Raw genomic sequence first — 45,921 nt, 5'->3', positions numbered from 1 at the left:
CCCTATAGAATAATGTGAAGGACGTGGCGAAATGTTCCGCAGCTTTGCAGGACTACGCCGCGTTCCTCCGCATTACCGCTTCCTCGCGATAAGCGATCATTCACGCCAACCTCCGCGCCGCCCTCGATGCGACCCGCATCGCGGACAGCTTCTCGAAGGACACCTACAACAGCGGGGCCAAGGCCGCGGCGCTGTCGATCTTCGAGTCGACCAAGCAGCGCTTCTTCGGCCAACTCCTGATCGGCATGAAGCTTCCGTCACTGATCCCGGCCATGCGTGAAGATCTGGCTCGAGGCGACAGCGTGGTGGTGCAGCTCGTCTCCACCTCGGAGGCGATGTTGAGCCGGGCGCTCGCCGGTCTCGGTGCGGAAGAGCGCGCCAACTTGGATATCGAGCTTTCCCCGCGCGAGTTTCTGATGGACTATCTGACGGCCGCCTTTCCTGTCCGGCAGATGAAGACCTTCGTCGATGACACCGGCAAGACCCGGTCCGAGCCGATGGTGGACGAGGAAGGCCGTCCTGTACTGAGCCGGGAAGCCCTCCGGATGCGCGACGACATGCTAGAGCAGCTCGGGGCGCTGCCGATCGTCGGCTCGGCACTCGACCACATCATCGGACACTTCGGCACGGACGCCGTGGCGGAGGTGACGGGGCGCAGCCGTCGCATCGTCGTCGACATGGCCGGTCGCCAGCGGATCGAGAACCGCTCGCCGCGTACGAATCTCGCCGAGACCGACGCCTTCATGCGCGGCGCCAAGCGGATCCTCATCTTCAGCGACGCCGGCGGCACGGGTCGCAGCTACCATGCGAGCCTCACCGCCGAGAACCAGTCCCGCCGCATCCATTATCTGCTTGAACCGGGCTGGCGCGCCGATGTCGCGATCCAGGGTCTGGGTCGCACGCACCGAACCCATCAGTCGTGCGCGCCCCTGTTCAGGCCGGTTTCGACCGATTGCCGCGGCGAACGCCGCTTCATTTCGACGATCGCCCGCCGACTCGACAGCCTGGGCGCGCTAACCCGCGGTCAACGCCAGACCGGCGGCCAGGGCCTGTTCGATCCCCGCGACAACCTCGAAAGTGACTATGCCAAGGAGTCCCTGGAGACCTGGTTTCGGCTGCTTGCCGAGGGCAAGCTGAAGTCGGTCAACTTCGGCGACTTCCAGCAGCTGACCGGTCTCGATCTCGAAGGCGAAGGTGGCGGTCTCAAGGAGGAGCTGCCGCCCATCCAGCGCTGGCTCAACCGCATCCTCGCGCTGCGCATCGCGCTCCAGAACGCCATCTTCGACGAATATCTCGGCTTGATCGAGGCGCGCGTCGAGGCCGCCCGCGAAGCGGGCACGCTCGACCTGGGCGTAGAGAGCATCATGGCGGAGCGGATCACGATCCTCGACCGCACCGTCATCCGCCGCGATCCTGTCAGCGGCGCCGAGACCGAGATCCTCCGGCTCGAGACCGAGGAGCGTTACAAGCCCGTGGCGCTCGACCGCGCGCTGCGCATGCTCGGCGAGGACTCTCGCCCGATGGTCAACCGCAAGTCGGGCAAAGCCGCGATCCGGTGCAGCACCTACTCGCTGACCGATGACGATGGCGAGATCGTCCGCCGCTACGAGCTTGTACGCCCGACCCGCAATGAGCGCATGCGCCAGGACCTGCTGCTTGAGACGATGTGGGAAGAGGCGAGCGAGGAGGAGTTCTCGGCGCTCTGGTCGGCCGAGGTCGAGGAGATGCGGGGCAAGACCCGCACCAGCACTATCTATCTCGTCACCGGCCTCCTCCTACCCGTCTGGGACCGCCTGCCCGACGAGCATGTGCAGGTCTGGCGCCTGAACACCGACGAGGGCCAGTCGTTTCTCGGCCGCCTCGTACCGGCCCCGACCGTGCCGAAGCTCGCGGCCGCCTTCGGCATTGCGGCGACGATCACCGTGTCGGGCGAGGAGACCGCGAAGCATGTCATGAAGACGGGCGAGATCGGGACAGTCGGCACTTACCGGCTTAAGCGCAGTCTAGTCGCCGGCCAGCAGCGTCTCGAGCTGCTCGACTGGCCGCACACGCGCCTCGTCGAGCTGAAGGCCGCAGGCTGCTTCACCGAGATCATCCAGCACAAGACGCGGCTGTTCGTGCCTGTCGGAAGCGCGCCGGCCATCATCGAGCGCATCGCCTCCTGACCCGCCACAGGGCTTCTTCCCCGATCAGCGACAGGGAGGGGAGGGAGCCTTCGGCTTTGTGGGCCTGATGAGCAGGCTCGCGCGACCGTTGGACAACGGCGCGCCATTCCAGATGGAGTATGACCGATGATCCAGTCCGTGAAGGTCAAGAACCTCTCGCTGTCGAAGGACAACGTGCGCAAGTGCAAGCGCGCCGTGAGCGTGGAAGCCATGGCCGCCAGCATCGCAGCTCGGGGGCTGCTGCAGAACCTGATCGTGACCCCACTCAAGAAGGCGGGCACCTACACCGTGAAGGCGGGCGGCATCCGCCTGCGCGCGCTGCAGCTCCTGATTGAGCAGGGCACGCTCCCGACCGATCACGAAGTTCCCGTTCTCGTGCTCGCCGACGAAGGTAACTCGGTCGAGGCGAGCCTTGCGGAGAACTTCAACCGCACGCCGATGAACCCGGCCGACGAGTGCGAGGCGTTCAAGCACTTTATCGACAAAGGCTCCTCTGCCGAGGACGTGGCCAAGCGGTTCGGCGTCACCACCCGATTCGTCGAGCAGCGCGTGCGCCTTGCCGAGCTGGCACCCGCCATCTTCGAGGCGCTGGCCGCCGGCGAGATCAGCTTGGGCGTGGCTCAGGCTTATGCCGTCACCGCGGACACCGACCGCCAGGCTCGCGTCTTTGAGAAGATGAAGAACGCCTATTACGGCAACCAGCCCGACAACATCAAACGCGCCATTCTCAACGGCACCGTCAAGGCGAACGACGCCAAGGCGCGGTTCGTTGGTCGCGACGCCTATGTCGCCGCCGGCGGTCGCATCGAAGGCGACCTGTTCACCGTCGAGGCCGGCGACGAGAATTGGACCGACGTCAACCTCCTCGAGGAGCTTGCCGCCAAGAAGCTCGAAGCCGCCGCGGCTGAGCTCGCGCAGGAACAGGGTCTCGCGTTCGTGACGCCGATCGCCGCAACCCACGTCCCCTACGACATGGAGCGCCAGCTCCACGAGTTCCACCCCACGGCACGGCCCCTCACCGACGAGGAGCAAGCCCGCGTCGACGACCTGTCGGCCGAGAACGACGACCTGGCCGAGCAGCTCGAAGGTTCGCTGTCGGAGGGCTCCCCGGAAGCTGAGGCGGCGAACGACCGCGTTGAGGAGATCGAACGTGAGCTCGACGACATCGATGCCGCCCGCAAGGCAAACGACCCGGTCGTCAGGGCGCAGCTCGGCACGTTCGTCTACATCGGTGGCGACGGCCAGGCTCGCGTCCATGCGCGCTTGTTCAGCGAGAAACCGGTGGTCGATCCCAACGCGCCGATCGGCAAGCCTAACGGCAATGCCTGTAATACCGATAATGGCGGTGACGAGATGGATCATGGTCCCAAGCTCAGCGCGACCCTTGTGGACGAACTGGCGACCCAGCGCCGCCAGATTCTCGTCGCCCACATCGCGAGCGATCCGGCGGTCGCGCTCGACCTGACCATCTTCCTGATGGCGCAGGACGTGGTTTTAGCGAGCAGCTACATCCGCGATCATTCCACGCTGAAGGCAAGCGCCGCTCAGATGCCGATCTTCGCCTTCCGCGACGAAGCATCGATGGCGTCGCACACGATCGAGGATCAGCGTCAGCACCTCGACACGAGCTGGGCCGGATACACCACCATGTCCGAGCGCTTCGACGCCTTCCGGGCGCTCGACGAACAGGCCAGGGGCGCCTGGGTCGCCTTCTCGATCGCGCAGACGCTGGAGCCGACCCTCAACATCGCCGAGGGCGGCCGCTCGAACGGCTTCCACGACCACCTTGGCCGCATCCTCGGCATCCAGGTCGCCAACTGGTGGCGTCCGACGGCCGAAAACTTCTTCGGCCGGGTCAAGAAGGACGTCATGCTCGACGCGCTCCAGGAGATCGGGGGTCCGATCCTTCGCGGCCGCTATAAGGACGCGAAGAAGAGCGAGCTCGCCAGCACCTGCGCCTCGCTCTGCAACGGCCAGGGCATCGTGGAGGCCGAGATCCGCGAGAAGGCCACCGCCTGGCTCCCCGACGCCATGCGGTTCGACGCCGTCGAGAAGCCCGAGCGCATCCGCGCCAGCTCTACCTTCGTCACCGATGAGGGCGACGCGGATCCGGAGCAGGATGGCGACGACGATCAGGAAGATCAGGAAGATCGGGACGACCAGAACCTCGCCGACGACGACGATGGCGAGCAGCCGGTCGACAATCATCAGGAGGATTACAGCCAGGCGGCGTGACGCCTGGAGCCCAGTTCGAGGCGACTGGGGGCGGTACTCTTCGGAGTGCCGCCCCTCTTTTTGTGACCCGACACCATGCCTCGCCAATCGCGGGCGCGATGCGGGTCCGCCTCACCCAGCACAGGAGAATGATCGTGGCCAAGACCACCGACAAGCCCTCGCCGGCGGATATCATCACCAACACCATCATCGACAAGCTCGAAGCCGGGGTACGCCCCTGGGTGAAGCCGTGGCGTCCCGGGTTGGGCGGCCGCCCGCTCCGCGCGACGGGCGAGCCCTATCGCGGTATCAACTGCTTCTGGCTGTGGCTCGTCGCCGAGAGCGCCGGCTTCAACTCGCGGACCTGGATGACCTACAAACAGGCCCAGGCCCTTGGCGCGCAGGTCCGCGAGGGCGAACGCTCCCAGATCGCCATCTTCTACAAGTCCTACAGCAAGACCGTGGAGTCGCCCGTCACCGGCGATGCCACAGACGAGATGCGGCGCGTGCTGCGCAGCTACGCCGTGTTCAACGCCGACCAGATCGACGGCTTGCCCGACCGTTTCCATCCGACCCCGCTCAGCATCGCCCCTCCGGCTGACACGCTGCCCGAGCGAGCGCGGCGCTTCGTGGACGCGCTGCCGGCGACGCTCCACATCCGGGGCGATCGCGCCTTCTACGACCGCATCGCCGACAGCATCACCATGCCGGCGGTCGAGCAATTCTCGACGCGCGCCTATTGGGCATCGACCCTCGCTCATGAGGCCGGTCACTGGACCGGCCATGCCGACAGGCTCGATCGCGAGTTTGGAAAGAAGTTCGGCGACGAGGCTTACGCCTTCGAGGAGCTATGCGCCGAGATGACCGCCGCGCTACTCGGGGCGGACCTGGCGTTACCGACCGCCCACCTCGACGACCACGCCAATTACATCGGATCGTGGCTGCGCGTGCTGAAGCGCGACAACCGGGCGGTGATGACCGCCGCGGCCAAGGCCGAGGCCGCAGCCAGTTTCCTGCTCCGCGCCACCGGGCTCGCCGATGCCGAGGCAACCGACGAGCCGATCCGTGAAGCGGCGTGATCATGTCCGGCGCTCCGGACCTCCGCGCCTATTGGCGCTTCGCCGTCCCACTCAGAAGCTGCACAGCCAGCAACGTGGCTACAGCTTTAGATCTAAGCACGCGGAGCCAGCAGCTTCCACGTCTCTGAATTCACAGCCTCGGCCAACGCGATCATCGCTTCGATAGTGGGATTGGCGCGACCGCGTTCGATCAGCGAAATGTAATCGGCGGAAAGATCGGTTTTCTTGGATAGATCATCCTGCGTGAGGCGTGATGCACACCGTTCCTCCCTGAGACGTAGGCCGAATGTTCGCGCCGCCCCGCCAGCGGCCAGTCGCAGGCTCGGTCCGCGGGTGCCCGAGTCCGTCCCGACGCCCGTTCGATCGAGCTCATTTCGGGTGCCGCGCTGCTCGACCTCCTGGCGTCCAATGGTTCGGTCGCTGCCGATCAGACCAAGCCGTTCCTGAAGTTCCTGCACTTCGGGCGTGGCGAGCATCGCAGCAACTTGCTCGTCCGTCCGGGGAACCGGCATATTGGTCATCGCATCAATGGCACGCTGCAGGTGGATAGCCGCGCCTCGCTCACCCACGGAATCCAGCAGATCCAGCGCTCGACGGATCAAGTCCAGCGCCGCATGCAAGTCACGATCCCGCTCTACCATCACGCCTCCGCCCAGCGAAGCCGGCGGCACGCCCAGGAGCGTGCCGCGCTTCGGAACCGGGTGCTGAAAACCTAGGATAAGCTAGGCGCGAACGCCTTTAGGCCGGGTGGCCTTGGACATGCGCGTCCGCCACCCGGTCGATCGAACCGGCTCTTATCCCGCAAGGTTTTCAGGCCCCGACTACGTCACCGTAGCAGGGCGGGTGTTATCGGACTGACCCGACAAGCGCCAGCGGCCAGTGCGTTCCGATCTTTCCGCCGACGTTTGCGACGTCGTGGACCGAGTGGCTCGATGGCGGGATGGCACGCAATAAAGGCCTCCCGAGAGGAGAGGAAGCCTTCGGCCTGTTGGGCGCACCCCGGCGCCCACGGGAGCACAATCGATGTTCTACGACACGCTGTATCGCCACAATCAGGCTCTTTCCCCGGACGGCTTGGAAACGATTCCGGCCGCCCTTCATGCCCTCAACGCCGCGGTCGATGACTGCCGGCGTGCCGGCAAGCCGATCGCCAACGACGCGGCGATCATCCTCCTGATCCGCACCCTCGCCGACGCTGCCGAACGGTCCGCGCCTAGCGTGAGCGAGTTGCGACAGCGTTGCGTCGCCGACCGGTCCGCGGTCCTCGCCTCCCCTGCCCTCCTCGACATCGCCGGCAACAGCGTGGGCGGTGACTACCGCGCGAAACGGACCTTCCACTACCAGGCCCGGCGCGCCCTCGCCCGTCTCGCCGAGGCGATCGGGATCGATCCGGACACCGCCCGCATCAACAGCGCCCTCGGCGCCGACCATGAGGATGGAACGACCGAGCTGCGCCATGCCGGCATCGGCATCCGCGTCGTGCCCCGTAGCTTCCTCCCAGACAGCGAGATCAGCTTCAACCGCTGCCGGAACGGCGAGCCCGCGGGCAAGGTCCACCTCGCCCCGATCGCCGAGCTGCTCGACACAGCCGCGTTCGCGCGCCGGCTCGCATCCACCGTCGGCACCGTCGGGGCTCCGCCCCTCGCCGTTGCCGCCTGACCGCCCCTATTCTCGAAAGGACACCGCCATGGGATGGCTGTTCATGCGCGACCTCGGAGGTCACTCGACCGCCCGCGCCTATCTCGACAACCAGTTCACCTACACCCGAGACAATCACCGTCTGACGGTGCTGGCCTCCTCGATGGTCGGCAGCACCTATTATGCCGCCGCCGAGCGCATCGAGAATTCGGGCGAGCGGCAGGTTTTCGCGATCGTGTGCTTGACCAAGACCAGCACCGGCGCGCGTGACGGATGCACGTTCGGGTACAAGGACATGACCGAGCACATGGGCCCATGCGAGAGCGAGTGCCCCGCTTCGATCCTCGACGAGCTGACCGATACCGACAGCCAATATGCGCAGGCGTGGCGTGACCGCTGCAGGGCTAACCTGGTCCAGCGCAGGCTCCGGAACGCCAAGCCGACACCAAAGCCCGGGCAGACCATCGTCTTCGAGGAGCCCATGCGCTTCAGCGACGGCCAGGAGCGGACCCGCTTCGAGGTGGTTCCGAACCCGAAGGGGCGCACGCCGCTGTTCCGTGATCCGGAGACGCGATCCATCTGCCGGATTCCGGCGTTCAAAAATCGGTCCTACCGCCTGATCAACCCAACCGTTACTCCGACAGGGGCCACGTCATGAGCGACACGCCAGACAGGCGCGCCGCCGCCGTCGAGGGCGCCTTCGGTTTTGTCCTCGCCACCCGCGACCATGCTCACGGCCTGAGTTTCTGGAACAACGCCTACGGGTTCGGCCCGCTTTTCAACGCCACCGTCTTCAGCGAAGCCGAGGCCGGCCTCTTCGACGTGCCGATCGCCGACATCGAGCCGCAATGGCTGGCGATGCCTGTCCCGCTCCGCGCGGAGCAACGGCCATGACCCGCGCACCTGTCGTCGCCGCATGGGGCGCGGGCGTGGATTCGACCGCCATGATCGTCGAGCTCGCCGACCCGATCGACATGGTCCTCTTCGCCGATCCCGGCTCGGAGAAGGCCGGCACCTACGCTTTCATCCCGATCTTCCGGCGCTGGATGGACGACCACGGCATCTCCTCGGAAATCGTCTGCTACAGGCCACGCAACTTCAAGCATTGGCCGCCCTACGCAACGATCGCGGAGAACATGCTCACCAACGCCACCCTGCCGTCGGTGGTGTTCAATCGGGGATCGTGCTCGCAGAAATGGAAGGCGAGCGCCCAGGATACCTGGACGGCGGAATGGGAACCTGCCCGCCGATGCTGGGACGCCGGCGGCCGGGTGGTGAAGCTCATTGGCTATGACGCCTCCGCCCGCGACACGCAGCGTTATCATCACGCCATCGGGTGCGAGGATCCGCGGCATGAATACCGCTACCCCTTGCGCGAATGGGGTTGGGTGCGCGAGCGCTGCGAACAGCGCATCATCGCAGCCGGTCTCCCGCTTCCACCGAAATCGAGCTGCTTTTTCGGCGGAAGCATCAAGCCTGACGAGGTAATGGAGCTCTCCGCCGACGAGCTGCGCATCATCGTCCTCATGGAGGCGCGGGCCAAGCCCCGCCTCCGCAACGTCGACGGCTCTGGCGCCGCCCTGTTCTCGGGCAACGCGGCGCAACTGCGCGTCCCGGCAGCATCACCGAGTTCATACGGGAACGCGGCCTCCTGCCACCGGCCGAGATTGACCGGATCGTCGCAACGGCACCCACCAAGCTGCTTGCGTTCCAAGCGGCGCAGGCCGCCCTCCCGCTCGATCGACGAACCCCGATGGGGCGCTGGCTCGATGACTTCAACCGCGGCGCCGAAGCACTGCGCCAGGAGACGGCCCATGCCTAACCCGATCCTCAAACGCTTCACGGTCCAGGGAACCGGGGAGTTCCCCATAGGCGCTAACTTTGTGACTGGACGGTGTGAAGTGGTCTGTGATTCTTGGGGCAGATGGACCGCGAAACCCATCTTCACTCTGACGTCGCCTGGCAGGAAATGCTGGCACGTTTGCCCGATAGTCTGGATCTCGACAAAAGCGCGCGCGAGCATGATGCGCTGCGACGACGGCGGGCGGTGCGAGATGGCGCGACACTGCTCCGTCTTGCGCTCGCCTACGGACCGGGCGGAAAGAGCCTGCGGTCAGCAGCAGCTTGGGCAGGCGCATGCGGCATCGCGCAGCTATCTGACGTGGGTCTGCTGAAGCGGCTAAGGGGGGCGGACGGTTGGCTGAGCCACATCGCCGCGACCCTGCTTGCTGAGACCTGTTCTAATCGCCTTGGCGGTCGCCGGCTGCGTATCGTTGACGGCAGCGTGATCCGCTCTCCCGGTGGGGGCGGCACAGACTGGCGCCTACATGCGACCTATGATCCGGCGGAAGGCCGATTCAGCCAGCTCGAGATCAGCGATACACATGGCGGAGAGAGCCTGTCGCGCCATCGGTTCGAAGAGGGCGATCTCGTGCTGGGAGATCGCGGATATGCCCGAACGCCGGGATTGCGGCATGTGCTGGATATGGGCGCGGACTTTATCACCCGGATCGGATGGTCAACAATCAGGCTGCTGACGGCGGACGGCGCACGCTTGGACTGGAACGCAATCTATGCCGGAATGCAACCGGGCGAACTCGCCGAGCATGAGGTGCTGGTCGATCATTCCGGCCGCAAGGGTGAGCTGCGAGGAACATCGACGTTCCGTGCTCGCCTGGTCGTTCGGCGGAAGGATGACATATCGACCGTGCGGGCCCAAAAGGCGATACGGGACACTCACAAGAAGAAGCAGCGGGCGGCGCCGCATCCGCGACCGTTAACCGTGACCTCCGCGGGTTTCCTGCTGCTGTTGACCTCGGTATCGGCGCCGGAGATGGCACCCGAAGAAGTAGCCGAGACTTATCGCCTGCGCTGGCAGATTGAACTGGCTTTTAAGCGGCTCAAGAGCGGGCTCGGGATTGATGCGCTTCCAGCCCGTGACCCAGAGCTTGCCCGTTCTTGGATCGCGGCGCATCTCATCCTCGGACTGATAATTGACGAGGCTGTCGCCGATAGCCTTGCTTGTCACCCGACGACGCCGATCCGACCGAGCGCGCGCTCGTCGCTTTGGCGGCTACAAAATTTCCTCCGAGATGTCCTTTTAACCGCAATCATCGGAATGGCGCGGCTCTCCCGGATTGGCCACGTCCTTGCCGAAGCCGTCCGAAACCTGATCGAACCACCCCGACGAAGGCTTTCCCAATTCGCTCGGGTGCGCCTCCGATTGACATCGTAAATTGCCGAAAGCTTAGGCCTCGTTGTCCGAGGCTGGGTGGAGAGCCGACTGGCGGTGTTCATCGGAAAACTCGGTGCTAGAGTATCCGTTATGATCAAGCAGGTTTTGGTGCCCATGGTCGGCCTGCCTTGAGCAGCGAGTTTGCGAGGATGACAAGCTTCCGCATCACGGCTGTGATGGCAAGCTTGGGCGGTTTTCCGGCGGCCACGAGAGCGTTGTATTTGGCTTTCAGGTCGGGATTGAACCGGGTTGCGACGAGTGCCGGCATGTAAAGGGCATGTCGCAGTTCGGCGCGTCCGCCGCGGATGTGACGCTTGCCTCGATGCTGCCCGCTGTCGCGAGCGATTGGTGCGAGTCCGGCCAGCGATGCGACCTGCTTGCTGTCGAGAGTACCCAGCTCAGGCATGTCAATGAGCATGGCGATCGCGGTGATCTCGCCAATGCCTGGGATGGAGACGAGGACGTCGAAGCGCGCTGCCAGGTCCGGCTCGCGGGAGAGGCTGGCTTTCAGCTCGGCGTCGATCGCGTCGATCTGACGATCGACCTGGGCAAGCCGCTGCGCTGCCTGCCGCTTGAGCAGCGACGATCGGCAGACGTGCTCGCGGTTCTTTGCAGCAGTCCGGTCCTTGATCAGTCCGAGCCTGGCGACCTGCAACTCCTTCATGTTGTCGAGGATCTCGCTGGCGATCGGCCTCGACGGCAACTCGAGCAACGCGCCCATGCGCGCCAGCATCTCGGCATCGACGGCATCGGTCTTGGCGTTGCAGCCGATCGCTTCAGCGAAGCGCCGCGCCTGGCGCGGGTTGACCTTGGCCAGTGACAGGCCGGCGCTGCCGAGCCGCCGCTCGAAGCCGTGATGGTAGCGCCCAGTCGGCTCGAAGACGACGCGGGTGACGTGATGATCTCCAAGCCAACCCAGCAGGGCATTGAGGCCTTTGGCATCATTGGTGAACTGGCGGGCGATGCCCGCCGGGTGCAGGTGAACATCAAGCGTCGCTTTGCAGATGTCGACGCCGAGATTCTGGGCTACATTGGTTTCCATCTTTTCCAGGTCCTCTGCTTGTCATGCGGGCCCACAAGCCCACGTATCCGTTCAGGCCACAGGAAAAGAGAAGGGCGATCAGACTCTAGCTCGGTCCATCACGACCAGCGGTTTTGCGATCCGTCCCTTCCCGCCGCCGGCGAGTTTGCGGCTCGTCGGCGGCGGCCTATCCTCGCAGAAAGGCCGCCATCCTCATAAGACAAGCGGTTTTCGATCATTCTGCATCGTACCGGATGCTTCGAAGTAATTGCGCATTTCTCGGGCGAGTAGACCTCTTTTCGGCGGCTGTGGCCGAGATTGCCGTAGCCGTGATGCATGCCGGTTCGGGGAGCGGTGCACATGGCGTTGAGCCACGGCGTCCTCATGGTTCTCCTGCCGCTAACCCGCGATCAGCCCGAACTGGCGGTAGGCTGCGGGTCAAGGCCAGTTACGCAGGTATGACGCGCCACGACCCGCCCTTCTGGTCGTCGCCGCGACCCGCTCAACAACCGCGCGCATGCCGATCCTGCTTCCCGTCGCCTACCTTCGCTTCGCCAGTTCGCGATAGCGATGCAGCAACGGCTCCGTGTAGCCGTTCGTTTGCTCTAGCCCTTCGAACACGAGCGCGTGTGCCGCCTGAAAGGCGAGACTATCTTCCTCGTGACCCGCCATCGGCCGGTAAAGGGGATCTCTCGCGTTCTGCGCATCGACCTTTGCGGCCATGCGGCGGAACGCCGCGTTGATCTCCTCGGCACTCGCGACGCCGTGGAGCAGCCAGTTCGCCATATGCTGCGACGAGATGCGCAACGTCGCGCGATCCTCCATTAGTCCCACGTCGTGAATGTCGGGCACCTTAGAGCAGCCGACGCCCTCGTCGACCCAGCGCGAGACGTAGCCCAGGATCCCTTGCGCATTGTTCTCGAGCTCGTCACGCACCTCGTCGGGCTGCCAGTTCCGGCACGCCGCAATCGGCGCCGTCAGCAGCCTCTCCAGCGGAGCCACGAGTTCACGCCGGCGCTCGGCTTGCCGCGCGAACACATCGACAAGGTGGTAGTGCGTCGCGTGGAGCGTGGCCGCGGTGGGCGACGGAACCCAAGCCGTGTTGGCGCCGCTGCTGGGGTGGCCGATCTTCTGGTCGATCATGTCCGCCATCTTGTCCGGCGCGGCCCACATCCCCTTACCGATCTGCGCGCGGCCCGACAGCCCGCAGGCAAGGCCGATCTGGACGTTGCGATCCTCATAGCACGCGATCCAGTCGGAACTCTTCATCTCGCCTTTGCGGACCATGGCGCCGGCGCGCATCGAGGTGTGCACCTCGTCGCCGGTGCGATCGAGGAAGCCGGTGTTGATAAAGACGATCCTGTCCTTCACGGCATGGATGCAGGCGGCTAGATTCGCGCTCGTGCGCCGCTCCTCATCCATCACCCCCACCTTGATGGTGTGCCGCGCAAGTCCGAGAAGGTCCTCTATCGCGTCGAACAGCCGGCTGGTGAACGCGGCCTCGTCCGGACCATGCATCTTGGGCTTCACGATGTAGATGCTGCCTGCGCGGCTGTTGGCGCGCGGACCATTCAGGTCGTGCATCGCGATGAGACTGGTGACGATGCTGTCAAGGATACCCTCCGGCGCTTCGCTGCCGCCGGGGAGCAGAATGGCGGAAGTGGTCATCAGGTGCCCGACATTGCGCACGAACATCAAGCTGCGTCCCGGCAACAGGAGCTCGGCACCGTCTAGCGCGACGTAGCGGCGGCTCGCCGCCAGCCGGCGCGTCACCGTTCGGCCGTCCTTCTGGAAGCTTGCCTCCAGGTTGCCCTTCATCAGGCCGAGCCAATTGGCGTAAGCCGCTACCTTGTCCTCGGCATCTACCGCCGCGATCGAGTCCTCGAGGTCCGCTATCGTCGAAAGCGCCGACTCGAGTACGATGTCCGCTAGCCCGGCGGGATCGTCGCGCCCGATCGGATGAGCACGGTCGATCGCCAGCTCGATATGCAGCCCGTTGTGGCGCAGCAGCAGATGCTCGCCGGCACGGCCCACGAGATGCGAGGGATCGGCAAGCCTGGGCTCGCCGCCGGTCCAGTTCGTCCAACTCCCGTCCGCCAACGGAACCGCGCGATCGAGGAACGCTTTGGCCCAAGCGATCACTTGCGCCCCGCGTGCCGGATCATATCCCGCGCCTGCCGCGGCCCCGGCAATGGCGTCGGTGCCGTAAAGCGCGTCGTACAGGCTGCCCCAGCGCGCGTTGGCGGCGTTGAGCAGGAAGCGCGCGTTGAGGATGGGCACGACGAGCTGCGGCCCCGCCATTGTAGCCACCTCGGCATCGACATGAGTAGGCGCGATCGTGAACGGCGCGGGCTCCTCGACGAGGTAGCCGATGTCGCGCAGGAAGGCATGATAGGCGGCCTGGTCGATCGGCCGGCCGCCGCGCCCGGCATGCCACGCGTCTATCTTCGACTGCAGTACGTCGCGGACGGCAAGCAGCGCTGTGTTTTCCGGTGCAAAGCGTGCATAGATGAGGGCCACGCCCTGCCAGAAGCCGGCAGCGTCGATGCCCGTGCCTGGCAACACTCTCTCCTCGATGAAGGTGGCCAGCGGCGCGGCGACGGCGAGGCCAGCTTTGTCGATCCTGCTCGCCATCGTGGCTATTCCTGCGCCTGGAGGCCGGCGGCGGCAATGCCGGCAAGGGCGCAGGTTTCGTCATTGTCGCTCGTGTCACCGGTGACGCCGACCGCACCGATCGGATTGCCGCCCTCGGCGACGACGATTACGCCGCCGGCCGCCGGCACCACGCCATGCGGCGCGATCGGACCGAGCGCGCCTACGAAGACCGGGCGCTCGTTCGCCATGTCACCGATCTTCCGGCTAGACACGCCCAGCGCCAGCGCGCCGCCTGCCTTTCCACAGGCGATCTGCGGGCGCAGCGTCGAGGCTCCGTCCTGACGTTGGAAAGCAATCATGTGTCCGCCCGGATCCAGAACAGCGACGCTCAGCGGCTTCAGCCGCAGCTCGCCGCCTCTGGCCAGCGCTGCGGCGATGATTGTGTTTGCCCGATCGAGCGTCAGCGAGGCCATGTCATCTGCTTCCTAATTGTTGGTCGATCTGTGCGGCCACGAGGTCGGCCGTGGCGGCGGAGAGCGTCCAGCCGAGATGGCCATGGCCGGTGTTGTAGAATACCCGATCGCTTTTGCCACGGCCCACGCGCGGCAGCATCGTCGGGGTCATTGGCCGCAGCCCCGCCCACGGCACGATCGACGCTGTCGACATACGTGGGAATAGGCGTTCGCACCAGCGGACCAAGGGTCCGATTCGATCGGCGCGGATGTCCCTGTTGTCTCCACTAAACTCGGCCGTGCCGGCAACGCGGAAGCGGTCGGTGCCCAACCGGCTGGTCACGATCTTGGCGTCCTCGTCGAGCAGGCTCACGATTGGTGCGGCGGCGCGGCTGGCCTCGTCGCCCAGGCCGACCGTGATTGAATAGCCCTTGACTGGGTATATATTGACGCGATCGCCGAGCATCGCCGCGATCCGCCGGCTGGCAATTCCAGCACAGACGACGAGCGCATCTCCGGCGACGGTCTCGCCCTCTCCCTCCAGCCGCACCGACACGCTTTCGCCGGACGCATGCACCTCGGGGACACCGGCGCCGTGGCGCATTACCGCCCCGCGCCGTTCGCATGCTTGCGCCAGCCCGCGGGTGAACTTGTGGATGTCTCCGGTCGAATCGGAAGGTGTGAAGAACCCTCCTTCGAAGGTGCCGGGCAAGGCGGGCTCGATCGTCATGATCTCTGCCGGTGACACGGGGTACCGATCGAGCCCGGCCTCGACCAGCAGCGCATTGGCGATGGCAGCCTTATCGAACGCGGCGCGGTCGTGGTATAGGTGGAGGATGCCGCGCCGCTCGAGATCGAAGTCGAGGCCTTCCTTCTCGGCCATGCGGAAGAGGTGTTCGCGCGCCGCGATGGCGATGCGTGTAGTCTCGATCGTATTGGCGCGGTAATTGCGGATCTGCCCGATGAACTCGGCAAGCCAGGAATATTTATGGAAGCTGGGCCGCGGGCTCATCAGGAGCGGCGCATCGTGCCGAAGCATCCACTTCATGCCCTTCAGGATCGTCGCCAACTGTTCCACACCTCAGCATTGCTAGCGGAAAGCTGGCCACCGTTGGCGAACGAGGTTTCCATCGCCGGGTAGCGATGCCGGTCCACCACCGTCACCGTATGGCCTCGATCAAGCAGGGCGTAAGCCGTCGTCACCCGACGCCGGCGAGCCTCCCCGCCAGAGGGATGCGGCACATGGGCCGCCGCGAGACGTCCGCAACCCCGAAAACCGGGCCGAGTTGCCGCTTCGCGGCTGCCCGCACCACCCCGGTTTTTGGGGTTCCCCTCGGCTACGCCTCGGTGCGGCCGCCTCTTATTCGGCGGCCCAGGAGGTGCGCATCCGGCGGATAGGCCGCCGGCTAGATCAGGTGAAAGGCTCCAAGCCATGACCACGTCCCTCGCCGCCGCGCTGTCGGCCCTCGAACTCGGCCATCTCGAACCCCGACCCGAAGACCTTTCCGGAATGGCCCCGCCTCCGACCGAGGCGCTCGATCACACAACCACCGCCATCTGGAGCGACCTGTTCGCCACCCTCTTCAACACCTCGCTCGAGCGTGACATCGAAGAGCTTGGCTGGGGCCTGGTCAACCTCTTCCACCGGGCCGCAGCTAAGAAGCACGCGACCATCGACCGGCTTACCGACGAGATCAGGCTTCTGCTGGCCGAACAGGATGGCTCCGAAATCAACACCTCCAACCTCGAGGAGAAGATCGACCTCGCCAAGAAGATCGAGGAAGCCGCCGCCTGCTACGAGCACATGCGCGACACCGCGGCAGCCCATTATCTCCGCGAGACAGGGCGTTCCTGGATCCCCGCGACTGGCAACCGCATCTCCCTCGGCGTGACCTCGGCGATCGTCGACGGCCAAGCTTTCCTCCGCGCGCGCCGCGAGCGCATCCGCGATGCCAACACAGCGCAGGGCACCCCCGTCGTGTTCGCCGGTGGGCGGCTGACCTTCAAGTCGGACGACGAGATGAAGGCGTTCGGGGACAACCTGCTTCGCACCCTCAACGCCGTCCGTGAGCGGGTGGGCGACATGTACCTTGTGCATGGCGGCGACATGAAGGGAATCGAGCGCATCGCAGCGTCCTGGGCCGAGCAGCACGGTATCCAGCAAGTCCGCTTCGGGCTCGACCGCAAGCTCGGCGACCGCGCCGGCTTCCGCCGCAACGAGCAGATGCTCTCGCTGAAGCCCCGCTACGTCATCGCCTTCCAGGGCAACGGTGTGACCGAGCGTCTCGTAATCGACGCTAAGAAAGCCGGCATCCGCGTCGTCGACCGGCGTGGCCTACTCGGCACGCCGCCCGCCGCGCTCAACTCTCAGAGCGACCGCAAGGTCGCCTGAGGCTTCCGTCTCGGCCGCCGGGAAGCCGGCGGCCTTTGCCTCACCATCAATTAGCGACGGTGCTGTTGCAAAACGGATGCTGCATCATGGAGTTGTCGAGCGAACCCGTTCCTCCTTCTCGCTTTGCTTTCCGGTGTCCCACTTGCATTCCGTTGTGATGGAGGAAACCCCCACAGGTCGGGCAGGTTGGCGCGCTGGGTAGAGCATTCTGAATGAACGCGGCGCCCTTCGTATCGCGAGAAAATGCATTGTCGCCAGAATCGAGGAGATCCTCCGAAGGCGTGATAAAGAAGGCAAAGCCCTCCTCGCTGCCGAGCGCCGTAGCTATGGCATCGACGCTCTTGCCTTCTTGTAAGTCAGCCAGAACACGCCGGTAGAATGCTACCAGCCGAGGCCTGCTTCGACTGCCGCTCCCAAGTTTTCGCACTGCCTCCGTGTGCCCCCGGTGCGTCAGCAGGAACTGTTCGAAGGCCTGCCGGACCCTCGTGAAAGCGAGATACTGCGGAGTGTCCCAGTCTTTCATCAATTCAACGAATGCAAGCAACGCTCCCGGTTGGAAAGTCCCGCTCTTTGCATAGAAGTAAAGAGCAGGATGCAGACCAAGTGACGATGCGTGATTAGAACATAGCCGCCATAAAACTGCCCTAGTCGCCTTTAGTGACCTTTCCGTATCCGCTCCCGTTTCATCGACAGGAAGGTCGTCCTTCACCACTCGCCGGTTGTTCGCATCTGCAGCCGAGGCCTTGTTAATTAGGTTCACTAGATCAAACACAAAAGGCAGCGTTTTCGGGCCATAGCCACTCCCGCCCAGCGGCACATCAAGCGTCTTGATAGGCGCCGATAGCGCAGGCTCAAAGAGTAGCTGGTAAGTCTCCCGGCCCATCGCGCTGATGCTACCCTGTACTGTTTCGCTGAACTTGTTCCAATACCTGTTGCCCGTTCCACCGCGCATGATAGCCCGCGCCGACAGCGCGCTTGCGGAGCTTCGCGCCTTTAGAATGCGCTGTTCAACGACATCGATCTTTGTTCCGCCCTGATTGATCCGGAAGAACGACTTTTCTGCCTTGTCGTGATCAGCGTTGCGGATCCATTGCGCTTGGATCTCTTGCCATCCGATCCGAGCTGCGCGCTCGGCGACTTCCACCCGAGCATTCTGGGGGTAGTCGATGGCCATTTTGTGATCTTGGTAGGAGCCGACCGTCGCCGAGACGAGCTCCCGCGTTCTCACCGCTGCCCTCCGCTGATCGTCGGAGATGAAATCTTGGAAATACCCGCGTGAGACTACTCCATCGCCATAGTCATCATGCACCCACGCAATCAGAGCGCTCAATCGATGCGCCCCATCGATCACAAAGACATCTTGCCCGGCCCGCCACAAGATCACCGCGGGGATGAGATCGCGGCGAAGGAAGGTTGAGATTAGGTCGGCCACCTGTTCAGGGCTCCAACTCGCAGTCTCGCGCTGGAAATCAGGTTTGCGAAGTGCCGGATACAAGAAGCCCTTTGGCTCCAATCCGGTGACGGACAGCGAGCTTATGTCTTCGCCCTCTTCCCCGCGTGCTGCCAAATCTGCGCGCTTGATCAATGCGTCGAGATTCACGGTGCTTGTCGCCAATGCATCACTCCCTGTTACCCGAGGGTATACGGAGGGATCGGAGAGGGGAAACGAAACCGGAGCTCTCGCTCTCGCACGGGCGATGCAGTCAGTGCCGAGGGTTCCTACTTATCATGGGGACGGGCGAGCGATGGAAGCGCTATCGAGCCCGGTTTCGCGAAACGCTGTTGAGCGCACGAACTGGCCCGGCGCCGCCCCGGCCCACCTGCCCCAGTCAAGGGCATGGCCTTCTTCACCGGCGTCCGCGAGCGCGCGTGTGCAACGACTCGCGGAGGCGGAAGCACCACCGACAGATCGGCGCCAGGCTCTGAACCGGTCGGTCCAGCGGGGGGGGGGCGGATGGGCTTGGATGCGGACCCCTTCTCCCGTTCGACACGCACGATCCGGGCCACGATAGTAGGAATGACCAGCGCCAGGTCCACTCCCGGCGGCAAGGTCCCCCTGTAAGAGCCCACGCCGGGTATCGACACCGATCGCGCGAGAACTGGTTTGGAGCCCTGAACGCTGTCGGCGGATGGGTTGAGCGACGTGAGGTCAGCCGGACGGGGAGGATCAACACCCCGGTTCCCCTGTCTCTGTCCGGCCGTAGGGGTCCATCCCCTCTCTTTGCTGAACGACCTAAGCCGGCCGTCCACCGGCTCCAACCCGCGATCATACGGGCCGAGTTGCCGCTTCGCGGCTGCCCGCACCACCCCTTTGATCGGGGTTCCCCTGCGCGTCTGCGCCGCTGCGGTGGAGCCGCCGTCCTGGCCGTCTTTGACGGTGTTCAGTCGAGGGGACGAACCCCCGGCGAACAGAAAAGGACCTCGAAATGCAGAACCTCGTCATCCTCGCCGGCAACGTCGGCGCCACACCCGAGACCACCACCACCCAGGGTGGCACCAAGATCACCAAGTTCAGCCTCGCGACCTCGCGCCCGAAGCGCGACAGCGAGGGCAAGGTCCAGAAGGACCGCGACGGCCGCCGGGTCGAGGACACCGAATGGCACCGGATCACCTGCTTCAACGGCGTCGGCAAGACGGTCGCCGAATATGTCGAAAAGGGCCAGAAGGTGATGGTCCGCGGCCGCATCCACTACACCCGCTGGACCGACCAGGAGAATATCGAGCGCTACGGCGTCGAGATCATCGCCGACGAGGTGACCTTCCTCTCCTACGGCAAGTCCCGCCAGCAGCAGGGCCCCGCCCAGGACGACAACCTCGGCGACGACGACATCCCCTTCTGAGGCCCGGATCGGCCCGGGAGCTTCGGCTCCCGGGCCTTTTCACGTGGCCGGCATCGCTTGGACCGTCGCGGAACGCTCGCCGCCGATCCTCAACCCTTCAGCTCCACCCAAACCGGCGCATGGTCGCTCGTCTTTTCCCAACTTCGCACATGTCGATCGACCTGGGCGTCGACGAGCCGCTCGGCCAATGGCGCACTCAGCAGCAGATGGTCGATGCGCAGGCCGGCGTTGCGAGCGTAGGCGTTCCGGAAATAGTCGAAGAAGGTGTAGATGACCTCGCCCGGATGACGCGCGCGCAGCGCGTCGGTCCAGCCCTGATCGAGCAGCCGAAAATAGGCCGCCTTGGCCTCGGGCGCGAACAGCGCATCGTCGAGCCAGCGCTCGGGCTTATAGACGTCGAGATCGGTCGGCATGACGTTGAAGTCGCCGGCGAGCATCACCGGCAGCCCGGACTCCCACAGCCCTGCGGCATGCTCGATCAGCCGATCGAACCATCGCAGCTTATAGTCGAACTTCGGCCCGGGCTTGGGGTTGCCGTTCGGCAGATAAAGCCCGCCGATGATGATGCCGTTGACCGCCGCCTCGATATAGCGGCTCTGCACATCATCCGGCTCGCCGGGCAAACCCCGCCGCGTTTCGTGGATCTCTCCGACGCGGCTTAAAATAGCCACCCCGTTCCAGCTCTTCTGGCCGTGCCAGATCGCGTCGTAACCGAGGTCGCGGATCGCCTTCTCCGGGAACTTCTCGTCGGGTGCCTTCAGCTCCTGGAGGCAGACGATGTCCGGCTGCTCCTCTTCCACCCAGCGCAGCAGCACCGGCAAGCGTCCATTGACGCCGTTCACGTTGTAGGTCGCGATCTTCACAGGTCTGGCAGCACCTGGTCGGCTCGCCCCCAGCTGGAAAGGGCCTTCGAGCTTGCGCGCTTGACCAGCTCCGCGGCGTCGCCGACGTGCCAGTGTGCCGGGCTGTCGATCGTCTCCATCTCCTTCCAGCTGATCGGGGCGGCGACCGGCGCGCCCGAGCGCGCCCGTACGCTGTACGGCATGACCGCGGTCGCGCCCCGCTGATTGCGGAGATAGTCGACGAAGATGCGGCCCTTGCGCTGCGCCTTGGGCAGCGCGGCCGTGAAATTGGCCGGATCGCTTTGAGCGACGGCTTGGGCAAGCCGGTGCGCGAAGCTCTTCACCTCCGGCCATTCGGCCTTCGGTACGAGCGGCGCGATGACATGGATGCCCTTGCCCCCAGTCACCATCGGGAACGTCTCGAGCCCAATCGACTGAAGGATGTCGCGGAAGTGGAACGCGGCCCGGCGCACCGCCTCAAAGTCGAGCCCTTCGTCCGGGTCGAGGTCGAAGACCAGCCGGTCGGCCTTTTCGACATCCCCGATCCGTGACCCCCAACCGTGGAACTCGATCGTCCCCATCTGGACGCACGTCATCAGCCCGTCGGCGGTATCGAGGTACAGATACGGCTCCTCGTGCCCGTCTTTCTCCGATATCGCGACGTGGTGCACGGTGTCGCCGAAGCTGCCGGCGTCGTGCTTCTGGAAGAAACACTTCTTGGCGCGGCCCTGAGGGCATCGCACCAGGCTGATTGGCCGCGAGCCCACCCATGGCAGCATGATCGCGGCGACTGCCGCATAATGGTCGGCGAGCTGGCCCTTGGTGATGCCGGAATCGGGATCGATGATCCGCTCGCGATTGCTGATCTTCACGGTGCTCGTGGCGGGCGCGGTAATCTCGGCGACCCGCGCCTCGGTCTCGAGCACAACGGCCTCCGGCTTCTTGTCCGCGCGCAGGCCAAGATAACTGGGATGCCGCAGCGTCCCCTCGTTGGTCATCTCGGTATAGGCAATCTCGGCGACGAGTTTGGGCTTCAGCCAGTGTGCGCCGCGGACTTCCGCGCGCGGCGCCTTCACCGTCGCCTCCGGCTGCTCGAGCGGCACCATGATCTCCATGAGGCGGAGCAGCTCGCGCGCGTCGAACCCGGTGCCGACCTTGCCGGCATAGCGCAGCTCGCTCTGATCATGGGATCCCGAGGATCAGTGACCGGAACGAGCGCGACTTGTCGGACGGCGTCCAGCCGACGATCACGAACTCCTGCCTCTTGGTGCACTTGGCCTTGAGCCAAGCGCCCGAGCGCGAGCCGATATATTTGGCGGTGGCGAGCTTGGAGATCACGCCTTCGAGGCCGGCCTCGCAGAAGCTGTTAAGCAGCTTCTCGCCATTGCCCTCGATGTGCTCGGAATAGCGGATGCGCGGATTACCTTCGGGCAGGATCGCGCGCAGCTTCTCCTTGCGCGCGGTGAGCGGCAGGCCGGTCAAATCCTCGCCGTTCAGTTCGAGCAGGTCGAACGCATAGTAGTCGATCGAGGCGGGTGCGCCCTTCAGGGCACCCTGCAGCGCCTGGAAGTTGGACCGACCATTCTCGTCCATGACGACGGCTTCGCCGTCGATCAGCGCGGAGCGGACGTCGAGCTGGGCGGCGTCCTCGACGATGCCGCCGAACTTCTCCGACCAGTCGAGCCCCGAACGCGTATAGGCGCGCGCCTCTCCGCCCCCGACCGCGACCGCGAGGCGATAGCCGTCATATTTCATCTCGTGCAGCCAGCGATCGCCTGCCGGAACCGTGTCGACCAAGGTCGCCAGCTGGACCGGCCGAAACGGCGGCGGCTTGAGCGCAGGCGCGGCCCGGCGTCGGCCGCCGGACTTTGTCACGGGCCTATGGGTCTCGGGGATGGACGTGCGCGCCATCCGGGTTTCAGGTCACGTGCCTCATCATCAAGAGACTCTCACGACCGGGAAGTCGTTCCAGCTTCGTAGAGGCTTACTTCTTCAGCTTCGCGGCGGCGGCATTTAACTTGTCGCGATCGTTGCCAACCTGCTTGATCAGATCTTGTGCCTGCTCCTTGGTGATCCCGTGCTTGCGCGCGAAGTAGCTCACCTCGTAGCCTTCGCCACCGGCAACCTTGCTGCGATCGGCAGCACCTCTCTTTGTCTTGCTGTCAGCCATCTTCATCTCCTCTGCTCAACGTGAATCCATGAGCACACCGTCAGTTCCGAATGGCCTCGGCAGAGAGCTGGCGCTCGATTATGCAACCGGGATGGCCAGACTGGGTAGCCGGATCGAAGAGACAGGTTTGCTGCTGCGGGAGGGCGATACGTATCTCCTTCGCCGCGACCTGGGCGGCCGCTTCCGGTTGGATATGCGCCGTGTCGGACCGCCTGCCGCGGGCCGGCGAATGCAAGTCACCGGTGTGTTGGTCGAAGATGATCTCATCGACGTATCGGCCATCGCTCCAGAGCAGGACTGACGCGAGGTCTGTTGAGGCCACCAAGCAAGTGCTGCCGTCTCCCGGCTGACGCCGGACCGCGCTCTATTCCGCTTCGCTCCACCGAGCCCCTCGCGGGTCTCGGCCCATGCGGGTGACGATCGACTGACGGGGCGTGCACGCGGAAACTTCTTTCCGGAAACGGGCAACTTCTTTCCGCCGGAACGATCAGCGAAGCCGCCGGCACGCGCAACTCGCCCTGGATGAACAGGGGTCCCGAACAAGCGGCCTGGCACAGCAGCCAACGTCCGCGCAAGGTCGACGTCACCGGCGATCCAGCCGCGAGCATGACGCTCCCGCCGGCAGGGTTCACCCCGCTCTTGGAGGCGTAATCCTTGGTCCGGCTCGGGGCCTTGTACGATCAACCCGCAAGGGGTCCGGGCGCTTCGCTACGGCTTTCTTGCCTGCGGCAACAAAGTGATCGCGGCCCCTCCCCGGCCTGTCGGGCGCCTGTCGAGCGGGGATGAACCCCGCCGGCTTCACAGGAGCCTCGGACATGTTCAACGATATCTGGATCGCCCGCAAATCCGCTCTCAGCCTCGCCCGGACCCTTATGGTCGCCACCATGGTCATCGCCGTCGGGACCCAATACGCCGTCATCACCGCCGAAGATCACGACAGCTCGCTTACGATCGTCAACGAGTATGACCCCTTTGCGTGACGCCTCCGGGGGGCCTTCGGGCCCCCCTACCCTGCCGTCGTTGCCGAGGGGCCGTGGCGGGCATCGAACCCCCGGCCCCACCTGCTCAGGCGTCTACCTCGATTAAGTCGCCACGTGGCGTCTCGACTTGATGGTGCATCGGCCCCGGATAAGGCCGCACCAGCGCCAGCGCCTCCTCCGCGGTGCCGTCGAGCCAGGTGAGCAGATCGCACGGCTGGAGAATGACCGGCATCGCCTTGGGATGCCATGGCCGGACGATCTCGTTGGGCTCGGTCGTACCGAATGCGAACGCCTCGCCGCGCTCCGTTGGCCGCCACAGGCCCGCGAAGAAGCCGATCGGCTGGTCGGGCAGCGAGAACCACATCTGCCTCGGCAGATTGTCGTCCCCCTTCCCGCCCTCCGGGTGCGGCTCGGCGAAATGGGTGAACGGTACGATGCAGCGCCGGTCGGGCACGTTGAGCGAAGGCTTCCACATGCTCGATGACAGATTGCGGGCGTTGGTCACATATTTGTCGAGCTTGATCTCGGGATTGCGTTTGCTCGGGATCTTCGTCGGGAAGCCCCACTCCATCAACATCATCTCGAGCGGCCGGTTGCCGCCCATCGAGCGACGGATGACCGGCCCGTGCCGCGCGGTTTTCTTGCCCGTGGGGAAGATCTCACGCGCGGGCGGAAACACCGCGTCGGGAGCAAAAGGCGGATCGAACCCGCATGCGCGCATCACCGCCGCCTGCTTCGCCGAGATCCGGTAGCGGTTACACATGAGGGCGCGGCTCGGCGGCCGCAGCGCCGGCGGACGATGCTGCGGCGGGCAGCAGGTCGAGCGCCGTCCGCGTCGGCGCGAGCGTGTCGAAGCTCTCGACCAGCGCCGGATCGCGCAGCAACGCCGCCCAGTCGCGTCCATAGGTCCTCGACGCGACATAGAAGGTCGAGCCGATGCAGGCGACCATGCGGCACCGTTCCAACCGATCGAACAGCGAGTAGCCGGGGCCATGGCGCGCCACGATGTCTTCGAGCTCAACGCGGAGCAGAGTCCCGCACTTTGCGCACCGGCTGCGCACCAGGGCGTTCATCCGCAGCATCGCGCCGGCGCTGTTCATCCAGCGCGGCCACAGGGCGATGATGTCGGCTCCGGTCTCCATGGCGCAGACGATAGCTCCCGCTCTCCGCGTCCGTCCAGCGGCTTGGCCGACGGCCAGGTCTCTCGCCTGCCGCTGATGCGAGGGGCGCTTTTGGGCTCCGACGTCCTCGCCGGTTCGCTTCCCCACGCAAGCCCGCAAGCGGGCTTCTCCACTTCGTTGCGACCCTGCGGGTGCGCGGGCGCGCTATGCCCCGGCGGTCCTCTCGCCTGTCGAAAGGCCCCGATCGGCGGGGTCGAAGGCTAAGGAGACCATCATGGCCAAGCAGACGCCTCAATCCGAACGCCCGGAGGGCGGCCCCCGTAAAATCGCGCGCCTCAACGACTGGCTGCGCGAGCACATTACCAGCCCAGGAGCGAACCGGGTCGTGATGACCGCCGGCATCGCCGCCCTCATCGGCGACGTCACCCTGTTCCGCGGCTTCCACAAGCGCGCCGAGCTGATGCGGGCGGTCCGCGACTTCGACGCCTTCGACCACGGCAACGACCCGTATGGCGAGCATGACATGGGCTCGTTCGAGTTCGACGGCACGTCCTGCATGTGGAAGATCGACTATTACAACCGCGACCTCTCAGCCGGTTCGGAGGATCCGGCGGACTCGTTTCAAACCGTGCGCGTGCTGACGATCATGCGCGCGGATGAGCGGTGACACGTCGCGGCCCCGGCGCTCACCCGCCGGGGCCCTTGCTCCTGCCTGCCTAAGGACCTTCGCCAGAGCAGCTCCGGCCGCTCTCGACGTGCGCGGCAGCGCCGCAGCGGATCGTCAGCAAGGCCGGGCGAGGCTCGGACGGAGTCGCGCATCGGCAGTCTCGTGCCCCAGTCGAATGAAATCTGTCGTCGACACACGCCCATCGTGACAATCGGCCGGGACCGGCGTCAAGGATGCGCGGTTCCCCCAATTTTCACGGCCGTCCGCTTCGCTCCCTGCCGAGAAAATCGGCACCCCCGCGCCCCGCTGCGCGGCCGCTCCGCGGTCCCTGACCCCGGTCTCGCCCGATCGTCCAGCCGCCCCCGTCTTCAAACGAACAGACGGAGGTTCACATGCTTGACCAGACCACACGCACCCAAGCCTGGATCGCGGAGCTCGCGGCCATCGTCGCGGAAATCGATGCGAACGGAATGCCCGCCCCGCGCCCCACCACCGCCAAGCGCACCCGGAAGCCTAAGCCATTCTGGGAGGAGTGACCCCGAATCGGGCGGCTTCGGCCGTCCGACCGTTGGGGGGATGCGCCGTGTTTCTCGCATCGTACCCCCCTTCCCTGCTATGGAATGTCACGGAAAGGCCCGCAGCATGAGTGCCGATATGCCCCCCACGCCTCGTCCCGCGATCAGCAATGAAGAGCGTTCCCGTCGCGAGCAAGAGGTCGGCTTCGCCCGCGGAAGCGTGCACTTCAAGGGCGGCGTGCTGTCCGAAGCGGTCGAGCAGCTTAGCGCCCGTTATGTCGGAGGCGAGATCGACAGCGACGAGCTGACAGCCGCGATCTTGGTCGCCGAATCTACACGCACTACCGCGATTACAAGGTAATACGCGCAACACCAAGTGGGCCGCTCGCCCGCCGCAGGCTTGCGAGAACGGCACCGTCGAAATTGTCATCTGGAAACGGCTTCTCGCCTGTGTGGTCGGCTCGCGTGGCAGTCGCCTATTTGTCCTCGGCCTGCTCCTTCGCTTCGAGCAGGTCGAGCATGATCCCGAACACCTCGCCCTTCGGAAGCCGGTGACGGTAAGCGTACTCGTCGAATCGTTCGCGATCGCCCTCACGCAACCGCAGATTATAGTGGTCGGGGAATTGCGACGGCTGACGCGCCCGCTTTTTCACCGAAGGTCGCGCGGCCGGAGCGCCGGGCCTGTCTGAGACGAAGCCGATCGCCTCTCCGCTCGCTTTGGCCTGGTCGCGCACCTCGCGCGGCGGTGGCGCGATATAGTCGTCGTCGTCGTCGCCGAAGCTGGTGACGCCGGCAAGCCTGGGCGCTGGTTTCGTCGCCTTGTCGCTCATGCCGCGCTCCTCGCGGTCTTGAGCGCTTCAAGGACGTCATGCGTGAAGGCTGCGGCATTCGCGCGGGCCGTCTCGACTGATCCGGCGGCGGCACCCCCTAGCGTCGCCAGCGTTCCGCCTTGGGCGAACAGGCTGCGGTACACAGTTCGTTCGGCGATCGACGTCGGCAAGGTCGGGATCCCCGCCTCCTCCACGCCGTCGGCGATCTGCTGGGCCACGCGTGAGCGGATACGCGCGCTGGCCGGCGTCCGGGTATAGACTCCCGCGAAAGCGATCTCGCGACGGGCTGCGGTCGAGGCTCGACGGATGCTCTGAAAGGCGCGCGCGGCCTGATCGCTATCCAGCACCGAGCCCTGCATCGGAACTAGCGCGAGATTGGTCATCAACAATGCATTCGTGACCCGAGCTGACGCCCTGCCCTCCAGATCGACGATGACGAAGCGCGCCCGCTTCTGCGCGGCGTCGATTGTGTCGATGATCGCGTCCTCGTCGACCTCTTGTACGACCTCAATTCCATCGGGTTTGCCGGGCAGGCGCGCCCATTTCGCTAGCGGAAAGTTGGGATCGGCATCGATGATGACGACGGACGCTCCCCCTTCCGCGAGCTCCAGCGCCAGCAGCAGGCCGGCGGTCGTCTTTCCGACGCCCCCCTTTGGGGATAGCAGCGTGATGACCGGCATCGTTTCCTCTTCATTGAAGCCTGTATTACCGGTACTTCATCGAAGCGACGTGCTTCCGGTATTACAGGCATTGCGCTATCATACTGCGACTACCGTTAATAGCGATAATCCCGGTAGTCTCTGTCTTATCCCCAGCCTTGAGCGGCAGCCGTCGCTGCACGCGTTGCGGGTAACACGCGTAATACCGCTAATCTGCCGTGGCTGCGCGTGGGAGGCCACTCCCCTTTGATCCCACCAAGCCTCAAAGTTTCGCGGCCGGCTACGCGTCGCCAAGTTCGCTTACACTCATCCTCCATGCTGATGCCCCATCCACCGGCCACCTTATATTCTCTGTAAGCGGTGTAATGCCGAGAACATCGCGATTATCCGTAATACCACGACTGCCTGCACTCTCGGTAATGCCGGTAGGGCCCGTATCATCAACGTGCGGTGGGGCGAGCATCCAGCAACGTGATTACGGGTAATCCCGGTAATCACGGATTACCTGTAATGCCGGTGTTCGTGGTGTTCGTGGCGCTAACGCGATGCGGACCAGTCGCCGGTAATACCGCTACCACCCGTGCTCTCCTTAGTGCGAGCAATACCGATAATCGACTTTCGATCCCGAGAGCGCCCCCTGCCCGCCCTCGCCCGCTCCGGCCTTCATGTCGGGTCATTGGGCCACTGTGACGGCCTGGAATGCAGCTGACCGGCCCGTTGAACAGAGCCGAGCCCTTTCATCGAACGAACCCTACCTGCGGGTGCGCGAAGTAATACAAGTAATTCCGATACTGCCCTTACTGCGTTGCGTCGAGGGGAGGGGCTGATACCGGTATTACACCGATTATGCGTATGCGATCTCGCGCCGGGCCGACACTTGGTTCGGCTCAGTCCAACCATGCCGAAACCCGACGGCAGGGGAGGGGGCCCAAACCGCGAGTCCGTCTCTCGACGGTCCCCAGGGCCTTTCAGAATGTCGCAACCGGCTTGACGCAGGCGAAGGGGGGGGAACATAAGAGGAACGCTTCCGAGTCTTACCCGCATGACGATTCACCTCTCCGCCTTACCATCCTCGATCGCAAACCTGCGCGCCTACGCGACAGCTCCCGGCGATCACCGAATCATGTCGTTTGGCGCTGACGCTCTCGACTCGAGACTCAGCGGTGGTGGCCTGCGAGCCGGAGCCCTGCATGAGGCGTCCGCCAGCAGCTGCAGCGTAGTCGATGATGCGGCGGCCACGCTGTTCCTCGCCGGAATCGCCGCCCAGGAAGTCCGCCACCTCGGCGCCCCGGTTCTGTGGGCAAGCACACGCCAGGATCTCTATGCGCCCGGCCTCGCCCAAGCGGGGTTGGCGTCTGCTGACGTCATCTACGCCCACGCGCGAGATGATGCAGCGCTGCTCGCGGTCGTAGAAGACGCGGTCCGCGACGGCACGCCATCTGCGGTCGTCGGCGATGTCAGCAAAATGTCGATGGTTGCCACCCGGCGGCTGCAGTTGGTTGCCGCCGATGCCGACGTGCCGGTCCTCCTCCTTCGCCGCCGCCGGCGACGGGGGGACGATCCGCTCTCTGAGCCGTCCGCGGCCTGGACGCGGTGGAGGATCGCCAGCGCGCCATCCGAACGCCTCGGTGTGGCAGGGCTGGGAAGGGCGCGATGGTCGGTCGAGCTCGTCCGCCAGCGTGGTGGGGAGGGCTTCTCCCTGATCGTGGAGGGATGCGATGAGACGGGTCGTCTCGCTGTTCCTGCCGCACTTGGCCATCGAACGGCTGAGACGGCTGGAACGCGCCGCACCGCAGCCGGCTGAGGCGCTGCCGCTCCAGCTTCCCGTCGATGACGAACCCGGTGCCTGCTCGGTCCCGCGCCGGGGCGGCTGGCGGCCGGGCGCACGGTGGGCGAGGGCAGGGGAGATGCCCCGCGGCGAGATCGCCGCGCAGATCGCGACGATGCCGGCCCATGCCCGCCCGCCTATGCGCGAGCTTGGTCGCCGCTCCGAGCGGGCCGAGCACCCGTTTCGCATGCGCGCCGATGCAAGCGTGCCTTCTGCCCGGAGCGATCTACCTTCGCCTTCGCCCGCTGCGATGGATACCGCACCGATCGCGCTGATCGGCAAGGTCGGCCGGCGCGAAGAAGTGGTGTCGGCGTGCGCCGCCGCGACCGCGCTCGGCATCACCATCGGCATGGCGGCCACCCACGCCCGCGCGCTCGTCTCCGATCTGGATTTCCGCCCGGCGGATCCCGATGCCGATGCAGCGCTCCTCGAGCGACTGGCCCGCTTCGGCGTTCGGCGCTGGTCGCCGATTGTCGCGGCGACGCCGCCCGACGGCCTGTGGCTCGACCTTACCGGCTGCGCGCATCTCCACGGCGGCGAGGAACGGTTCTGCCGCCGCCTGCAGGCATTTTGCCGCCGGGCCGGTTTCACTGCGCGCGTGGCAACGGCCGACACGCCCGGGTGCGCGCATGCGCTCGCGCGCTTCGGCCCGGCCGACCTCACGATTGTACCACCAGGCGCGACCGCGCACGCGCTGGCCCCGCTGCCGGTGGCAGCGTTACGGCTCCAGCCCGCGGCGCTCCTCGCCGCCCGCAGGTTCGGCCTCGACCGCATCGCCGACCTGTTGCCGGTCGCGCGCGGTCCGCTCGCGCGACGGCTTGGCCTGCCAGCGATTACCCGTCTCGATCAGGCGCTCGGCGGCGCTGCAGAGCCGATTATCGGTATTGAGGACATCGATGCGCCCAGCGTCGAGCGCCGTCTGCTGGAGCCGATCGGCACGGCCGGCGCTATCGCGCAGGTCATGCAGGATATGCTGGACGATCTCTCGACCGTCCTCCAGGCCAGGGGGCTCGGCGTCCGCACGCTGCGCCTGGTTGGCTTGCGTGTCGACGGCACCGAGCAGACGGTCGGCGTAGGCACGTCGCGGCCGACCCGCGAGGTGCCGCACCTCCTGCGGCTATTGAAGCTTCGGATCGAACGGATCGATCCCGGCTTGGGCCTCGAGCAGTTCCGCTTGGTGGCGCCCCATACCGAGCATCTGGATGCCACGGCGCTGGGCGCCGTGCTGGCAGGCGAGGTGCTCGCGCGCGACCCCGCCCGCCTGGTCGATATCGTGGCCGGCCGGATCGGCTCTCACGCGGTCTACCGGATCGCGGCGGTCCCGAGCCACGTGCCGGAGCGGGCGGCGATACGAGCCGATCCTGGTGCTCCGCCCGGTGATTGGCCGGCTTGGCGCCGGCCAATCCGGCTCTTCGATCGTCCCGAGCCGCTATTCGGAGTTATCGCGCTTCTGCCAGACCAGCCGCCCCGCCGCTTCGAATGGCGCGGACGCCCGCACCGAATCGTCGCGGGCGATGGACCCGAACGGATCCACGGCGAATGGTGGCGGCGAGACGCTGAGATGTGGGGTGTTCGCGACTATTTCCAGGTCGAGGACGAGGACGGTGGTCGCTACTGGGTGTTCCGGCGCGGCAAAGGCGTGGAAGGCGAAACCGGCGACCTGAGCTGGTGGCTCCACGGCGTGTTCGCATGACGGCGACCGGCTATGTCGAGCTGCAGCTGCTCACGCATTTCTCACTCCTGCGCGGCGCCTCCAGCCCGGAGGAGCTGTTCGCGGCTGGGGCGCTGCTCGGGTACCCCGCGCTTGGCGTCGCCGACCTTGGCACCGTCGCCGGGATCGTGCGCGCCTGGGAGGCGCAAAAGGCAACCGGCGTCCGCTCGATCGCCGGCGCGCGGGTCGATCTGAGCTGCGGCCGCAAACTCCTGCTCTACCCGGCAGACCGCCCCGCCTGGTCGCGGCTCTCCCGGCTGCTGACCGTCGGCAAGCGCCGGGCAGGGAAGGGGGGCTGCCTGCTTCACTGGCACGATCTCGAACCCTGGTCCGGGGGCATCGTCGCCATCTTACTTCCCGACGAAGCGGATGCGGCGAACGCCGCTGCGCTTCGCGATCTGAAAATCATCTACGGCCGGCGGGGCTATATGGCGATGTCGCAGCGCCGCCGTCCGGACGATGCGGTTCGTATCGACGCGCTCGCCCGCCAAGCCGGCAGCGCCGGCGTGCGTGCCGTCGTGACCGGCGACGTTCTCTATCACGCGTCCGAGGCGCGCCTCTTGCAGGACGTGGTGACGGCGGTTCGGGAAAAATGCACCGTCGAGGAGCTCGGCTACCGCCGCGAGGTCAATGCCGATCGTGCGCTGAAGGCCCCGGCCGAGATGGTCCGCCGGTTCGCGGCCTATCCCGATGCGCTTCGCGCCAGCGTGGATATCGCCGAGACGTGCCGTTTCGATCTGGGCGAATTGACCTACACCTATCCGCGCGAGTTCGCCGAGCGCACGTTCCGCCAGCTCGAGGGCTTCGGCAGCTACGGCTTTCCGGAGAGCCACGCCGCATCTTTCGCCAAGATCGCTTACGCCTCCAGCTGGATGAAATACCATCATCCCGACGTGTTTTGCGCGGCGTTGATGAACGCGCAGCCGATGGGCTTCTACGCCCCGGCTCAAATCGTGCGCGATGCGCGCGAGCACGGCGTCGATGTCCGCCCGCCCTGTATCAATGCGAGCCGATGGGACTGCACCCTGGAGCGGGGAAGGGGCCGCATCCATGCCGTCCGGCTCGGCCTCCGTCAGGTGCGGGGTCTGTCCAACGCCCATGGCGCCGCGATCGTGGCGGCGCGCGGAACCGTGCGCTTCGGCTCCGTCGAGGAGGTCTGGCGGCGATCGGGCGTACAGCGCTCGGCGATCGAGAAGCTCGCCGATGCCGACGCGTTCCACAGTTTCGGCGCCGATCGCCGGCAGGGTCTTTGGAAGGTGAAGGGGCTCGGCGAAACACCGTTGCCGCTGTTCGTGGCCGCCGACCAGGCAAGCGAGGCGTTCAGCCCGGAAGGTGTCGAACCATTGGTCACGCTCAGGCCGTTGACCGACGGGCGGGAGGTAGTCGAGGACTATCGCACGCTCCAGCTGTCGTTGCGTGCCCATCCGCTCGCCTTCCTCCGCGACGAACTCAGCCGGCGAGGAATCACGGGCTGCGCGGATCTTACCAACCTGCGGGATGGCCGCCATGTCGAGGTCGCCGGGATCATCCTCGTTCGCCAGAAGCCCGGTAGTGCCAAGGGCGTCCTCTTCATCACTATCGAGGACGAGACGGGGGTTGCGAACGGCATTCTGTGGCCCGACCGGTTTGAGGCACAACGGCGCACCGTCATGTCCGCGTCGATGATCGGCATGAAAGGCCGGGTGCAGAAAGAGGGTGAAGTCATCCACGTCATCTGCGACCGGATCATCGATCATGGCGACCTGCTGGCGCAGCTCGGGGGCATGTCGTTCCCGCACCAGACCGGTCGCGGCGACGGTGCTCGCCATGCCGGAAGCCCCGACCGCGGCGACAAAGGATGGAGCACGTCTCCCCGCAACTGTTATTGGCCGCCGCACGCCGACGGCATGGACCCCGAGAACGTCGTTCGGGTCCAGTCGCGTGACTTTCGCTGACCGTGGAGCCGCTTGCGCGTCACCAGCGCGTCGTCATCGCATTGTCGGTTCACATCCTCCGCGCCGGCGTCGTCCGCTCGGTTCGGGCCGGATCGACGGCATAGAGGTGCGGCTCGCCCTGCGCTGCCTGCTGCACCACTGCCCAGAGCGATGGCCGCTCGAGCAATATTGGGACGCGGCCGCGCAGGAGAATGAGATTGGACGTTCGCAAGGAGTCACCGCGGCGTTCAACGGCATTGTTCGCCAGCTGAGACGGGCAGGGCGGTACGAGGAAATATCGCCGCTCTGAATCGCCGCAGTCATACGTCGCCCGTTGGTTCAAGCGGCCTGCAACGATTCGAGATGTCGAGCGACGGCGGCTCCGCCATGCTGGCCGATGGCGGACGCGATTGCCTTGGCGTCGCTCTTGTCCATGGCTCCGATCTTGATCCGTTCAAGCGCCGCGAGGAGGGTGGGGCGACCCGCATCACGTGCCGCCAATTCCGCCGCCTTCAACTGTTCATCCACGGACGCGAGTTCCGCGATGAGGGCGGCTCGACGTGCGGCGATCGCTTCGAGATCTTCGGGCTTTGAGGCAGCGCGTGGCATCTTCCTACTCCGGACTGGGGGCCTTTAGCACTTGGGTAGCATGAGACTTGGCCCTTCGAAACACCATCCGGGTCCCTCCATAGAAGCAGGGAATGATCGTCCGGCTGCGCGGAACGGCAGCATCACGCCCCACTCCGCGTCGTTGAGTTGAAGGGGTTTGTAAGGGAGGGCTCTTTGGGGTAGTAGGTATAGGGACTAGGGATGGCAGGATATGGCAACCGGCACCAATGTAATACATTGGCTTAGATGGCGCCGCTGCACGGGGCTGATGAGATGATGGTGAGCCTGCGTTTGAGAGATGAGCTGGTCGCGGAGATCGACCGTGTCGCCACCGCGCAAGGACAATCCCGTAGCGCCTGGATCGCCTTGGCTCTTGCCCGCGCGGCGCTAGGGCCCGAAAATGACAACCTGCCGGTGCCCGCTGAACAGGGCAGGGGACATCCTGAGGATCAGGTCCGAGTCACTGTCAGGCTCAACCGCAGCGAGATCGAAGCGATCGACGCGGTTGGTTCGCCGATGGGGCTGACCCGCAATGAGTGGATCAAGCGAGCGGTCCGGTGGCAACTCTGGGACAAGGCGGCGCGTCTGCGCCTTGCACCTGCGACCCAAGGTGAGATCGGCAAACTGCGCAAGCAGGTTCTGGCGATCGGCCGGAACATCAACCAGGCGGTCCATGCCATGAACGCGGCAATCCAGCCGGAGAGCACCCTCGACTTGGCCCGTATCGCCGAGCCTTTCCTGGAGACGTGCGGCGAGCTCAAGGCACAGCTGTTCGCGACCAGACGATCGCTATCGTCCTACGTTGGGGGCGAGGTAGGATACTGGACCGGTGCCCATGATGAGGGGACCCGGTGAGCTTTCGCCTCTCCTCCGGTACGCTCGACACCATGGCTGGCGTCTTCGCGCCATCCAAGAAGTACCGTCTCGGAACAGGTGGCGGAAAGGGCAAAGCTGCCAAGGCTGGCGGCACCATGTTAGGTTTGGCGGCAGCATCCCTGCTGTCGAAACCTGGCACGGGATCCGTTGATTATCGACCGCCGCTGCAAACTAAACGTGCGTTTGGAGGGAGCTCGCAAACGGCTGCCAGTCGCCGCGCCATCTCGACGATGGAGCGGACCGCCCGTCGCGCGCCGGAGGTGGTGGTCCGCATTACCGGCCGCCAACATGGTGGGGGCCACGTCCTCGCGAACTTTTCCTACATCAGTCGTCTGGGTCACGGTGCAGACAAAGAGCTGGCGCTTTACACCAGCGACGGTGATGTCATCCGCGACGGCCGAGATATGCAGATCCTCTCCCAGGACTGGCACGAATGGGAGATGGGTGACGACGCACGCCGAAAGGGGGCGACGTCGCTTTCGATGATCCTGTCGATGCCGACCGGCACCGACCCCGAGCGGTTGAGAGAGGCCGCCCTCGATTTCGCGCGCGAGGAGTTCGCCAACCGGTCTTGGGTTGCTTCGCTCCACGTCGATCGCGATCACCCCCATGTTCATTTGACGGTAGCGCGGCGCGACCACGACGGACGGCGCTTCCATCCGAACCGCGATGACCTTTTCCGCTACCGCCAGCGGTTCGCGACGAAGTTACGCGACCGCGGCATCGAGGCGAATGCGACGCCGGCCAAAGCGCGCGGTATCGACCCGAAGCATGAGCCGATCGCCGCCCACAAGGTCCGCGAGAAGGGAGGGGTTCCTCGCATCGACAAGACTCGCGCCGATCGCGCAGCGCGGTACGGTGAGGCAGGACTCCCGGATCCCGTCGAGAAGATCTTGGCGCGCCAGCACGCGACCGTTCGGGACGCCTATGAGCGCTCGATCGCCGAGCTGTCGGCGTCACCCTCACTGGTCGACCAGGCCATCGTCAACAGTCTTGAACGGTTCGTGACCTCAATGCCGGCGCCAGAGCCTAACTCGGTCCGGGCGGCGCGGACGACGCGCGAAACGCGAGACGGCGCCGACCGGGGATCTGCGCCAGAGCATGGCGCCCGCAACGCTCCTAAGGAACCTGATCCACTCGGTGCCGCACTCGCCCGATCCAGGGCAATGCGTGAACAGCTCGATGCCAAACGAGTTGCACCAGAGGCGCCCGGGCGCTCCCAGCCCGAAGGGGAGGGGGATCGTCCGGCGGGCATGTCGGATCGCCTCCGCTCGCTGATGGACGAGGCCGCCAAGCAATCCTCCGAGGCGGGGCCGAACAAGGCTGACGACATCCTCCGCAAGACGCAGGAACGCGATCGCGCCCAGCGCGACCGAGACCGCCCACCGGACAAAGGCGGTCCACGTCGATGAGCACGGATGTGACGGCGACCACGCTGGCGGCGGTCCTTGATGCGCTGACCCTCATCCAGGGGCGGCTCGATACGGTGGCGAGGGGCAACGCTCGCATCGAGGCGGCGCAGAAGGACATCCTGAGCCGGCTCGACACGATCGACGCCGGCCAGGCTGCGGTGACGGACTTGGTCCCGGTGCTGGAGACAATCCTGGCGCGCTCGATCGAGGATCGCGAGCTGACTCGAGCCCAGTTCACGACAGTCGCGGAGATCGCCGCGTTCGCCCATGCTGCTGCGAGTGGGAATTCGGCGCCACTTCCGATCGACGTCGCCGACGACGCACTACTCGAGCGCTTCGCACTCGCTCAGCCGGCCGACAGGACGTCGGAAGACCGCGCCCTGGTCGAATGGCAAAAGGCAGCCCGAAACGTCGGCTCGGCCGAGCTCCTCGCTCTCTTGGCAAGGCAGTACCATCCATCTCCGACCGACAGACCGGAAACGCGCGTGCTGCGTTACAGGCTCGCCGCAATAACTCGCTCTGAGATCGAGGGAAGGGGCCTAACCCCGCTGGCGCCGCCCGCATCGACGATAGCTGTGGACCGCTCGGTGTCGGCGCGGAACGCGCGATCGGACGAGCTTGCTCGCTTGTGGCGAGCGGGGGAGAGCGCTGCACTGTTTGCCGAGCCCGAACTCGCCGGCTTGCTCGACATCTTCGCACAGGCCGAACGCAGCGGGGGAGGGGATGAGGATCGGCTGTCCGCCGACCTCGCGGACCTCCACCGCGCCTTGGGTGAACGCCTCGCAGCGGGGGAGCGCCCCTCGATTGCCGATGCCCGTACAAGGGACACGGACGAGCCGACGGCCGAGATCCAGCCTGATCGGCAACGCTAGGGCGGCCTCATGCCGCGAGCTCGTGCGAGAAGAAGGTCTATCCTCCCCTCCGAACGGGCCGCGTAGGTGCGCTCCGAGTCCGTCATTGCATGAATCTTTAATGAGAAGTTGAACAGGCGGAGTGTACGATCTATCTCTCGGAGCGAGGGAAAGACGATGACTGCGCTGACGGATCTCACAAAGCACCTGCGCCCAGGACAGGTTTACCGCCGAAAGGATCTGGCGCGATGGTCCACGTCCGTCGATCGACACCTCAAGCAGCTGCTTGCCGAAGGGCGCCTCGAGAAGGTCGCTGGCGGGCTCTACATGGCTCCGCGCAAGACTCGCTTCGGTAGCGCTCCCGCGACGCCCGAGAAGCTGGTGAAGAGCTTCCTCGGCGATGATCGTTTCCTGATGGTCTCGCCGAGTGCCTTTAATGGCCTGGGCGTGGGAACGACACAGCTCCACAACGAGCCAGTGGTCTACAACCGCAAGCGCCACGGCCGTTACAAGCTCGATGGGCGAACCTACGATTTCCGGATGCGCTCGAGTGTGCCGGCCCAGCTCTCGCAGGAAGTCCTCCTGGTCGACCTCCTCCACAATCTGGACCGGTTGCCCGAGGACAAGGCGGACGTGCTGCCGCGCGCGCTCCAGCGTGCGCAGGCGATGGATAAGACGCGTCTTGCGCGCGCGGTCCGGGACTTCGGATCCGCGCGCGCCGAACGCCTCCTGGCGCCAGTGCTCCATGCCGTACCCGTCTGAGAGCGACACGGCGTGCTTCTTCATGAAAGTTCGGATTTCCGCGACCTGATCGCGGTCACCTCCCGCGATCTGGCGATCGACCCCGGCCTGGTCGAAAAGGATTATTGGATCATGCACGGCCTCTGGGGCCTGCAGCAGCTCGGCTTTCGATTCGAGCTCAAGGGCGGGACCTCTCTGTCCAAAGGCTACCAGCTGATCCATCGCTTCTCAGAAGATATCGACATCCTCATCCATCCGGAGGCCGATCTCCCTCGCGGGCCTAACCAGAACAAGCCGACGCATGTCGAGGCGCGCCGCGGCTTTTATGACGGGCTCCCGGCACGCTTAGCTATCCCGGGCTTCGACAGTGCTTCGCGAGACCACGCCTTCGACGACGCGCGAATGCGCAGCGCAGGCATCCGCCTGCACTATCCCGCGCTCAACCCGCTCCCCGAAGGTGTAAAGACCGGAATCCTCCTGGAAGCGGGTTTCGATCAGGTCGCGCCCAACCGGCCGTGCCTGATTTCCTCCTGGGCCTACGACCGGGCGGTGCAGGACGGGGCCTCGGAGTTCACCGATAACCGGGCTCGCGACGTCCATTGCTATGAGCCCGGCTTCACGCTGGTCGAGAAGCTCCAGACGATCTCGACGAAATTTCGCCGCCAGCAGGAGACGGGCACGCTGCCCCAGAACTTTCTGCGCCACTATTACGACCTCTACTGCCTCCTCGACGACGCGAGCGTGCAGGCGTTCGTGGGCACGGAAGCGTATCTGGCTCACAAGGCGGCGCGCTTTCCGCAACCCGACGATCCCGACATTTCGCGTAACCCGGCATTTCGGCTTGACCATGCCGACACGCGTGCGGCCTTCGGGCGCTCCTATCGGCAGACCGCTGCACTTTACTATCGCGAGCAACCGCCGTTCGACGACCTGCTGGCGCGGATCGCCGCGCATGCGGGCCAGCTGTAGAGGCTGAAGCACAGATGGAGGACGCCACTGGCCGGAACCCGGCGTTTCGCTTGGCTGACCACCTCGCTCGGACGCGGCTCATCTACCCATCGCCGCTTATCAGTGCGCCCAGAGTCATGGTGATCGACGTACCAGAAGGAAACCGAGGGGAGGCGCTGCCACTGGGCCGCTACTATCCGATCATCATCGAAACTGACGCAGAACAAGCGGAACTCGATCGGTTCATCAACGAGCCTCGTGGCCGTCCTGAAATCCCCGATCTCCTCGATCACCGCCCCTCCCAATTGCAGACCGACCATGTGCTGATATCGCGCTACGATGCACCGGCCGACGGTTGGCCATGGCTCTGCGTCGTGCACTGGCCAGAGGTCTTCGCCCAAGCTGCCGATGGCCATGGGATCGCCATGGCTCGTGGCCGCTACACGATGGAGCTGTTTGCTCGCTCCGAGGGGGTCGATGCCCATTGCGTAGCCCTGCTCGACGGCCTGCGTTCGCAGTACGAGATCAGCGTGCGTATGGTCTCTGCTGACCAACTGGCCGCACCCGGAAATGCCTGAGATGGTGACGTTCGCGCTCGACCGCCGCGGAGAGGGGCTCACAGATGGATTTGCAGGCTAAGGATTGGCTTCCACCTGTGATCGGGCTTGCTGGAGGCCTCGTGGCGGGTTTGATCGCCGCAATGTCGGCCGTGATCGGCAAGGAAAACAAAATCAGCGAGTTCCGGCAGGCCTGGATCGATGCACAGCGCGAAGACCTCGCCACGATCACGGCCGAAGCGATTGCCTATGCCAGCGAGACCGATCCTTCGAAGAAGGTTGGGCGTCTTGCCTCATTTGATGGCGCGCACTCTCGTGTCGAGCTCCGAGAAAACCCCGAAAAGGAAGAGTGGACGACCGTTCGGGGCAACCTCGAGACGCTTCGCGAGGGCATGCTCAAGCCCGCACCCGACATTGTCGGTCTTCGGTTCCTTTGCACGACGATCCTCGTGGAGGCTCGGTCGCCGCTGAAAGCGAACTGGACGATCGTGAAGAAGGGTGAACCCTGGTTTCGCCGCTTCAAACGAGCGATCATTGTCGCGATCGTCGCCGCCGTGACGATCGGTGTGACCGTGGCGCTCTGGGTGGGCCCAACGGCACCGCATGCGCGACCCGCAACATCCGCCGATAGACCCGGAATGGTGGCACCGCTCGTCACGGGCAAAGCCACCTTGGTGCACGCGGCGGAGCCGGGTAGGACCGCACCATGACATCGCTACGGCCCAATCTCGTCAAACGTATCGACCGGCTTCCGAAGCCGACGTCCGTGGCGGGGGCCATGCAGCCGCTTTTCGAAGCGATCAGCAACGCCATCCATTCGACCCAAACCAAGTACGGCCAGGCGGTAACTACCGAAGGCCGCATCGTTGTGACGGTGAACACCAACCGGAAGAAGGAGAAATTCTGGGCAACCGTCGAGGACAACGGGCTCGGCTTGGACGAGAAGAACTGGGAATCATTCACCACCACTGATACCGACAACAAGCTCAGCATCGGTGGTAAGGGGGTGGGACGCTTGCTCTGGCTTGATTGCTTCACCTCGACGCGCATCGAGACAGTTTCCCGCAGCGAGACGGGGCTGACCCGCAGATCATTCACGTTTCGGTTGGCAAACGATGATCAGATTGCGGACTACAGCGAAGTTGCGGCTCCGGTCGAGCGGGGTACGTCTTTCCACGTGCGCTTCGACGGATTACGGGACAATGGCTACCTGACGCGTTTCCCAGGGCGCGACAGCTTCGTCTTCCAGCATCTCACTTCGCACTTTTTGCCAACTTTCATCGGCGGGCGCTGTCCCTTGATTGCAGTGCACGTGGGGGACGAAACCAGAAACTATCCTTCGGACATCGACAAGATCGTTCACCGCAAGGAGACTGGAATCCTCCTGGAAACAGCGGAATATGGCGCGCTGACACTTACGCTAATGGAGTGCGATAAGGTCGCTAGCGCCGACCTGAAAGGCTCGCACTTTGTTCACTTCATTGCGCATGATCGCACGGTGGAATCACAGTGCATCGACGGCAAGCTCGGGCTTAAATACTTCGGTGAGAACGCCGATCGCGTTTTCCACGCAGTTTTAACTGGCGAGTTCCTCGACAAAAACGTTAATCAGGAGCGGACTGCGTTTATGTTCGAGGACGTCGTTCTCGACCGGATCATCAACGACGTTTGCTCCGAGCAAATCGAGCGGTTCCTGGCCGAGCCGCTTGCGAAACTCAGTACCGAGCAACGGGCCATCATCGATCAGATCACCCAGTCCTATCCGTCGGTCGCCTTTGGGGACACCGATGAATTGCAGGGGAAGATTCCGTCGGGCGAGCTCAGCGACGACGCGATCTATGGCCATCTGTCGCGCGAGCGGTTCCGCCGCGATCAGCGGCAGGCCGAGAAGATCAAGTCCGTGCTATCACGCCTCAAGGACGGGACCGGCACCGCAGCCTCCTTCGCCGACGCGGTCAGCGAGGCGGGTAGAGCGATCGAGGATACCGAACAGCGGAGCCTGACTGAATACATCCTTCGACGGAAGGTCGTCCTCGATTTCATCGAGATCCTGCTCCAAAAGGTCCGCGACGAGGCCCGGGACAGCTCCTACCAGCGCGAGGACATCCTGCACTCCTTCATCTGCCCGCTGCGTGTGACCACGCTCGCTGGCGGCTCCGCCAAGGTTGAGCCGGCGAGCTCGCATGATCTCTGGATCATCGACGAGCGGCTGACGTTCGCGCAATACTTCAGCTCGGACGTCGGTTTCAGCGCCCTGTCGGCGGCGACGGCCAACGCCGAACGCCCCGATGTCCTAATCTTCGACTACGTCCACGGGCTGCGGCAAGTCGAAGACTCCTCCAAGGTCCTCCTCATCGAGTTCAAGCGGCCAGGACGGACGAGCTACAACGACGACGAAAATCCGCAGCTGCAGGTCGAGCGCTACGTTCGTCAGCTGTTGTCGGGCGCTATGACCGACGTGAAAGGACGGCCGATCAAGCTGGATGAGCGCACTGTCTTTCACTGCTTCATCGTCGCTGATATTGTCGGCAAGCTCGATGAATGGACCTATTCCTGGCAGCGAACCGCCGATGGCCGAGGGCGGGTGTACCAGCCGAGAGACGGGTTTCGCGGGTCAATCGAGCTCATGGGGTGGGATGCTCTCCTCGACGACGCGCGCGGACGCAACCAGGCCTTCTTCGATCGGGCGGGGATCAGCGGTAAGAGCTACTTCAGTCCCGAGTGACGGACAACGCAGAGGTGGAACCGGAAGCTCATCGGCGCTATATAGACGCTCTGGGAGACGCCGATGCAGCTCAATACCACTCAGTCGATCAGCCTTGGCCGACGTGTGCACAGTACCTTTGGTAGCTGGCAGCGGGCGAGGGAGCTTTCTGTCCGCACCGCCGATGGCGTTTACAAGCTCGATGAGAGCGCGGTGACGAAGGTCGCTGAGGAGCGCAAGGCCGGCGAGTAGCCTATGACGTTTGGCTACGCGCTTCTGGGGGCGCTCGTTCTGCTGCTGCCCGGCTTCGCAGGATATTACGGCGTGCGGATCGGCGAGGCCAACGACCTCGTGTCGCCCCGGCCCGATCACCCCAACTCCAATCAGACGATCTTCCTCGTCGTAGCGCTGGCGCTCAGCGCCCATGTCGCAGGCGCGATCTTATTCGCAGCCAACGAGCAGATCGCAGGCGCGCACCCTTGGTTCAACATCGGCTTCGATCCCAATCCCTATAAAATGCTGTTGCTGGGCCACGTGCCCGGACGGCTCTCGTCGACGGCGTTCGCGGCCGAGCTCCTCTACTTCTTCCTCCTGACGATCGCGACCGGTTGGGTAGGGGAGCGAACCGCCAAGCTGAACCCGATCACCACCAAAGCTCAGCCGCTCCGCTTCGGCTGGCTTCTGCCGATCGCCCGCCAGGTTGAGCAGGGCAGTCACATTGTCATCGGTTACGTGATGACCACCACAGACAATGATGGCTCATGGCTCGCCTATGAGGGAATGGTGCGTAGGCTCGCGCTCGACGATGACGACGGAATCCAGATTGTGGATCGGCGTGCAAAAGGAACCCCGTAGCGGGGTGATCGGCGTCCAAGAGGGACCCCTCATTTCGATGGTTTAGGTAGCGGCCTGGTTTTCCAGGTGGCGAGATCGGGATGTTGGTGGTGGAGACAGTTGTTCGGATTCGGCGCGAGCACGCCAATGGGAAGCCGATCAAGGCGATTGCGCGGGATTTGCGGTTGTCGCGCAAGGTGGTGCGCAAGGCGATCCGAGCTCCCGAGGGCGCGTTTGACTATCATCGCTCGGTTCAGCCGCTGCCTCGGATCGGGCCATTTCGAGATCGGCTCGACATCCTACTGACGGAGAACGAAGCGCGGCATCGGCGTGATCGGCTGCGGATGACGCGGATCCATGACCTACTGCTGCGCGAAGGTTTTGAGGGCTCTTATGATGCCGTCCGGCGCTATGCCCGGCGCTGGGCAGACGCGCGGCGTAAGGATCCAGGCGACGGCGTGGCGGCGTTCATCCCGCTGCTGTTCAAGCCCGGCGAGGCGTACCAGTTCGACTGGAGCCACGAGGACGTCGAGATCGCGGGCAAGCCGATGCGCGTGAAGGTGGCGCAGATGCGGCTGTGCGCGTCGCGCGCGGTCTACGTCCGGGCCTATCCGCGTGAGACGCAGGAGATGGTGTTCGATGCGCATGCGCGCGGCTTCGCCTTCTTCGGCGGGGTGCCGCTGCGCGGCATCTACGATAATATGAAGACCGCAGTGACGGCCGTGTTCGTCGGCAAGGAACGGGTCTTCAACCGGCGGTTCCTGGTTATGGCCGATCATTACATGGTCGAGCCGACCGCCTGTTCACCGGCAGCAGGCTGGGAGAAGGGCCAAGTCGAACATCAGGTTCAGACGATACGCGGTCGCTTCTTTCAACCCCGGCTGCGGTTCGCCAGCCTCGAGGAGTTGAACGGTTGGCTGGAGGCCGAGTGCCGGCGCTGGGCGGCGACGCACGCGCATCCCGAACAGAAGGATATGACCGTCGCCGAAGCCCTGGCGTTGGAGCGGCCTGCGCTGCAACCGATGCTGGCGCCGTTCGACGGCTTCCACGAGACCCAGCATGCGGTGACCGGAACCTGCCTGATCAGCTTCGACCGCAACCGCTACTCTGTGGCGGCCAGGGCCGTGCGTCGCGCAGTGCAGGTCCGCGCCTACGCCGACCGGATTATCGTCCGTCTGGGTGGCGAGGTTGTCGCCGAGCATCCTCGCTGCTTCGGGCGCGACCGGACGATCTACGATCCCTGGCACTATCTACCGGTGCTGGTGAACAAGCCCGGCGCGCTCAGGAACGGTGCGCCATTCCATGGCTGGGATCTGCCGCCGGCGCTTGCCCGGCTACGGCGCAAGCTTGGCAGCGGAGATGAAGCCGACCGCCGCTTCGTCCGCGTGCTGGCGGCCGTATCGAGCGATGGGCTGGAGGCGGTCGAGGCCGCAGTCCGCGAAGCGCTCGATGCCGGTGCTGCCAGCGACGAGGTGATCCTCAACATCCTGTCGCGGCGACGCGAGCCGCCGCCGGCTCGTCCGCTCGACGTCGTGGTCGATCTGAAGCTCAACCATCCGCCCATTGCCGACTGCGCACGCTACGACACAGTACGAGGCCTTGATGCAGCGGCATGAGATGATCGACGCCATGCGTACGCTCGGCCTCAAGGGAATGGCTGGCGCGTTCGACGAGGCCGTGACCACCGGTGTGCAGCGCAAGCGCACGGTCGCCGAGATCCTGACCGATCTGCTGCGCGCCGAAGCCGCCCACCGCCATGCCGCCTCGATCCGCTACCGGATGAGCGCCGCCAAGCTGCCGGTGGTGAAGGACATCGACGCGTTCATGTTCGAGGGCACCCCGATCAACGAGGGGCTGGTCCGTTCGCTTCATGCCGGATCGTTCCTGCCGGCCAAGCGCAATATCGTGCTGGTCGGCGGCACTGGGACCGGCAAGACGCACCTGGCCATCGCCATTACCGCCGCCGTCGTGCGTGCCGGCGCCCGTGGTCGCTACTTCAACACCGTCGATCTGGTGACCCGGCTCGAGGAGGAAGCGCGCATCGGCAAGGCGGGTTCACTTGCCGCCCAGCTCAGCCGCCTCGAACTCGTCGTGCTCGATGAACTTGGCTATCTGCCATTCGCGCGTTCAGGCGGCCAGCTGCTGTTCCACCTGATCAGCAAGCTCTACGAGAAAACCTCGGTGATCATCACCACCAACCTGGCGTTCGGGGAATGGCCTACCGTGTTCGGTGATCCCAAGATGACCACCGCGCTGCTCGACCGGATTACCCACCATTGCGACATCGTCGAGACCGGCAACGACAGCTGGCGCTTCAAAAATCGCAGCTAGTCGGCCCCAGCGGCCGAAAGAAAACTGCTTCGCTCTGCTGCTGCCTCCGGTCGGGCTACGCCCTCCCTACGCCACCAGCAGAGCGAAACTAGCGCCCTGCATCAACCGATCGCACTGCCGCCAAAGGGGTCCCTTTTGCGCGCCGATAGGGGGTCCCGTTTGGACGCCGATTGACAATTCATGTGATTGCCACTACCCGGGGCGATTCACCGGAGGCGCTACGCTTGGGCGCACAGGAGGCCTATGATGCCAGCGAGGGAGATGTGTTTGCCGCTATTCGCCTGGCGCATCCGAAGGGCGTCGATGCGGTGCTCGATTTGGTGCACGGGGCGGATGATATAGCCCGCGTTACCGAGATCCTAACCCCAGGAGCTCGCATCGTTTCCGCTTTGCGCGCAGCAGATGAGGTCTGGTTCAAAGAGCACAAAATCGACGCTGCTAACATCGGAGGCGGCGCAAACCCGAAGTCATCTCCTGCGGGTTTGATCGAGCTCGCACAGCTGGTCCTTTCCGGTGTGATAACGCCGCGGATCACGCTCATCGCCGACTTGGAAGATGTTCCAGCATTGACGTCTGGAGGAACCTCTCGCGGGTCAAACGGCAAAGTGATCATCCGCCTTACGAGCTGATAGTCGAGCAGTAACCGCTCTATTCGAAGTGACTCAGCGGCACTCTCAAGGTAATGGAGTAAGGTTCCTTAGTCGGATAATTCAGATCATGTGAGACAGAGGAGTCGGCAGCGCGTGATAGCTAATCTCTACTAGCCTATCGTGCCAAGTGACGGCGCAAACCGTAAACCCGATTGCAGCCGTATCCAAGTGCCGTGCGGACGACCAGTGTTTTCGACTTGCGCACTGAACAGGAAGTCCATGGAGTCGTTGTGGTTGACAGCGTAATTTTGCGTTCACGTTTCGGTAGCCGCGTGAGAACCCTTTGCGCGCGCAGTAATCTGCCGACCCAAGAGCTGGCTGCGTTAAGTAAGCTACCCACCGGTCGTATCGAGAAGATCCTGGACGGGACGTACGTCCGCATCACGATTTCAGAAATGGACATCATTGCCTGCGCGCTGGGAACGCCGCTCTTTAACCTTCTGGGGGGCGTTTGCGGGAGGGGGCGGAATCCTACGCTAAGGATTTGGGCCAGCGATATTCCCCGGTTAGATTGATGTGTTCCCATCCCAACGGCGAGACG

General features: G+C 64.7%; 47 protein-coding genes. 31 read left to right on the top strand and 16 right to left on the bottom strand.

Annotation, left to right across the window (positions count from 1 at the left end):
• Nucleotides 1-272: 272 nt before the first annotated feature.
• The 3 genes from ASE22_RS07175 (at nucleotide 273) to ASE22_RS07165 (ending at nucleotide 5,458) form a co-directional block, all read left to right on the top strand.
• Nucleotides 273-2,165: a strawberry notch C-terminal domain-containing protein gene (locus ASE22_RS07175; RefSeq protein ID WP_235538143.1), complete on the top strand. Its 1,893-nt coding sequence runs from the start codon at nucleotides 273-275 to the stop codon at nucleotides 2,163-2,165.
• 126 nt (nucleotides 2,166-2,291) lie between these two features.
• Nucleotides 2,292-4,400 (top strand): ParB/RepB/Spo0J family partition protein, encoded by a 2,109-nt coding sequence (locus tag ASE22_RS07170; protein WP_056356755.1) that lies wholly within the window; start codon nucleotides 2,292-2,294, stop codon nucleotides 4,398-4,400.
• Between the two features lie 128 nt (nucleotides 4,401-4,528).
• Nucleotides 4,529-5,458, top strand: a complete 930-nt coding sequence (locus ASE22_RS07165) for an ArdC family protein (protein ID WP_235538142.1) — start codon at nucleotides 4,529-4,531, stop codon at nucleotides 5,456-5,458.
• 92 nt (nucleotides 5,459-5,550) lie between these two features.
• Here ASE22_RS07165 and ASE22_RS26135 read toward each other — a convergent pair whose 3' ends face one another.
• Nucleotides 5,551-6,099, bottom strand: coding sequence for a helix-turn-helix domain-containing protein (locus ASE22_RS26135; RefSeq protein ID WP_235538141.1), 549 nt, complete (start codon nucleotides 6,097-6,099; stop codon nucleotides 5,551-5,553).
• Nucleotides 6,100-6,481: 382 nt separating this feature from the next.
• Between ASE22_RS26135 and ASE22_RS07155 the strand changes: the two genes are divergently transcribed.
• The 4 genes from ASE22_RS07155 to ASE22_RS26130 all read left to right on the top strand — a co-directional run bounded on the left by ASE22_RS07155 (nucleotide 6,482) and on the right by ASE22_RS26130 (nucleotide 10,331).
• On the top strand, nucleotides 6,482-7,117 hold the full coding sequence (locus ASE22_RS07155) for a hypothetical protein (protein ID WP_056356754.1): 636 nt from the start codon (nucleotides 6,482-6,484) through the stop codon (nucleotides 7,115-7,117).
• A 28-nt stretch (nucleotides 7,118-7,145) separates the two neighbouring features.
• Nucleotides 7,146-7,754 (top strand): DUF6927 domain-containing protein, encoded by a 609-nt coding sequence (locus ASE22_RS07150; RefSeq protein WP_056356751.1) that lies wholly within the window; start codon nucleotides 7,146-7,148, stop codon nucleotides 7,752-7,754.
• Nucleotides 7,751-7,990 carry a hypothetical protein gene (locus ASE22_RS07145; RefSeq protein ID WP_056356750.1) on the top strand — a complete coding sequence of 80 codons (240 nt, stop codon included), beginning with the start codon at nucleotides 7,751-7,753 and terminating at the stop codon, nucleotides 7,988-7,990. Before ASE22_RS07150 ends, ASE22_RS07145 begins: the two co-directional genes overlap by 4 nt.
• 1,030 nt (nucleotides 7,991-9,020) lie before the next feature.
• The gene (locus ASE22_RS26130) at nucleotides 9,021-10,331 is read left to right on the top strand and encodes an IS4 family transposase (RefSeq protein WP_156407242.1); all 1,311 of its coding nucleotides are present in this window, start codon (nucleotides 9,021-9,023) and stop codon (nucleotides 10,329-10,331) included.
• Nucleotides 10,332-10,425: 94 nt separating this feature from the next.
• Here ASE22_RS26130 and ASE22_RS07130 read toward each other — a convergent pair whose 3' ends face one another.
• The 5 genes from ASE22_RS07130 to ASE22_RS27550 form a co-directional block, all read right to left on the bottom strand.
• Nucleotides 10,426-11,373: an IS110 family transposase gene (locus ASE22_RS07130; protein ID WP_056356746.1), complete on the bottom strand. Its 948-nt coding sequence runs from the start codon at nucleotides 11,371-11,373 to the stop codon at nucleotides 10,426-10,428.
• Between the two features lie 519 nt (nucleotides 11,374-11,892).
• A complete protein-coding gene (locus ASE22_RS07125) occupies nucleotides 11,893-13,986 on the bottom strand; it encodes a malate synthase G (protein ID WP_056356744.1) in 2,094 nt (697 codons plus the stop codon).
• Nucleotides 13,987-13,991: 5 nt separating this feature from the next.
• A complete protein-coding gene (locus ASE22_RS07120; RefSeq protein ID WP_056356743.1) occupies nucleotides 13,992-14,420 on the bottom strand; it encodes a GlcG/HbpS family heme-binding protein in 429 nt (142 codons plus the stop codon).
• A gap of 1 nt (nucleotide 14,421) precedes the next feature.
• The gene (locus tag ASE22_RS07115) at nucleotides 14,422-15,468 is read right to left on the bottom strand and encodes a D-amino acid dehydrogenase (protein WP_235538140.1); all 1,047 of its coding nucleotides are present in this window, start codon (nucleotides 15,466-15,468) and stop codon (nucleotides 14,422-14,424) included.
• Nucleotides 15,453-15,833 carry an FAD-dependent oxidoreductase gene (locus tag ASE22_RS27550; protein ID WP_235538139.1) on the bottom strand — a complete coding sequence of 127 codons (381 nt, stop codon included), beginning with the start codon at nucleotides 15,831-15,833 and terminating at the stop codon, nucleotides 15,453-15,455. Before ASE22_RS27550 ends, ASE22_RS07115 begins: the two co-directional genes overlap by 16 nt.
• On the opposite strand from ASE22_RS27550, the gene ASE22_RS07110 reads away from it, so the two are divergent.
• Nucleotides 15,832-16,791, top strand: a complete 960-nt coding sequence (locus ASE22_RS07110) for a DUF2493 domain-containing protein (protein WP_056356741.1) — start codon at nucleotides 15,832-15,834, stop codon at nucleotides 16,789-16,791. The genes ASE22_RS27550 and ASE22_RS07110 overlap by 2 nt on opposite strands.
• Nucleotides 16,792-16,837: 46 nt before the next feature.
• Here ASE22_RS07110 and ASE22_RS07105 read toward each other — a convergent pair whose 3' ends face one another.
• Nucleotides 16,838-18,406, bottom strand: a complete 1,569-nt coding sequence (locus ASE22_RS07105; RefSeq protein WP_056356739.1) for a DUF262 domain-containing protein — start codon at nucleotides 18,404-18,406, stop codon at nucleotides 16,838-16,840.
• Between the two features lie 811 nt (nucleotides 18,407-19,217).
• Between ASE22_RS07105 and ASE22_RS07100 the strand changes: the two genes are divergently transcribed.
• The gene (locus ASE22_RS07100) at nucleotides 19,218-19,631 is read left to right on the top strand and encodes a single-stranded DNA-binding protein (protein ID WP_056356738.1); all 414 of its coding nucleotides are present in this window, start codon (nucleotides 19,218-19,220) and stop codon (nucleotides 19,629-19,631) included.
• A gap of 89 nt (nucleotides 19,632-19,720) precedes the next feature.
• Here the strand turns inward: ASE22_RS07100 and xth are convergent, their stop codons facing one another.
• The 4 genes from xth to ASE22_RS07085 form a co-directional block, all read right to left on the bottom strand.
• Nucleotides 19,721-20,494: an exodeoxyribonuclease III gene (gene xth, locus ASE22_RS07095; RefSeq protein WP_056356735.1), complete on the bottom strand. Its 774-nt coding sequence runs from the start codon at nucleotides 20,492-20,494 to the stop codon at nucleotides 19,721-19,723.
• A complete protein-coding gene (gene ligD, locus ASE22_RS27545) occupies nucleotides 20,491-21,645 on the bottom strand; it encodes a DNA ligase D (protein WP_235538145.1) in 1,155 nt (384 codons plus the stop codon). The genes xth and ligD overlap by 4 nt, the downstream gene beginning before the upstream one ends.
• Before the next feature lie 10 nt (nucleotides 21,646-21,655).
• Entirely contained in the window at nucleotides 21,656-22,348 is a 693-nt protein-coding gene (locus ASE22_RS27540) for an ATP-dependent DNA ligase (RefSeq protein ID WP_235538138.1), read from the bottom strand.
• A gap of 109 nt (nucleotides 22,349-22,457) precedes the next feature.
• Nucleotides 22,458-22,643 (bottom strand): DUF3606 domain-containing protein, encoded by a 186-nt coding sequence (locus ASE22_RS07085; protein ID WP_056356770.1) that lies wholly within the window; start codon nucleotides 22,641-22,643, stop codon nucleotides 22,458-22,460.
• Between ASE22_RS07085 and ASE22_RS26125 the strand changes: the two genes are divergently transcribed.
• Nucleotides 22,630-22,944: a DUF5818 domain-containing protein gene (locus tag ASE22_RS26125; RefSeq protein ID WP_235538137.1), complete on the top strand. Its 315-nt coding sequence runs from the start codon at nucleotides 22,630-22,632 to the stop codon at nucleotides 22,942-22,944. The two genes, ASE22_RS07085 and ASE22_RS26125, sit on opposite strands and share 14 nt — an antisense overlap.
• Before the next feature lie 514 nt (nucleotides 22,945-23,458).
• Entirely contained in the window at nucleotides 23,459-23,623 is a 165-nt protein-coding gene (locus ASE22_RS27285; protein ID WP_200956573.1) for a hypothetical protein, read from the top strand.
• A gap of 85 nt (nucleotides 23,624-23,708) precedes the next feature.
• On the opposite strand, the gene ASE22_RS07070 is transcribed toward ASE22_RS27285, so the two are convergent.
• Nucleotides 23,709-24,386, bottom strand: coding sequence for an SOS response-associated peptidase (locus tag ASE22_RS07070; RefSeq protein ID WP_082591521.1), 678 nt, complete (start codon nucleotides 24,384-24,386; stop codon nucleotides 23,709-23,711).
• Nucleotides 24,379-24,765, bottom strand: coding sequence for a hypothetical protein (locus ASE22_RS07065; RefSeq protein ID WP_235538136.1), 387 nt, complete (start codon nucleotides 24,763-24,765; stop codon nucleotides 24,379-24,381). The genes ASE22_RS07070 and ASE22_RS07065 overlap by 8 nt, the downstream gene beginning before the upstream one ends.
• 253 nt (nucleotides 24,766-25,018) lie before the next feature.
• On the opposite strand from ASE22_RS07065, the gene ASE22_RS07060 reads away from it, so the two are divergent.
• The 3 genes from ASE22_RS07060 to ASE22_RS07055 all read left to right on the top strand — a co-directional run bounded on the left by ASE22_RS07060 (nucleotide 25,019) and on the right by ASE22_RS07055 (nucleotide 26,287).
• The gene (locus tag ASE22_RS07060; RefSeq protein WP_056356730.1) at nucleotides 25,019-25,411 is read left to right on the top strand and encodes a DUF3768 domain-containing protein; all 393 of its coding nucleotides are present in this window, start codon (nucleotides 25,019-25,021) and stop codon (nucleotides 25,409-25,411) included.
• Between the two features lie 392 nt (nucleotides 25,412-25,803).
• On the top strand, nucleotides 25,804-25,947 hold the full coding sequence (locus tag ASE22_RS26730) for a hypothetical protein (RefSeq protein ID WP_156407241.1): 144 nt from the start codon (nucleotides 25,804-25,806) through the stop codon (nucleotides 25,945-25,947).
• A gap of 106 nt (nucleotides 25,948-26,053) precedes the next feature.
• The gene (locus ASE22_RS07055) at nucleotides 26,054-26,287 is read left to right on the top strand and encodes an antitoxin VbhA family protein (protein ID WP_235538135.1); all 234 of its coding nucleotides are present in this window, start codon (nucleotides 26,054-26,056) and stop codon (nucleotides 26,285-26,287) included.
• A 115-nt stretch (nucleotides 26,288-26,402) separates the two neighbouring features.
• On the opposite strand, the gene ASE22_RS07050 is transcribed toward ASE22_RS07055, so the two are convergent.
• Together ASE22_RS07050 and ASE22_RS07045 are read right to left on the bottom strand one after the other, a co-directional pair.
• Nucleotides 26,403-26,756: a hypothetical protein gene (locus tag ASE22_RS07050; protein WP_056356728.1), complete on the bottom strand. Its 354-nt coding sequence runs from the start codon at nucleotides 26,754-26,756 to the stop codon at nucleotides 26,403-26,405.
• Nucleotides 26,753-27,436: a ParA family protein gene (locus ASE22_RS07045; RefSeq protein ID WP_056356727.1), complete on the bottom strand. Its 684-nt coding sequence runs from the start codon at nucleotides 27,434-27,436 to the stop codon at nucleotides 26,753-26,755. The genes ASE22_RS07050 and ASE22_RS07045 overlap by 4 nt, the downstream gene beginning before the upstream one ends.
• A gap of 1,021 nt (nucleotides 27,437-28,457) precedes the next feature.
• Between ASE22_RS07045 and ASE22_RS07040 the strand changes: the two genes are divergently transcribed.
• The 4 genes from ASE22_RS07040 to ASE22_RS27535 all read left to right on the top strand — a co-directional run bounded on the left by ASE22_RS07040 (nucleotide 28,458) and on the right by ASE22_RS27535 (nucleotide 33,177).
• Entirely contained in the window at nucleotides 28,458-29,219 is a 762-nt protein-coding gene (locus tag ASE22_RS07040) for an ImuA family protein (RefSeq protein WP_235538134.1), read from the top strand.
• 139 nt (nucleotides 29,220-29,358) lie between these two features.
• On the top strand, nucleotides 29,359-30,936 hold the full coding sequence (locus ASE22_RS07035) for a Y-family DNA polymerase (RefSeq protein WP_443028906.1): 1,578 nt from the start codon (nucleotides 29,359-29,361) through the stop codon (nucleotides 30,934-30,936).
• Nucleotides 30,933-32,888 carry a helix-hairpin-helix domain-containing protein gene (locus tag ASE22_RS07030; protein WP_056356722.1) on the top strand — a complete coding sequence of 652 codons (1,956 nt, stop codon included), beginning with the start codon at nucleotides 30,933-30,935 and terminating at the stop codon, nucleotides 32,886-32,888. Before ASE22_RS07035 ends, ASE22_RS07030 begins: the two co-directional genes overlap by 4 nt.
• A 106-nt stretch (nucleotides 32,889-32,994) precedes the next feature.
• On the top strand, nucleotides 32,995-33,177 hold the full coding sequence (locus ASE22_RS27535; protein ID WP_235538133.1) for a hypothetical protein: 183 nt from the start codon (nucleotides 32,995-32,997) through the stop codon (nucleotides 33,175-33,177).
• A 29-nt stretch (nucleotides 33,178-33,206) separates the two neighbouring features.
• On the opposite strand, the gene ASE22_RS26115 is transcribed toward ASE22_RS27535, so the two are convergent.
• The gene (locus ASE22_RS26115) at nucleotides 33,207-33,476 is read right to left on the bottom strand and encodes a hypothetical protein (protein WP_082591519.1); all 270 of its coding nucleotides are present in this window, start codon (nucleotides 33,474-33,476) and stop codon (nucleotides 33,207-33,209) included.
• 246 nt (nucleotides 33,477-33,722) lie between these two features.
• On the opposite strand from ASE22_RS26115, the gene ASE22_RS07020 reads away from it, so the two are divergent.
• The 13 genes from ASE22_RS07020 (at nucleotide 33,723) to ASE22_RS06965 (ending at nucleotide 45,359) form a co-directional block, all read left to right on the top strand.
• Nucleotides 33,723-34,331 carry a hypothetical protein gene (locus ASE22_RS07020; RefSeq protein WP_235538132.1) on the top strand — a complete coding sequence of 203 codons (609 nt, stop codon included), beginning with the start codon at nucleotides 33,723-33,725 and terminating at the stop codon, nucleotides 34,329-34,331.
• Nucleotides 34,328-35,764, top strand: coding sequence for a relaxase/mobilization nuclease domain-containing protein (locus ASE22_RS07015; RefSeq protein ID WP_235538131.1), 1,437 nt, complete (start codon nucleotides 34,328-34,330; stop codon nucleotides 35,762-35,764). Before ASE22_RS07020 ends, ASE22_RS07015 begins: the two co-directional genes overlap by 4 nt.
• Complete coding sequence (locus ASE22_RS07010) at nucleotides 35,761-36,636, top strand: hypothetical protein (protein WP_056356717.1); 876 nt, start codon at nucleotides 35,761-35,763, stop codon at nucleotides 36,634-36,636. Before ASE22_RS07015 ends, ASE22_RS07010 begins: the two co-directional genes overlap by 4 nt.
• 156 nt (nucleotides 36,637-36,792) lie before the next feature.
• Nucleotides 36,793-37,377 (top strand): hypothetical protein, encoded by a 585-nt coding sequence (locus tag ASE22_RS27530; RefSeq protein WP_056356715.1) that lies wholly within the window; start codon nucleotides 36,793-36,795, stop codon nucleotides 37,375-37,377.
• Nucleotides 37,378-37,389: 12 nt separating this feature from the next.
• Nucleotides 37,390-38,325: a nucleotidyl transferase AbiEii/AbiGii toxin family protein gene (locus tag ASE22_RS07000; protein ID WP_056356713.1), complete on the top strand. Its 936-nt coding sequence runs from the start codon at nucleotides 37,390-37,392 to the stop codon at nucleotides 38,323-38,325.
• Nucleotides 38,326-38,441: 116 nt separating this feature from the next.
• Entirely contained in the window at nucleotides 38,442-38,882 is a 441-nt protein-coding gene (locus ASE22_RS06995; RefSeq protein ID WP_156407240.1) for a hypothetical protein, read from the top strand.
• Nucleotides 38,883-38,926: 44 nt separating this feature from the next.
• Nucleotides 38,927-39,571, top strand: a complete 645-nt coding sequence (locus ASE22_RS06990; protein WP_156407239.1) for a hypothetical protein — start codon at nucleotides 38,927-38,929, stop codon at nucleotides 39,569-39,571.
• The gene (locus tag ASE22_RS06985) at nucleotides 39,568-41,586 is read left to right on the top strand and encodes an ATP-binding protein (RefSeq protein WP_200956572.1); all 2,019 of its coding nucleotides are present in this window, start codon (nucleotides 39,568-39,570) and stop codon (nucleotides 41,584-41,586) included. Before ASE22_RS06990 ends, ASE22_RS06985 begins: the two co-directional genes overlap by 4 nt.
• A 63-nt stretch (nucleotides 41,587-41,649) precedes the next feature.
• Nucleotides 41,650-41,817, top strand: coding sequence for a hypothetical protein (locus tag ASE22_RS27275; RefSeq protein ID WP_200956571.1), 168 nt, complete (start codon nucleotides 41,650-41,652; stop codon nucleotides 41,815-41,817).
• Nucleotides 41,818-41,820: 3 nt separating this feature from the next.
• Entirely contained in the window at nucleotides 41,821-42,420 is a 600-nt protein-coding gene (locus ASE22_RS06980; RefSeq protein ID WP_056356708.1) for a hypothetical protein, read from the top strand.
• Nucleotides 42,421-42,500: 80 nt separating this feature from the next.
• Complete coding sequence (gene istA / locus ASE22_RS06975) at nucleotides 42,501-44,015, top strand: IS21 family transposase (RefSeq protein WP_056356707.1); 1,515 nt, start codon at nucleotides 42,501-42,503, stop codon at nucleotides 44,013-44,015.
• Complete coding sequence (gene istB / locus ASE22_RS06970) at nucleotides 44,002-44,730, top strand: IS21-like element helper ATPase IstB (RefSeq protein ID WP_056356759.1); 729 nt, start codon at nucleotides 44,002-44,004, stop codon at nucleotides 44,728-44,730. The genes istA and istB overlap by 14 nt, the downstream gene beginning before the upstream one ends.
• Before the next feature lie 182 nt (nucleotides 44,731-44,912).
• Nucleotides 44,913-45,359: a zinc-binding dehydrogenase gene (locus ASE22_RS06965; RefSeq protein WP_162257088.1), complete on the top strand. Its 447-nt coding sequence runs from the start codon at nucleotides 44,913-44,915 to the stop codon at nucleotides 45,357-45,359.
• The last annotated feature ends 562 nt before the right edge of the window (nucleotides 45,360-45,921 follow it).

The sequence above is a fragment of the Sphingomonas sp. Root720 genome (assembly GCF_001428605.1).
GTDB lineage: Bacteria > Pseudomonadota > Alphaproteobacteria > Sphingomonadales > Sphingomonadaceae > Rhizorhabdus.
The sequence above is the reverse complement of the archived record's forward strand: the minus strand, read 5'-3'. Positions and strand labels throughout refer to the sequence as shown.

Coding starts and splice junctions, on each gene's coding strand:
- ASE22_RS07175 (WP_235538143.1), top strand. CDS start 273: ATGCGTGAAGATCTGGCTCGAGGCGACAGCGTGGTGGTGCAGCTCGTC.
- ASE22_RS07170 (WP_056356755.1), top strand. CDS start 2,292: ATGATCCAGTCCGTGAAGGTCAAGAACCTCTCGCTGTCGAAGGACAAC.
- ASE22_RS07165 (WP_235538142.1), top strand. CDS start 4,529: ATGATCGTGGCCAAGACCACCGACAAGCCCTCGCCGGCGGATATCATC.
- ASE22_RS26135 (WP_235538141.1), bottom strand. CDS start 6,099: ATGGTAGAGCGGGATCGTGACTTGCATGCGGCGCTGGACTTGATCCGT.
- ASE22_RS07155 (WP_056356754.1), top strand. CDS start 6,482: ATGTTCTACGACACGCTGTATCGCCACAATCAGGCTCTTTCCCCGGAC.
- ASE22_RS07150 (WP_056356751.1), top strand. CDS start 7,146: ATGGGATGGCTGTTCATGCGCGACCTCGGAGGTCACTCGACCGCCCGC.
- ASE22_RS07145 (WP_056356750.1), top strand. CDS start 7,751: ATGAGCGACACGCCAGACAGGCGCGCCGCCGCCGTCGAGGGCGCCTTC.
- ASE22_RS26130 (WP_156407242.1), top strand. CDS start 9,021: ATGGACCGCGAAACCCATCTTCACTCTGACGTCGCCTGGCAGGAAATG.
- ASE22_RS07130 (WP_056356746.1), bottom strand. CDS start 11,373: ATGGAAACCAATGTAGCCCAGAATCTCGGCGTCGACATCTGCAAAGCG.
- ASE22_RS07125 (WP_056356744.1), bottom strand. CDS start 13,986: ATGGCGAGCAGGATCGACAAAGCTGGCCTCGCCGTCGCCGCGCCGCTG.
- ASE22_RS07120 (WP_056356743.1), bottom strand. CDS start 14,420: ATGGCCTCGCTGACGCTCGATCGGGCAAACACAATCATCGCCGCAGCG.
- ASE22_RS07110 (WP_056356741.1), top strand. CDS start 15,832: ATGACCACGTCCCTCGCCGCCGCGCTGTCGGCCCTCGAACTCGGCCAT.
- ASE22_RS27550 (WP_235538139.1), bottom strand. CDS start 15,833: ATGGCTTGGAGCCTTTCACCTGATCTAGCCGGCGGCCTATCCGCCGGA.
- ASE22_RS07100 (WP_056356738.1), top strand. CDS start 19,218: ATGCAGAACCTCGTCATCCTCGCCGGCAACGTCGGCGCCACACCCGAG.
- ASE22_RS07085 (WP_056356770.1), bottom strand. CDS start 22,643: ATGGCTGACAGCAAGACAAAGAGAGGTGCTGCCGATCGCAGCAAGGTT.
- ASE22_RS27285 (WP_200956573.1), top strand. CDS start 23,459: ATGTTCAACGATATCTGGATCGCCCGCAAATCCGCTCTCAGCCTCGCC.
- ASE22_RS07070 (WP_082591521.1), bottom strand. CDS start 24,386: ATGTGTAACCGCTACCGGATCTCGGCGAAGCAGGCGGCGGTGATGCGC.
- ASE22_RS07065 (WP_235538136.1), bottom strand. CDS start 24,765: ATGGAGACCGGAGCCGACATCATCGCCCTGTGGCCGCGCTGGATGAAC.
- ASE22_RS07060 (WP_056356730.1), top strand. CDS start 25,019: ATGGCCAAGCAGACGCCTCAATCCGAACGCCCGGAGGGCGGCCCCCGT.
- ASE22_RS26730 (WP_156407241.1), top strand. CDS start 25,804: ATGCTTGACCAGACCACACGCACCCAAGCCTGGATCGCGGAGCTCGCG.
- ASE22_RS07055 (WP_235538135.1), top strand. CDS start 26,054: ATGAGTGCCGATATGCCCCCCACGCCTCGTCCCGCGATCAGCAATGAA.
- ASE22_RS07050 (WP_056356728.1), bottom strand. CDS start 26,756: ATGAGCGACAAGGCGACGAAACCAGCGCCCAGGCTTGCCGGCGTCACC.
- ASE22_RS07045 (WP_056356727.1), bottom strand. CDS start 27,436: ATGCCGGTCATCACGCTGCTATCCCCAAAGGGGGGCGTCGGAAAGACG.
- ASE22_RS07040 (WP_235538134.1), top strand. CDS start 28,458: ATGACGATTCACCTCTCCGCCTTACCATCCTCGATCGCAAACCTGCGC.
- ASE22_RS07035 (WP_443028906.1), top strand. CDS start 29,359: ATGCCGGCCCATGCCCGCCCGCCTATGCGCGAGCTTGGTCGCCGCTCC.
- ASE22_RS07030 (WP_056356722.1), top strand. CDS start 30,933: ATGACGGCGACCGGCTATGTCGAGCTGCAGCTGCTCACGCATTTCTCA.
- ASE22_RS26115 (WP_082591519.1), bottom strand. CDS start 33,476: ATGCCACGCGCTGCCTCAAAGCCCGAAGATCTCGAAGCGATCGCCGCA.
- ASE22_RS07020 (WP_235538132.1), top strand. CDS start 33,723: ATGGCGCCGCTGCACGGGGCTGATGAGATGATGGTGAGCCTGCGTTTG.
- ASE22_RS07010 (WP_056356717.1), top strand. CDS start 35,761: ATGAGCACGGATGTGACGGCGACCACGCTGGCGGCGGTCCTTGATGCG.
- ASE22_RS27530 (WP_056356715.1), top strand. CDS start 36,793: ATGACTGCGCTGACGGATCTCACAAAGCACCTGCGCCCAGGACAGGTT.
- ASE22_RS06995 (WP_156407240.1), top strand. CDS start 38,442: ATGGTGATCGACGTACCAGAAGGAAACCGAGGGGAGGCGCTGCCACTG.
- ASE22_RS06990 (WP_156407239.1), top strand. CDS start 38,927: ATGGATTTGCAGGCTAAGGATTGGCTTCCACCTGTGATCGGGCTTGCT.
- ASE22_RS06985 (WP_200956572.1), top strand. CDS start 39,568: ATGACATCGCTACGGCCCAATCTCGTCAAACGTATCGACCGGCTTCCG.
- ASE22_RS27275 (WP_200956571.1), top strand. CDS start 41,650: ATGCAGCTCAATACCACTCAGTCGATCAGCCTTGGCCGACGTGTGCAC.
- ASE22_RS06980 (WP_056356708.1), top strand. CDS start 41,821: ATGACGTTTGGCTACGCGCTTCTGGGGGCGCTCGTTCTGCTGCTGCCC.
- istA (WP_056356707.1), top strand. CDS start 42,501: ATGTTGGTGGTGGAGACAGTTGTTCGGATTCGGCGCGAGCACGCCAAT.
- istB (WP_056356759.1), top strand. CDS start 44,002: ATGCAGCGGCATGAGATGATCGACGCCATGCGTACGCTCGGCCTCAAG.